The organism is Corynebacterium sp. ES2794-CONJ1 (assembly GCF_025660615.1).
In the GTDB taxonomy this organism is placed as follows: domain Bacteria; phylum Actinomycetota; class Actinomycetes; order Mycobacteriales; family Mycobacteriaceae; genus Corynebacterium.
In genome coordinates, this window is sequence record NZ_JAOTIM010000005.1 from 1 (window position 1) to 57,671 (window position 57,671).

Below are 57,671 nucleotides of genomic sequence, written 5' to 3' on the forward strand. Positions count from 1 at the left end.
CGTCGGGGACTTCCCGCGGATTGAATTCCTCCGGTGGGGCGGGTTCGTCTCAGTCGGGTTCTCAAGGGCGTGGGTTTGTTCCGATGATGAATCAGGCCCAGCCTGGTGAGGATCAAGGGCGGAAGCAAAAGCGTCGGATTAGTAATCCGGTTGAGCGTGAGGGGAACCTTCGGGATCTTCTTGGTGATCCCCCGGTTGTGATCCCTAAGGTAATCGGTGAGTGGATCAGAGACGAGGACACCAACTAACACCAACCAGAAAATATTTTCCGATCCCTAAGTATCACCCAAATTCGCGCACCCCAATTGGTATCAGCAACATACACACGGGCTCAGTCGACTAGCGCCGACGAGTTGTGAAACCGCGTAATTTACACCTCCTTGAGGCCAGGCGTTTTAGTACCAACAAAACTCTTCGTCACCGACGATTCTCGCTCGGCTATGAGGTTTCGACATAACCAGCTCTCTAGCGAGTTTTTCAAAACCCATATGACTGGATGGAACCTGTCCATCCCTTGGCTGTTATCAAATGGATCAGAAGAATCCCTTTTTACGAATGGTAGATACTGCCGATTATTCTGGTGCCTACAGGTGCGCACCTACAGCCAGCCTTCATCGTCCCATCATGAGAGAACTCATTAGTTTGATCAGCACCGAACGAGGAAGGGGAACCTTCCACTTGCGGGTGATTCATCTTTCCAGCGTAGAAAGTAAAGTAACCGAAACCTTCCCCACGCTCATATACTAAAGAGAATGTATTTCTTCATCAGCCTCACCGCAAATCTTGTAGGGGCAATTTTTGCGGGAGTGCAATTTGCCCGAATCTGCACCAGTCTCACCGATGGAGGAGATAAAGATAGTGATCTCCCCCTCCTCCTGGCTTACGCACTCCTAGCCTTTAATATTCCATTTTTGAGCCCAGTGTCACAGAACTCAGAGGCTACAGTATCTTTATTTATCACCCTCACTGCTATTTCTACGCTTGTGGTGAGTCGCTCAACAAAATAGGCGTCACTGGGCATGGCGTTTACCCAATATTCGCAGAGTCATTTTTCAGCGAATCTAATAATAGTTGCAGGCCAAGACGCCTGATTCAAAGTCTCTTCAGAAGAACACATACCCAAATGCGAGAAAGTTTTTCGGCTACCGACTCCAAAGGAAGACCCCTCACTAGCCCCAGTGATATTACGTAATAGAATCCGAAAGCTTAACTTGGGCGCACTCTGGTGTTTTACAGTCGCTCCCTGAATAAGTCATCTTTTGAAGGGACCTTCCTACTCCTGTCAATACAGCTTTACTCTGCCATCGTGGCTACATTAATTGGCCACAATAAGCGAAAGCGCCCATCCAAATAGCCGCTTATCTACATGTGGCAATATCTGAATACGTGTCCTAGTAATTGTTTAGTGACTCATCTGGATACACGACTCGAGGTTGGTGCAAATCTGGCAAGGATGGGCGCAAGGCTACACGGTTAGCTTTTATTAGACTATGTGGCAGTTTTGAGGATATCTTATAAAAAAGACAACTCTTATGGAAAGTGTGCTTTTGGCATCAAATAGAATGATTGTTGCTATATAAACCCCCAAAATTATCTCTCATCATATTCTACATTGGAGTATTTCTCATGTGCTGAGCGGCAGGAACCTTTCCAAGAGGATTTCCATTTCTTTTTTGGGGTTATAACTTTAGCCCGATCCTTAGCAGCATTCCGAACTTTCTTAAGTTTGTTTTCTACATTTGTTGGATGCGTTAATTTACCAACAGCTTGGGCTCCAATAAGGAAAGATGCTAAATCAGCCAGAAAAGCTGGCCAGAACTGTTTTAGCATGTCAGATAGATAATTTTCGAAGTTCAGTAAGCTAAAGTTAGGCATTCTATTCAACCATAGATAAACGCTTATCCCAACAACAAACAATAAACAGATAAGAAGTAGAACTCCATTCTTAAAGAGTCGATCTCGCCGTTCTTCTTTTAAGCGCGTATTAGCAAATACATATTCTTCAGCTAAGTCATTAATATTAGTCAATTCCTGAATTTTCGTTATATTTCGCCCCATAGATATATGATTGCCATTACCAATATTTCCTATGTAGTTTCCATAATTGTCCCTCATCATTGCTCCTAATAACTGGATATACACTCTTTATAACTTATGCTATCGCTCTCGGTAAGTATTGATTATTATTCCCCCTATCTACCTCAATAGTTTTATATGCCTAATATATTTACTATACGAAGTGAACTCTTGAAAGGCAACTACTATCGTCTTACAATTTCAAAGTGCGGCTGTCTTTGAGCGTGAAGGCGATATTCCCGGTTTCGCGGGCGGTGGCGAGATCTATGAGTGTGTTCTTGGCTTCCTCACTGCAGTCCACGACCGGGTACTTGGTGCGGTAGACGTGAACTTGTTTTGTGCAGTGTTGGCGTTGGTAGATGTGGTGGATGTCTACTAAATCTGTTTATTTCATTCACTGTGGTGTTCATAGTCGGCTTAAAACTTCTCAATATCTTGTTTGGTAGGTGTCTTGGTCTAGAAGTTGGGAGGCATTAATAGTTATGAGTTGGTTTAGGTGCGTAAGGATCGCGTCACGGACGAAGGCTTCCGAAGCTAGTTATTCCTCTAGCTTCGCGGAGTGACAAGCTTGCGCAATGATCAGGTTCGGGGATTCTTGGCTTCGTGGTGGCGCGAGCCTGGTTATGACACCAGTGAATGTGTCTTGAATTTTTTTACCGCTTCGATGAGGTGTGGCACAGCCTGTGGAGTGTTCCTATTTATTGTTATATCGCCAAATATATCGGCGGTGTCTGCTGGTGGAGTGCCAGATCTTTGCGTCCACACCAACTCCCGCGCGGCCCGACTTGCGGTCTCGTGCCGGCCCAGTTCCCACGTGGCAGGGTCGATGATAGGTTCGTGGTTACTTGAGACGTAGTACTGGGGTATTTAACCTTAGTTAGTCTTGATGGTTTTGGGCAGGAGGTCCGTGGTGAAGATTTTCTGCAGTAGTGCGTAGCTTTGGTATTTCTCGTTAGTATCGAACGTGATGCAAAACTGTGTCACGTTCCTAAATTTCTACTGCTATATGAACTTCACCATAGAAAATAGCATCAGTGTATGGGGCTAAATCCACTTAACGAGTAACTCTGAAATAAGCCTAGACATTTTGACCCACTACTCCATTTCAGTTCCTGCATCACTCGACCCAGTCACTACGAATCTCGACCCCCTCACCGATATCTTCCATGGCGTAGGCGCTACTCTGATCGAGTTGAATACGACGTAACTGAGGTCGTGTATAAAGGCACTTAGTGCCTCATGGAACTATTCACCAGGCTGAAAACGCGATAGCTTCCTCTACATACTCCACGACAACACGCTGAGCATACAAGATGAGTGCGAACTACTGCCTTCCCCAGGAATAGATACAAACGTCAAATCGAACTCAAAGGTCTAATATTTCGTCCGAATATCTATACCTAAACATTTTCAACAAATCTCGCGAGTTCGGATCAAGAACTCCCCTGATTTCAGTATTCACAGCTTCTCATCCATTAGCTACAACTACCAATGCCACGTCTATATCACAAGAAAACCTTTGAGCGCCGCGTATTTCCAATGAAAATACGACCCTCAAGGGGGCTATCTCCCGCCCGAATTTTGTATCTGGATGCGTATTTAGTGGAGCCGCCTGTGGGAATCGAACCCACGACCTTTTCATTACGAGTGAAACGCTCTACCGACTGAGCTAAGGCGGCGCAAACGAGCTCTCTTCCACAACGGGAAGTAGCTCTTAGTCCACGCGGTGATTCTACATGATAACTGTGCAGATTTTCCAAATCGCTTATTAGCTCACCTTGGCAGCGATCCTCAGTCGCCCCACCATCGCATCCAGCGCAGCCTCGGGGCGCACATTGAAGCTAAAAGCCTCACGGCATTTCTGGATTCCATCGAGCGAAGCGATCAGCCCTTCAACTCCAATGGCGGAAAGCTCTCTAGCAAGCCCTTCCATATCGGGGTGGATGGGATCGATGGGGGAATGAGAGGCGATCATTAAAGCGTCGCGGTAGAGACCCATGAGATCTACTAGTTGCATATCCAGCACATCGCGAATGGCGCGCGTTTCACGCTTCTTTTGTTTTGCTTCAAGTTCCTTGATGTGGGAGGCTGCGCCCCCGAGTGCTTTGTGCGCCCCTTTTCCTTTGGCTCCCATACCAAGGGCGAGCCGCAGTTTATCAATCTCGCGCTCGTTTTCGGGCGCGAGGTTATCTATGGCAAATTTTTTCGCGCTTTTTACGATATCAGTCACTGCTTGGAAAGCTTGATCCCCGTGGCCTATGAGTTCGGCGAGGTTGAGGATCGCGTATCTGCGTTCTCTGGTTTTTTCGTCCCGGGCTAAGTGTCTGGCGCGACCAATATGGTGGCCACTGGCTGCCGCGGCGAGGTGCGCGACCTCGGTAGGGATGCCGTCTCGTATGAGAATCGCAGCCACTTCATCGCGGGTGGGCTGGGGGACGTAGATATGCCGCGAGCGGGAGAAGAGGGTGGGAATAATATCGTCAGGCGACGGTGCGCATAAAATGATGACGGTACGAGCGGGTGGTTCTTCGACAGTTTTGAGCAGCGCGTTGGCGGATTGTTCGGTCAGCCGGTCGGCGTCGTCAAGAATCACAATACGCCACCGCCCCACGGTGGGAAGCCCTGCTGCTGGTTCGATGACCTCGCGGCGCATCATCTCCACACCAATGGAGAGTTCACGCGGGACAATATGGACAACATCGGTGTGGGCGTCGCGCCCCACTTTTGTACACGCTTCGCAGCGGCCACAACCTGGTACGGGACCGGTGCATTCGAGAGCGGCGGCAAAAGCGAGGGCTGCAACCGAACGCCCCGAGCCCGGTGGGCCGGTAAATAGCCACGCATGGGTCATGGCACTAGAGGCGGAACCTGCACGTGCGGCTGCTGCAGCACGGCATAGTTCCTCAGCAACGCGTGCATTAATGCCGAGTTGATTAAAGATATCGGGTACTGAAGAGTCGGTCACGCTTCCCAGCGTATTAGCATTATCAACTTTTCGTTGGGTGCCACGGGTTCAAGGCGGTTAAAGTTAGGGCCATGGAAAAAATGTGGGGATTCGTGTCCTGGCTGGCCAAGACTTCGTGGCCCCTATATACGGCCACGATCATTAGTTCGAACCTGTTAGCCGCTATAGGCATTATGGCTTTTGTTAATGTGCTGCTGCCGGTGGATAGTTTCGATATTTTAGCCCAGGCTCCACACATGGAACCCATTGGGTCTTTGCTGCTAATCACGGCGGTCACCACAGGAACGATCGCGACCTTTATCCTCTTCCGCCCCATCTTTGACTGGCAGCGTGATCCGGATCGCCACGATCCAAATATGGTACGCAATCTAGTCATGCGCATACCCTTTTATCAAACTGCTATTTGTGTGCTTTTTTGGGCGCTAGGAACGGCGATCATGGGCTTTTTCTCCGCCCGCACCTCCCCCAAATTAGCTGTCGTCTTAGTAGTTTCCATGCTGTTTACCACGCTCATGGCGGCGATGTTTACCTACCTGGAATCGGAACGGATCGTGCGCCCGATTGCGGCAGCAGCCATGGCACGTCGTTTTGAAGATTCCACACTGGAACCGCCGATTAAATTCCGTTTACGATTGACGTGGGCACTTACTTCTGCGATCCCTATATTGGGAATTCTATTGCTTTTAGTAGGCCACCGTTATGGGTATTTCCTGGGGCGCTTGGATGCTCTTATTCCAGCGATTGCAGCTTTGGCTATTGCGGCATTAACAGCCGGATTTTTGGGAACCACGTTGGTTATCATGAGCGTGGTGGATCCAATTGTGGAACTCAAAGCCGCTATTAATAAGGTGCGCCACGGAGATACGGATGTTCAAGTAGATATTTATGATGGCTCCGAAATCGGTTCCTTACAGGCGGGCTTTAACGAAATGATGCGGGGGCTCAAAGAACGTCAACGAGTCCGCGATATTTTTGGCCGCTATGTTGGTATTGAGGTAGCCAGACGCGCTTTGGAGGAGCGGCCGGAATTAGGTGGAGAGAATCGCGAAGTGGCGGTGCTTTTTGTCGACGTTATCGGTTCGACAACCTTTGCGGTAGATAATGATCCCCAAGAGGTCGTTGAGGAATTAAATCGATTCTTCGAACATGTGGTGGAGGTGGTGCACCGCAATAAGGGGTTTATCAATAAATTTCAGGGCGACGCTGCACTCGCGGTCTTTGGAGCGCCCTTGGCCTTATCGGATTATGCTGGTCACGCTTTGCAAGCGGCTCGAGAACTGCGTCAAGGTTTAAAAGGGATGCGACTCGAGGCTGGTATTGGGGTGACGGCTGGAACCGTAGTGGCCGGCCATATTGGAGGTCAGAACCGTTTTGAATACACCGTTATCGGCGATGCTGTTAACGCGGCGGCACGCCTAACGGAGATTGCCAAGGATACCCCTGGAGCGGTTATTACCAACGCGGCAACTTTAAGATTAGCCAATGAAGCTGAGCAGGCGCGGTGGACCTTAATGAAATCGGTGGAGTTGCGCGGGCGCAATGCCATGACGCAATTAGCGCGCCCAATTAGGCCGACATTGGCTGACCGATCCTAGTTGCGGGTGACCTCGTTATACCGACTCGCAATACCTACTTCTTACAATCATGAGATAGTAGGGTTTGTCACATTTTTCAGCAAAGAGTTTACAGTGTTCTCGCCGCGGATATATTTCTAAACACCCTCCAAGCACTGCCAAAGGCTCAATCTCGTCGCTGCCGATTAACCCGTTGTCCTTATATCTGTGAATGTATACACAAATAGACAATCTGATAGGTATAGCTTAGGATTTTCGATATCAATCGCCGATTTTGGGGCTTATTTTCGCAAGAAGATGGAGGTCGCTCCGAGATTTACTAGCACCGTTTTTGCTCGCGTCTTGGTGTCAGCACTTTCCTTTGCAGCTACGAAATTGGAGATTGTTTTCTCAACAGTTTCCACACCCTCACTTCAGGTAGCAGAAAGGCGGACGCGTGTCTTTTACTCATACACAGACCTCTCGTGATGTCCGCGAATTAACAATTCGCTCCATCATTCTCGGTGGTCTTATAACTCTCATTTTTACTGCGGCCAATGTTTATTTAGGCCTCAAGGTTGGTATTACTTTCGCTACCTCTATCCCAGCTGCCGTCATCTCCATGGCTGTGCTGCGCCGATTCGCCGATCACTCGGTGGTAGAAAATAATATTGTCCAGACTATCGCTTCCGCAGCAGGCACGCTCTCGGCCATTATCTTCGTCCTCCCTGGTTTAGTCATGATCGGTTTCTGGTCTGGATTCCCTTATTTCACCACCGCCGCCGTCTGCGCCCTCGGCGGCACGTTAGGCGTGATGTACTCCATTCCTTTGCGCCGCGCTCTCGTTACCGGCTCAGACCTGCCGTATCCCGAAGGAGTGGCGGCCGCTGAGGTGCTCAAGGTTGGCGATAGCAGCGCCGATGGATCGGCTGCAGCTGAAAACCAGCAGGGATTGAAAGTAATCATCGCCGGCGGTTTGGCCTCGGCAGGATTTGCTCTCTTAGCAGCCATGAAAGCAGTTGTTGGTGGGGTTTCCTATCCTTTTAGGGTTTTTGCTGGCGGCACCATGATCGGCGGTTCCTTTTCGCTAGCCCTTATCGGCGTGGGCCACCTAGTGGGTGTTGGTGTAGGTGTGGCCATGATTGCGGGGCTCCTGATTTCTTATGGCGTCCTTTTGCCATATTTCTCGGCCGCAAGTATAACCTCCGGCACAGAGCTTGCCACCGCTGTGAGCACCACCTTTGGTACCGAAGTGCGCTTTATTGGTGCTGGCACCATGGCAGTAGCCGCGGTGTGGACACTCGCTAAAATCATCGGCCCCATCATTAAAGGCATCAAGGAATCCATCTCCTCCTCTCAGCTGCGGCATAGTGGCCAGGAGGTGCCTATTACTGAGCGCGATATTCCTTTTAAGATCGTTGTTGGCGTTATTTTAGCTTCGATGCTGCCCATCGGTGCTCTTTTATATCTCTTCGTTAATGTCACCGAGATCGCCCATCACACCACCACCCTGGTGCTGCTGAGTATTCTCTTCGTCCTGCTCATCGGATTGCTGGTGGCTTCGGTCTGCGGGTATATGGCGGGTCTGATCGGTGCCTCCAACTCCCCTATCTCGGGCGTCGGTATCATCGTGGTTTTGGCTGCTGCGCTGCTCATTAAGGCCGTAACCGGCGATGAGGCTGATAGTAATGCGCTCGCGCTGGTGGCCTATACGCTCTTTACATCCGCTGTGGTCTTTGGCATGGCTACGATTGCCAACGACAATTTGCAAGACCTCAAGACCGGCCAACTCGTCGGCGCTACCCCCTGGAAGCAGCAGGTAGCCCTAGTAATCGGTGTGCTGTTCGGCTCTTTGGTAATCCCCCTTGTGCTCGAGCTTATGCTCTCTGGCTTCGGCTTTGTGGGTATGGAAGGTGCGGGGGAGAATGCCCTCGCCGCACCCCAGGCTTCCCTCTTATCGTCGGTTGCCAACGGAATCTTAGGTAGCTCCCTTGACTGGTCACGGATCGGTCTGGGTGCCCTAATCGGTGTCGTTGTCATTATTATCGACGAGACTTTGCGGAAAACTACTCAGGCCCGCTATACCCTCCCCCCACTAGCTGTGGGTATGGGCATGTACCTCCCAATCGCCTTGACGCTGATTATTCCAATTGGCGCCTTCTTGGGTCGTGCTTATAACCACTGGGCCGATAAACAAAATAATCCTGAGTTCTCCAAACGCATGGGTACTCTTCTGGCCACGGGACTTATTGTGGGCGAATCCCTCTTTGGTGTCCTTAATGCGGGCATCATTGGCGCCACTGGCTCCGAGGAGCCTCTGGCCCTCTTCGACTTCGGCGAGGCCACCAAGCTCATCGGTATTATCGTCTTCGCTGGCCTTGTAGCGGGCTTGTACCGCCATGTAAAGATGCTCAGTTCGAAAGTTTAAAGCGATAAAAATCCCCCTCAAGAACACTGCGGGTACCTTGAGGGGGATTTTTTATGCCTGCGTCTTCTTTGTCATCCATAGGCTGCCCAGCGCAGCAAGGTTAAACCCGATCAAGACACCAATCGCGAGAATAACAGCAGCCTGCGATCCAGAGTTTCCAAGTGCTACCAGCGCAGCCGTGGGATAGTGTACTGGGAATAGCGCACTCAGTGCCATCCAGGTACTGTGAGTTTCGTTGATAGCGGCGAGATGCCAGGCCCAGCCCACCACAGCGATCTGCCCGACTGCTATAACCAGGCTCAGAATCTGGGCCACAACGTCGCTAAAGTAACGGGATAGCACCATCCCAGCCATCATTGATGCCAGGGAAACGAGGCCGAGGATGAGCGCGACCATCGCACTATCTCCCACGGAGGCTCCGGTCGTGAGAGTATGGAACGAAATGGCTCCGACAAGAGAAATCAGAACTGTAGTTAAGGCCATTATCACCCTATGATTGCGGCTAGCAAGCGCGGAGCCGAGCAGGATGAGCGCTGCGATTAGAAAACCATACATGGGGGCTAGGGCTTTGGTAATACCCTGCTCCTCTGCCTGCTCAGTTCCTACTGGGGCAATAGGCATAGCGCGTTGTACGGCTCCTATGCGATCTTTGGTTAGATTGGCCATATCATTAATCCGAGCGGCCCCGCCCTTTAGCTGCTCGACTGCTTGGAGGGCTTCACCTGCCCCATTTTCTAACTGGACGAGCCCATCGGCTAATTCCTTGGAGCCCTTGGTGGCGGTATAGACGCCGTCATGATAGGCAAATCCTGGGGCAGCTAGCTGATTAGCTACCTCTCGCGATCCGTCGCGCAATTTTTCCAACTGACCTTTGAGAGCTGGGTCAATCTGGAAAGTCATGGCGCGCTCTCGAAGGTCTTTGAGGTTGCCTTTTAAAGCTATTACTTCAGGATCCTTCGAGTCCTCGATTTGGGCTAGATAGTTATCGAGGGCGCTAATGATTTGCCCGCGCACTACTTCAAAGCCGACCACCTGGTTCACGGCCTGTTCCACACCATTAGCAACGTCGGTGGCCCCAGCGCCAAGGCTACCGGTGGCATTTTGCAATTCCACCAAACCTTGGCTCAGCTGTTGGGAGCCTTCCCGTGCTCGGCGAATTGGATCCTCTATATCCGCGGTGGCGCCGTCAATCGCTGCGGTGGCATCGACGAGTTCTTTCGTGCCGCCTATCAGGAAGCCGGCCTGGGAGTTTGCTTCGCCTGCCGCTCGTCGGGCTTGGATAAGAGCCGAATCGTCGACGGCTTGCGGGGCTCCTGATTTTTCCTCACCCCGCGACCACGAATCAGCAGGGTCAATGCCCTGGAGGACGGTAAAGATCGCTCCGACCACGAGGGGGAGGCTTAAGAGGAGGATAGCGATAATACGCTGGAGGGTTTGTGAGATACGACGCTGGCTCATAGTTCTCTACGGTATCGGGGGCAGCGCAGGTGGTGGCTAAGGCACACCGTCCATCCTACTGAAAGATCTACTCAAGAATTATTTACGATCCACTGAGAACCCCCGAGTAACTCCCGCAAGATCCATCTATCAAGCTCTGTTACGTTCATTACACTTTAGAGTATTAAGGCGTGTGGGTCACTAGTAGTTTGATTCACAAAAATAGCGCACTAGCACGACCTTTAGGGCACTCTGGTAAGGTTTACACGGTTGGTAAATAGTCCCTTCAAGTTAATGAAAGCAGGCACCCTGATATAAGAGCACCGCACAGCCGATAGATGATGTGCTATACCGCAATCGTTTCTCTAGGTGGATGAATAATTGCGGCGACAGTGCGCTTCGGCCGCGAGATCTTAGAAGGGGGTGTCAACTCCTTGGTACCTTGGTGTACCTTGGGGGTGAGATTTAAGCCTCGTGTCTTTAATTGTTATTCCACTACTGTCGGCGTTAGGCGTTGCCGCGGCACCTGTGTTGGTGAGGATACTCGACCGCCGTGCCGGCTGGCCGCTCGCTGCCCTTTTTATTGCGGCAGCAGCGCTTTTGGTACCGCACCTCGATGCCATCTTCTCCGGTAACGCCCTCGAATATAGTTATACTTGGATTCCCAATCTTTTGGGTTCCGGCATTGATATTAACCTAGCGTTGCGAGCTGATTCCCTTAGCGTTTTCTTCGCACTGCTTGCGCTGTGCATCGGTGCAGTCGTCTTCATTTATTCATCTGGATACCTTTCTAATGGTGAAGGCAACACCAGCTTCTACACCATCATGACAGCATTTATGACCTCGATCTTGCTGCTGGTATTCGCCAATGATGCGTTTGTGTTATTTATCGCTTGGGAATTAGTGTCCCTAGCCTCCTTCATGCTGATCGCCCGCTCCGGCGGCGCCGGTGGCGAGAAGGGCTCCCAGCGCACCCTGATTCTTACCTTTATCGGTGGGCTCACCCTGCTAGTAGCCATGGCCATCGCCGCAACTCAAGCCGGAACCACATCGATCTCAGGTATTTTGGCTTCTCCCTTCTGGGCGGAAAAGCCGACGATGACCATGGTATTGGCGGTGCTTATTGCGATTTCTGCTTTTACAAAATCCGCTCAGCTCCCCTTCCACTTCTGGCTTCCGGAAGCTATGGCCGCAGCTACTCCTGTTTCGGCATTTCTTCACGCGGCGGCTGTGGTTAAGGCCGGCATTTACGTTCTGATGCGTTTTTCTGCGGTATTCCATGAGGTTCTTATGTGGAATTATCTGCTCATTATCGTCGGTATGACCACGGCCGTTGTGTCCTCGTTCTTTGCTATTCAAAAGACGGACCTGAAGAAGCTTACGGCCTATTCCACGGTCTCCCACCTCGGCTGGATTGTAGCCACAATCGGTGTAGGTACACCCTTTGCTTTGGCTGCGGCTTTGGTGCACACCTTGGCGCACGCGCTGTTCAAGTCTTCCCTCTTTATGCTCATTGGCGTGGTAGACCACCAGACGGGAACCCGCGATTCCCAGCGTCTCGGCTCCTGTTGGCGCAATCTGCCCTTTACATTCACCTCAGTGGTGATTGCTGCGAGCTCCATGGCTGCTCTTCCTCCGACCTTCGGCTTTATCTCAAAAGAAGGCATGTTGGCAGCCTTTGAAGAAGCACCCTTTGCAAACTGGGGAGTCGTACTGCTTCTCATCGCTGCCGCCATCGGCGCATTCTTCACCTTTACTTATTCCGCACGCATTGTCTTCGATGGCTTCATCGATGGCGAGCGAGATATGAGCGCGGTCAAAGAAGCAAAGCTTTCCCTATGGCTACCAGCGGCTCTCCCCGGCCTGCTCTCTCTACCTCTCGTAGTAGTCGTAGCAGCTCTCGATCGTCCGATCGCCGCCGCGGTAGGTACTATTAGCACCGCCCCTGACCTGCATTTAAGCCTGTGGCACGGGATTAATATCCCGCTGATCATCTCCATCGTGGTTCTAGTGGCGAGCTTCATCGGCGTGTACTACCGTCACGCAATCTGGGCGCTTATGACGCACCGCGAAAGCCTGCCATTTAGCGGCAATGATCTGCTGCAACGATTTAATCAAGGGGCCAGCACCGTGGGCAAAATCTTTGGCACCATGGCTGATCGTCTCTCCCCGGCGCGGCATTTGGCCTATGTCTTTGGCCTCATCATTCTCTTGGGCTCGGCAGTAACGATTCAGGGACTCATCAATGGCGGTATCGATTCGGTGGCTCTTCGTCCTCGTATTGAGGGCACCGATTCGCTGATTGATCTCATACCTTTGTTCATTATTGCCCTCAGCTTACTGGGATTGGTGCGGACCCGCCTGCGTCTTACTGCGGTCCTCCTCGTGGGTACCGCCGGTATTGGTGTGACCTTCCAGATGCTCATGCTTGGTGCCCCAGATGTGGCTCTTACCCAGTTCCTAGTTGAGGCACTGACCATTGTGATCATGATGTTGGTTATCCGGCAGCAGCCGGATAAATTCCATCCAACGAAGAAGCGTCGGCAAGTATTCGGAGCCCCCATTGCTATCGCCATGGGCATCATGACCTTCTTGGGTTCCTATATGCTTTTGGGCCGGCACGAGCGCAGCGAAATCGGCCTCTGGTATCTCAACGAAGCTCCCGGGATCACCGGCGGCGATAATGTTGTCAATACCATCTTGGTGGAGTTCCGTGCTCTCGATACCTTAGGAGAACTATCGGTATTAGGCATGGCTGCGGTTGTAATCGCCGCAGTTGTGACGTCGATGCCGCGCTACCCCTTCTACCCCGGTACCCACCCTGCGCCTTTCCGCCAGGCAACCGTGAACTCCATTCCACTGCGCACCCTACTGAAGGTTTTGGTTCCGGTGCTCTTGATCGTGAGTGTGCTCATTTTCTGGCGCGGACACAACCAACCTGGTGGTGGCTTTATTGCTGCCTTAGTGGCTGGCTGTGCCATGATGCTCATCTATATCAGCTATGCCCACGATCACCGTATTTTCCCTGTAGCTATGCCTGTGTATCTCACCGCATCGGGTGTGATTACCGCGGTTGTGGCAGGCTTTATTGGCCTTAGCCATGGTTCTTTCCTCTACGCCATTCACGGCCATATCGGCGATCAGCACCTCACCACGGCGCTCATTTTCGACGTCGGAGTGTACCTTGCGGTGATCGGCATGCTGTCTATGGCTATTAATGCCCTGGGAGGCTATTTGCGCCCGGGCATGGAATACCAAGAATTGAATTTCACGCGTGAGAAATCCCCTCTCTGGCAGCCCATGAAGGTTCCAGATTCCTTCCGTGATTTCGATCCTGAAGATCGCCACGCTGAAGAGGCTCCGGAACAGCACCGTATCGAAGAAGCAGCGCGCCGGGAGGCGGCTGCCTTGCAAGCTGATACGGATATGCACCAGGATGCCATTAACCAAGACGCCATCAACTCGGAAGAAGGGAAGCAGTAGTGATTCTCTCAGCTACCATCGCCATCCTTGCCGCAGGTGGTGTCTACCTGGTCCTGCAGCGCGGCATGTTGCGCATCATTTTGGGCATGACGCTTTTTAGCCATGCCACTAACCTGCTCATCGTCTCGGCTGGCGTGACTGCGTGGCGCGGGGAACCATTCCCGTCGATCACCGATCTCAGCGCCGCCGCTGACCCTCTCCCCCAGGCTTTTGTGCTCACGGCTATCGTGATCGCCATGGCCACCACCACCTTCATGCTCACTCTTGCTGGCGTGGGCCGCACGGATGATACCGAGGCCGAGATGATTAGCGACGAGGATTCGCCGCTGCAAACTCTCGGTCGTTCCACGACCACCGCTGAGGTGGCCGCCCACGAGGCGCATCAGGCAACTCGCCGCCGCGCCCCTTATCGCAGCCCCAAGAGCGCGAAGGGAGAAGATTTTTAATGGAATACGCGTATACTCTCCCACTCTTTGTGGGTATCCCCCTATTATTCGTCGGTCTGGCCGCGGTTATCCCGTGGCGCTTAGTCCGCGATGCTCTTATGCTCATCGTGCCTGTGGGCACCGGCCTAGCCGGATTGTGGCTTTATGCGCTGACCGCTAGCCACGGCGTGATCGCGCATTCTGTGGGCCTTTATATTGGCGGCGTAGCCATCCCATTTGTGGGTGATCAATTCTCTGCCCTGATGATTGTCACCACCTCCATTGTGGCGTTTGTAGCCAACTGGTTCTCGATTGTGGTTGGTGAAACTCGGGCTCGATTCTTTAATGCACTGTCTCTCATGCTGCTCACAGGAGTGATGGGTGCCCTTTTGACCGCAGATCTCTTCAACTTCTTCGTGTTCATCGAAGTCATGCTGCTGCCCTCCTATGGTCTGCTCGCCATGACTGGCACCTGGGCGCGCCTGTCAGCGGGGCGCACATTCGTCCTAGTGAACTTAGCAACCTCTACCATCCTGCTCGCCGGCGTGGCAGTGGTTTATGGCGTTGTGGGCACAGTCAATATAGCCGCCCTCCGTGGTGTGGCAGCCGGTCATGGTCCTGCCACCGTAGCCATGGGTATCGTTGTCATCGCTTTGGTGGTCAAGGCTGGTATCTTCCCTGTTCACACATGGTTGCCGCGTACCTATCCCGCTACCTCTGCGGGTGTGATGGCCCTCTTCTCCGGTCTGCATACCAAGGTGGCTGTCTATGCCCTCTTCCGGATATATACCGTGATCTTCGATCTCGATCAGCGTTGGGCCACTCTCATCATTGTGGTCGCTGTTGCCAGCATGGTGGTGGGTTCCTTCTCTGGTTTGGCGGAGAATACCATGCGCCGAGTGCTGTCCTATCAGATGGTTAATGGAATGCCTTTTATCTTGGTCACTCTCGCCTTTAGCGCTGGCCAAGCACGCATAGCCCTTGCTGCGGGCATTCTGTATATGGTGCACCATATGATCACTTTGGGCTCGCTGATTTTGACTGCAGGAGCTATTGAGGAAACGTATGGCAATAACTCCTTGCGCAAGCTCTCTGGCATTATGCACCGCGATCCACTGGTGGCCGCGGTCTTCGCAGCAGGCGCGTTTTCGGTTGTTGGCTTCCCTCCTTTCTCCGGTTTGTGGGGCAAACTCTATATCATGATCGCTGTGGCTCAAGCTGGTTCGGTTGCCGCATGGATCGTTCTCGCGGTGATGGTGATCGCCTCCTTCGCTGCTTTCCTGGCCATGCTGCGCGTGTGGCGCAAGGTCTTTTGGGGTGGGGTTATGAATAAATCCCGTATTCCTTCAACGTTGCGCGTACCTTTTAGGCGTATTGCTCCTGCGATGTCGATGATGGTGATCTCCTTGGCCATGTTCATTTTCGCCGGCCCTCTCGTGGGCGCGATCCACGATGCGGCCGCGCAACTTCTCGATACTGAGGCTTATGCCCAGGCGGTACTGATCAGCGATAAGGGTGCCCCGGTTGCGGTCGCCTCCGATTCCTTTATGCAGGCAGGACGGTAAAGATATGAATGCTTTTATTTATATTCCGTGGCTATTATGGCAGCTGGTGCTGGCCACTTCGGTGGTGATTTGGGATACCCTGACTGGAAGTAAAAAGGTAGATCCCTGCGTGGTCTATTATCCGTTGCGGGTCACGAAGGACTGGGAAATTACGGCCTTTGCCTGCTCCATCACGATCACTCCCGCAACGATGAGTATCACGCTAATCGACGAAGATCCCGACCAAGTAACCGGCCCCCGTCACCTCATGGTGCACGCCGTTTATGGCTCGGATCCTCGCGCCGTTTTGCGCGATCTCGCTCATATGGAGGAGAAGCTGTCACCGAAGGTGAAGAATCTTCCCCTCGATCTTGAATCCGCCGAGGTGGAATATCCCGCCCCCGTCCCCGTAAAGCAGGTGTAACTCACCGATGTTTTTCTATCTCGCTGTTGCTTCCTCCGTCCTTATGATTCTTTCCATCATGGTTGCGCTGGTGGCTATGTTGAGCACCGCCAACGAGTTCTCTCGCGCGGTGATCTCCGATGTGGTCTTCTATGGAATGATCGGGCTTTACTTGGTGTGGACGATGTTCCATGACACCCAGATCGCCTATGAAGTAGTAATGCTGGCCGCCCTTGCTGGCGGTGTTCTCCCCACGATGTCTGTGGCTCGTATTATCGCAAAGGGGCGTCGTTAAACCATGATTATTGAAACTATTGCCGGCATCTTGGTGCTCATCTCAGGGCTCTTAATGTTTATCACTGCCGTTGCTCTCTGGCGCAAGCGCTACGACCCCATGACTGCTGCCAACCTTTTTTCCACTGGAATTAATATTGGTCTCCCGCTCTTGATCATTGCGAAACTGTTGGTGAATTTCTACCGTGAAGGTTTTGTTTTCGGCGATCTTGTCCGTGGGATCCTAGCTATTATTGCCATCCTAGTTGTGGTGGCGGTGGGCTCCTTCATTATGGGCCGTAGCTTATATCAAACTGCCACCGAAGATTCATAGTAATCGTCCACCATGACCCGCCTCAGCTATATGGGGCGGGTTTTTCTTGTCATCCCTTAATCATACGGGAGCTGACAATCCGCCACACAGGATCGCAAGGGGAAGCAACTATGGAGAGACTCTCATCCTGGCGACTACCTTCTGATTATGCGGGCATTTTTCTGTTATTACCACTAGGTTTATACGCAGCTTGCGTAGCAATTTGGCCTACCGATCTCCGCATGAGGCCCTGATCCCCCCCCCGTTACCTTAGGGAGTCGCTGCCGTTCCTATCCGCTTAAGCGACGGAAGAAAACCTCTCGAGGCTTTTGACACCCTCTCCCTTATGGTGGAGCTTAGGGCCGACGATCCAGCGCGTCTGATATACCGGCTCCTTTTATCTCCAGCATCACGGTGCCCTCACGGCCTAGCGCGTCTACACCCTCAACGTCTGGGACTATCCAAGAATACTCACAAATCTGAAAGCAGGGTTCTTTTATGGCTGCGGCGCTTATCCTTTATTTGTATTGCATACAACCTTCTTTTCAGTGATGCTCACCAAATACGTCCACTACGGGTCCGCCCTCTTTCGGCCTTTCACTTCTGCTTGTTTCATGTAAAAGTGAAGGGCACTAATTCTCTCTATGGAACAGGCTGAAATCCTCAAATATTCTTCGCCTACCAGAATTAAATAATAGGTCTACCCTCCTCCTGTATAGCACGACGCAGACTCATTCTTTACGTATCCTCATCAGACTTGTGGAATACCAGGGGTGCAGAGCTTTTCGTGCCAAGCTGCGTTCTACGACTCCTCTACTTTTCTACGATCTCGTGAGAATAGCAGCTTCTACTGTTATTAAGTGTCCTCTCTCTCGGCATCTAATAGCCCACCTGCCACAGTGTTAGAATTAATATTATGACCACCCCAGCTCCCACCGATGAGGAGATTACCGATCTCGCTCTGCAAGCTGGCCGGGGAGATCGGGAAGCGCTAAATTCCTTTATCAAAGCCACCCAAGGCGATATTTGGGAACTCCTCGCGCATCTGGGAGGCCGAGAAAACGCCGATGATCTCACCCAAGAGACCTATCTTCGAGTAATGGGGGCGCTACCCCGCTTTGCAGCTAGGTCCTCAGCTCGGACGTGGTTACTTTCCCTGGCTAGGCGGGTGTGGATCGATAGTATTCGGCATGAGACTTCACGGCCCATATCTGCAGATACCAGCCCTGAGCATGTCCACCCTAGACCTCCTAGTGATTGGTCAGAGTGGGTTGATACCCGTCTTCTTATAGAACAACTGCCAGCTGAGCGCAGGGAGGCGCTCATACTTACCCAAGTCTTGGGCTATTCCTATGAAGAGGCAGCTCATATTACCGGCGTACGCATTGGCACCATCCGTTCTCGGGTGGCTCGAGCACGCGCGGATATGATTCAAGCAGCTGGTCGGGGGTGCGTAAAGGAGTGGGGAACATAGACGAAAACCGGTGCGCACCACAAGCTACGCACCGGTTGTGATCTTGAGCGATTATTTCACTGGTTACTTCAGCGATTATTTCTTGGTAGCGAAGAGCTCGCGTACTCGCTTACCTAATTGCGGATCTACTTGCTCCCAGTACCAGTAGCAGCGCTTTTCAGTCTCAGCAGAGACTCCCACCATGGCATTGGTGATATTATCTGCTAACCGCTCCTTAGCGTTATCGTCCATGACATCGCGGTATAACGTGCGCGCCTGGATAAAATCATCGTCGTCTTTATGGGCCACGTAGGCGGCACGAACCAGATCTGTGCCATGAGGATCAGGGTTGATAAAGAGATCCTCTGCCTGGCCTAAGCTCTCACCACTTGCCGAGGTTTTTCCATCATCGAGATAGCCTGCGCCCTTATCGAAACGGTTGGGACTATACACTGGGGCTCCAGCAGGGTTGAACTGATATTCCATCGGACCCTGGTGGGTGTAGGTATTAACAGGCTTAAGGGGCTGGTTCACCGGAAGTTGACGGTAATTTGGTCCAATGCGATAGCGCTGGGCATCAGCATAAGCAAAAGCACGGGCCATCAGCATCCGATCAGGGCTTAAGCCAATACCTGGAACGAGGTTGCCTGGATCGAGAGCAAGTTGCTCAATCTGGGCAAAGTAGTTCTGGGGATTCTTATTCAGCACGAAATAGCCGACATCGATCAGCGGATAATCCTTATGCGACCACACCTTAGTGAGATCGAAGGGGTTGAAACGGTAGGTCTCCGCATCTTCGAAGGGCATAATCTGCACCTTGACATCCCAGATCGGGTAGTCGCCGCGATCGATCGCTTGGAAGAGATCCTCGCGGTGGAGATCGGGATCGGTTCCCGCCTTCTCGGTGGCCTCAGCATCGGTGAAGGTCTGCCAGCCTTGACGAGTTTTGAAGTGGTATTTCACCCACACTGGGGTGCCCTCATCGTTGATCCACTGGAAGGTATGAGAACCAAAACCGTCCTGGTGGCGGGTGGAGGTTGGAGTACCGCGATCACCCATAAGATAGGTGACTTGGTGAGCCGATTCTGGGGTGCGAGTCCAGAAATCCCACTGTGCATCTGGGGAACGCAGACCATCTGCGGTCATGCGCTTCTGGGAGTGAATAAAATCAGGGAATTTAATGCCGTCACGGATAAAGAAAACGGGGGTGTTATTGCCTACGATATCGTAGTTGCCGTCTTCGGTATAGAAGCGCAAGGCGAAGCCGTGGACATCACGCCAGGTATCGGGAGAACCTTGTTCACCGGCGACGGTGGAGAAACGACCCACCATGGGAGTGACGGTTCCAGGCTGGAAGAGCTTGGCTTTCGTGTACTGAGACACGTCGTGGGTGATATGGAGTTCACCGAAAGCTCCGTGACCTTTGGCGTGGGGGTTGCGCTCTGGAACGCGCTCACGGTTGAAGTGGGCGAGCTTTTCAATAAGGTGATAGTCGTTGAGCACGCTGGCCCCTTGTGGGCCTTGGGTAATGGAAGCGTTTTCGGAAGCAACGGGGCGTCCACCCAGTTGGGTAGTAGGTCCGGTTGGTTCTGGGCGCTTGCCCTTGCCGAGGATATCGTCGGTAGTCACATGAACTCCTTTATAAGAAACTGTGAGCCTTTTCTAAGTGTAATCTTCAGCCCCAAGATACATTAAAAAGAAAATCCTTGCAAGGAAATCTCTTTTAATAGAGAATCGCTATTTTCGCAGTTAGCTTAGGCTTTCTTCACGCCCAGAATAGCGAAAACCCCACTCCCTCCATCGAGGAAATGGGGCTTATTCGGCAGTTTCTAGCGGATCCTAACCAACCAGCAGCTCTGCAATTTGGACGGTGTTCAGAGCCGCACCCTTACGCAAATTATCACCAGAGACCACAAAGATCAGACCCCTATTATCCGCTACCGTCTGATCTTGGCGGATGCGGCCTACTAAGGAATCATCCTTTCCAGCAGCCGCCAGAGGAGTCGGCACATCCACCACAGCCACGCCAGGGGCGTCCTCCAGGAGAGCCTTAGCCTCGCCCGGGGTGATGGGCTTTTCAAATTCCGCATGAACGGTCATGGTGTGACCGGTGAATACCGGAACCCGCACGCAGGTACCAGACACCAAGAGATCGGGTAGTCCTAAGATCTTGCGCGACTCATTGCGTAATTTCTGTTCCTCATCAGTTTCGAAAGAGCCATCGTCGACAAGATTGCCAGCAAGGGGAACCACATTATAAGCAATCGGGGCCATATAAGGGCCCAGTTCCTCGAGATCGGTGGCGGATCCATCATGAACCAAATCGCGGGCCTTTTCCCCCACTTTTTCCACCTGCTGTACTAGAGTTTCCACCCCGGCCAGACCAGAGCCAGAGACCGCTTGATAGGAAGAAACGTGCATTTTCTGCAACTGAGCAGCATCGCTGAGTGCCTTGAGCACGGGAATGATCGCCATAGTGGTGCAATTGGGATTGGCGATAATCCCCTTGGGCAGATTCTGCGTTTCCTGCGGGTTGGCCTCGCTCACAATAAGGGGAACCTCAGGATCTTTGCGCCATGCTGAGGAGTTATCTACTACCTTGACGCCTGCAGAGGCGAACATAGGGGCAAATTTCAGCGACGTCGATCCACCAGCCGAGAAGAGGGCGATATCGATATCGCTCAATTTCTCGGGAGTGACCTCAGCGAGGTTCTCCACCACAATATCCTCTCCGCGAAATTTTAAGGTCGTTCCCGCGGATCGCTCTGAAGCGAAGAACCGCACCTTCTCGGCGGGGAAATTCCGCTCTTCTAAGAGAGCGCGCATAACGCGCCCAACTTGGCCGGTCGCTCCAACTACTGCAATGGTGGTCATCATTATCTTTCTCCTCCCTCGATCTACCTGAGCGTTGCAGCTTGTGGTCTATTCACGAGGATTATCGTATTCGACATGGTCGGTTTGGTCGTGGGGGTTAACGGCCGGTACCAGCATAAACGGTGGCAACTTCTCCACCGCCCAATTCGAAGGCTGCGTGCAGTGCCTTTACTGCAGCAGGCACATCCTGCTCACGCAACAATACCGAAATACGAATTTCGGAGGTAGAGATCAGCTCGATGTTAATGCCCGCATCGCGCAGCGCCTCGCAATATGTGGCCGTAACCCCAGGGTGGGACTTCATTCCCGCACCCACCAGGGATACTTTGCCAATTTGGTCATCGTAGAGCACATTTTGGCAGGTTCCACTGCCTTGGAGTTTAAAGAGTAATTCCATGGCTCGAGGCCCATCGGCACGCGGGCAGGTGAAGGTGATATCGGTGCGATTATCCTCGAGGGAGGAGATATTCTGAATCACCATATCGATATTAATTTCAGCGTCGGCAAGCACGCGGAAGATCTTGGCAGCCTCACCAGGGTTATCGGGGATGCCGAGAACTGAGATCTTGGCTTCGGAACTATCGGTGGCAACGCCCACCAGCACTGCTTCTTCCACAGGAATATCCTCCATAGAGCCCGTCACTAAAGTGCCAGGATCATTGCTATACGACGAACGAACACGAATCGGAACATTAAAAGCGCGCGCATACTCCACGCTACGCAAGACCAAGATCTTCGAACCAGAGGCGGCCAGCTCCAGCATTTCTTCGAAACTTAAAGTTTCCAACTTCTGCGCATCGGGAACAATACGGGGGTCTGCGGTATATACCCCATCAACATCGGAGTAAATTTCGCAGACATCAGCATTGAGCGCCGCCGCGAGCGCAACCGCTGTGGTATCCGAACCGCCGCGACCAAGCGTGGTCACATCGCGCGTCTCGCGGTTAACCCCCTGGAAGCCCGCCACGAGGCAGATCTGTCCCGCATCCAAAGCATCGCGCACTCGGCCTGGAGTGACGTCAACAATGCGGGCATTGCCGTGGCGTTCGGTGGTTAATACTCCCGCTTGAGAGCCAGTAAAAGATTGTGCCTGGGCCCCAAAGGAAGCGATAGCCATAGCCACAAGGGAATTGGAAATACGTTCCCCGGCCGTGAGTAACATATCCATTTCGCGAGCCGGCGGGACAGGGTTAATTTGAGCGGCTAGATCGAGTAATTCATCGGTGGTATCGCCCATCGCTGAGCAAACGACAACCACATCGTGACCCTGTTTCTTCGTGGCCACGATCCTTTCGGCCACTCGCCGGATCCGCTCCGCCGTTTCCAGCGACGATCCCCCATATTTTTGTACGATTAACGCCACGGGCTGAAGCCCTTCCTGAAGCCCGTGGAAGAGATACTCTCCTCTTGTAGATATCTCCTTTGTCAGCTGCGCCGTGAGGGTCTCCCACTGCCACAACCTCTCAAGAGAGATGGTGTCATCATATCCAAGAAGAGAAAATTCGCGGGCTTCCTCGACTCATTTCTTTCGGATTATCGGTTTCTAAGCATACTAGCGTGTCCGCCGTTGCGATAGCTATTTTCTTTTAACGCAGCGCTAATCTAAATGGTGATGAATAATAATATCCTCGCGGTCTTCTTCGCGGCACTCGCAGCCCTCATCATTGCGTGGGGCACCGTGGTTCGGCACAATATCGCCGAGCGCGCCCCGGCCGACGGTACCCTGCAAGGCTCGCCGGTGATAACTGCTATTAAACGCCCCCTCTGGTGGTTCGCCTGTGGCACCGCTTTCGCAGGATATTCCTTCCAAGTTGTCGCACTCAGTTACGGCTCCTTGCTCATCGTCCAACCCATCCTGGCACTCTCACTCATGTTCACCATGCCCATGACTGCCTACTATCACAAACGCCCCTTATACGCCGACGAAATTGGATGGGCAGCTGTCCTTACTATTGCGGTAGCTGTACTCGTCATTTTGGGCAACCCCGAACCAGGTGATCCCAGACCCGTAGCGTGGGTGTGGGCACTAGCGCTCAGCCTCGGCATCATTGTTTCCCTCACCATTGACCGCGCCACGCGGCACGCCCCCCGCAATATTCGCGGGCTCTTTCTGGGAGTGATTGTAGGCATTATCTACGGATTTATTGCCGTTCTCTCTAAAGCTACTGTCGATGTCTACCAGCACGAGGGATCGAGCGGACTGCTAACCCACTGGGTTTTCTGGTTCTTAATTCTCGGCAGCATTATTGGCACAATAGTCCAGCAATATGCCTTCAATACCGGTGCTTTGAAACTCTCGCTCCCCGCCATGACCACAGTGGAACCAATCATCGCCTTTATCTTAAGCTATGTCATTCTGGGGGAGCAGTTCCACGTCCACGGATTCAATTGGATTATCATGGCGCTCGCCCTCATCGCGATGGTCACCTCCACCTTCGCACTCTCGGCGCGGGGCAATACCTAAATACCCCTCACACAGCCCAGACCTACACGGCTTAGATACGCATGGCTTGCATGAATTGGCCCACCATTAAATAGCCCAGGGGAAAACCTCCAGCATATAGCTAGAAAAAGCTACACCCGCGAGGACCCATAGGCTCAGTAGACTGAGCGATACCGCTGGTGAAAGCTTCTGCTCTGCACGAATAACTAGCGGAATAAAAAGCAGCAGCGCGGGTAGGAGCAAACGGGGACGAGAATGCATGATGCCATCTGAGAGAACCACATTAAAGACCAACGCAGTGGAGAAAAGCCACACCGGCCACGGGGCTCGTCTGAACCCATAGATCACCGCAATCAGGGCACCGACAATACTGATGACGGACAGAATATAGCCTAAATTATGGTCACTGATGATCACCTTCCCTACCCATGTCAGCGTGGCGTGGCCGAAGTCGAAGGCTGAATTCCACCCCTTCTTCTGCAAGCCGAAATAGCCACCTATATCGTGGGTATACGACGAGGCCCAGCTGATATACCCCACCAATGGCAGCGCCGATATACCTACCGCTATCCAGGCACGCACAGAGCTACGAGCCTGGATAAGCACTACGATGATCAAAGCGGCCACAGCATCAATGCTCGTGAGCCTAAAGCAGCCCGCAACGGCAATAAGAAGCCCACCTGCAAGATAATCTCTGCGGTTGAGAAAAATGAGGGCCCAGATAATCGCCGCGAGAAAAGGAGCTTCGGTATAAACCATATGGAAAGTCACGGACATGGGGGCACCAAGAAAGAAAATGGCCACCCACCTGGCGCTGCGCGATGTTGCTCCCATAGCCGTGGCAAGTGTGATGAGCCCAGCGCTGAGAATCACGGTGGCAATAAATGTAATACTCAACCCAATGGTCACTACGCCTAATCCCGTTATCTCGCTTCCCCAGCGCATCAATAAGGGCAGGCCGGGGAAGAAAGCAAGACGAGTCTCATAGATCTGAGGGTCAGCCTCCCCCATGTGAGTGGCGGCGAAATAGCCATACCGAGCGATATCCATATAGTGCCGAGCATCCCAATCAATGCGATGCATCGCAGTGGAGTCGAAGGCTTTCAGGAATGCGAAAAGTGCCGAGTACCCCTGTTTGAGGCTGTGAGCCCACGAAAAGATCCACATGCTACTGAGATGTATGACAAGTGCCATCGCACTCAGGACAGTGGCGGGAAGCCACAAAGTTTTTATCCGCGGTGGGATGCGCACCATATTCTTTCCTTGGGGTCGGGCTATAAGCAAGAGGCTCGGAAGGCTCATCAGTAAAGAACTGTAGCCTATCCATCTGATATCACCACGCCATCGGTTGCGCCTGACCTCAACCATCTCACTAACCAAGCTGAGAATTACCCTCAGCCCCCTCATGGTTGTCCAATGACTGCCGTCCGATTCCTCCACCATGGCACCGCCACTACCGTGGCCACATAGTCTGTGGTTGATGTGGCCACCACTGGAAGAAATGACGTGCTGGTATAGCGGTGGTCAAGCGGTAGCCGCTAGAATGAGTAGTTGTGAATAAATCTGAGGTGATCGTCGAGGTGGAGCGCCCGAAAAAGCGACGTCATCGTCGGTATTCTCAGAAGAAATCCCAGCCGCGTCCGCAGCCCACTGAGGCCGAGTTAGCAGAACGCGAGCGCAAAAAAGCAGAGCGTGAACGCGAGCGCAATGAACTCATAGCTCGCACACCCTATATAGCGGTGAGCATTCAGACAACAGGGATACACCCTAAAACAGCTCATATCGTCTCTATCGATGCCTTAGTTCTAGATTCCTCTGGCCATATAGCCGAAGAATTCCATGCAGTAGTCAATCCCGGTGGCGATCCAGGTCCTCGCCATTTACATGGTCTAACCGCAGCGGATATTGCAGGGAATAGGCCCTTTTCCGGGGTTCTGAAGACACTCGATAAGCTCATCGATGGCCGCACCTTAATTGTGCACAATGCTCCCTATGTTTGGGGGTTCCTCTACGAAGAGGCTCGGCGCGCTATGGCTCATGCCGCTCGGCGCAACCGTAGCCGCACATCGAAGCGCGGGAAGCGCCGGCAGCGCGTGGGACATATCCCCCGCCCCATCGCTATCGCCGATACCCTTGCTGGGGCACGTCGGAAAGCACTCGTTATTCCTGATCCGCGGCTCCGCGCAGTAGCTCATATTGCAGGTATCGCGAGTTCACCCGCAGCTGCTAGCACCGAACGCGCCCATCTCAATGAGATGACCACGAGCCGTGAATTAACGCACTTAGTCGTCAAGCTTTACCACGCCGGCTATTTTATTCTCCGCGACCCTGCCCACTTGTGTGCGGACGAATTTGGATTGCAGCGCTCCACCATTCGCGTAGACGCCGCTGAGCAACCAGCTGAGATAGAGAACCCGGGTGTTTATACCCCCCATCGTGGGCTCCAAGCTGGAATGGAGTTCTCTGTTGCCCCAGAGACCACGATCGATCCCGATCTCATTATCGAGACTGGTTTGGGTCTAGGCATGAAATATTCCGAGAAGATTACCCGCACCGCCTCGTTCCTCGTGTGTAATCTTCGTGAAGGCTTCAATGGAAAATCGATGCACGCCACCCGCAAAGCTATCCCGCTCCTTGGTGATGAAGAATTTATGCACCTGGCGCACGACGTGCACCGAGCGCAAAACGGAGACTAGGATAAAGCACCATGAAACTACCTCAAGCGTGTGTGCAGGCGCAGACTCTGGTGGCTACGAAAATAGCAGGACTGGCTACCTATTTATCGCGGGCCACAGGGCGCGGCTCCGGGGGCATGATTGGTGGCCTTGTTGCAGAGAAAATCGACCCAGATATTATGCGCCACCTCTCCGGCGAGCGACCTGTGGCTATTATCACCGGCACCAACGGCAAATCCACCACCACGAGGATGTTGGCTACCGCTTTGCGCACCCGGTACCAGGTGGCAACTAATGACGGTGGCGATAATATGGACGCTGGTATTATCTCAGCGCTCCTCGCCGGCACAGCTGCGAGCCATATAGTCCTCGAGGTGGATGAACTCCACGTGCCAAAAGTTGTTGACAGGCTCCAGCCCGAATGTTTGATCGTGCTTAATTTATCGCGAGATCAGCTTGACCGTGTTGGTGAGATCAATAAGGTCGAGCGAGCCTTACGCGAAAGCGTGGCAGCCCACCCTGAGATGACGGTGATAGCCAATTGCGATGATGTTCTGGTTTCTTCGATCGGCCTAGCAGCCCAGCGCGTGGTGTGGGTGTCGGCGGGTAGTAGCTGGCAGGGCGATTCTCTCTCCTGCCCCCGCACTGGTGGTCATATCGTCCACGAAGGTACACACTGGCACGCTGCCAAACCCCTTCCTGACGGCTCCACTTTTAGCCGCCACGAACCGGAGTGGTCGGTAGACCCGCACGCACTCATCTGCCCCGATGGCCATAAATCTTTGCACCTCAGCCTGCCTGGCATGGCTAACCGCGGAAATGCAGCCCAGGCCATCGCCGCCGCTACCACTATTTTTGATATACCCCTCAACGAGGCCATCGCTGCGGTGGAGACAGTCGACGATGTTGCTGGGCGCTACTCCACCATTGATATTGGAAGCCACAAAGTCCATCTTCTTCTCGCTAAGAATCCTGCTGGATGGCAGGAGGCGATGAATATGGTTGATCGCAGCGCCGCTGGGTTGGTGATAGCGGTCAATGGTCAGGTCGCCGATGGAGAAGATCTTTCCTGGCTCTGGGATGTGCGCTTCGAGGACTTTGGAGACGTGGTTGTGAAGGCCTCTGGTGAACGTGGCACCGATCTCGCGGTCCGGCTAACCTATGCCGAGATTGATCACGAGCTCATCCACGATATGCTGCACGCTGTGCAATCATGTCCCCCAGGCCGGGTTGAGGTCCTAGCTAATTACACTGCCTTCCGCGATCTGAAGAAAGCGTTACTCCATGTCTAAACTCAGCATCGGTCTCATTTTGCCTGACGTCCTGGGCACCTACGGCGATAACGGTAATGCCCTGATTGTGCAACAACGCGCCCGGATGCGCGGGATCGACGCCGAAATCGTCAGCATTCACTTGGGGGAGAAAATCCCCGAAAGCCTCGATATTTACTGCCTCGGAGGAGGTGAAGACACCGCCCAGATTCTTGCCGCCGAGCATATCAATAACGATCGCGGCCTCCACCGCGCAGTGGATTCTGGCGCCCAGGTACTCGCCGTGTGTGCCGGCTTCCAAGTTTTAGGTGAAAAATTTCGAGCCGCCGATAAAGAAATAATCGGAGCTGCGCTAATCGACGCCAGCACCACCGCCTTGCCCCAGCGCGCCATCGGCGAGATACGCTCCACGGCCACTATTCCTGGCGTTGATGAGCCACTGACTGGATTCGAAAACCATATGGGTAAGACTGTCCTCGGCCCCGACGCCCGCCCGCTCGCTACTATAAAGCGCGGTGTAGGAAATGATGGCACGGTTGAGGGAGCTATCCAAGGCTCTGTGATCGCTACCTATATGCACGGACCTGTGCTCGCTCGAAACCCACGCCTCGCGGATCTCTTACTGAGCAAAGCTGTGGGATTTGACCTCGAGCCTTTAGATATTCCTGTGGTTGAGCGTCTCCGTAAAGAACGACTCAGCGTTTAAGCTCTAGCCCAACCGTAGTCGGCCCGTCAGTGCCCTCGAGAGGGTGAGCTCGTCAACAAATTCAAGATCTCCCCCCAGCGGCATACCTGAGGCCAGTCGGGAGATAATAAGATCGGGAAAATCCTTCAGCAGTCTGAGCAGATACGCTGCGGTTGCTTCCCCTTCAGTATTGGGGTCGGTGGCTAGGATAACTTCGTGAATTGTTGGGGGTTGCGCTGATTCATCTTTGTCGGGCAAAACCCCACCGATGCGCTGTAGGAGCTCGGTGACGGTCAGGTCCTTAGGCCCAATACTATTGATGGGATCCAGCGAGCCCCCTAGGACATGGTAGCGGCCATTGAATTCACCGGTGCGCTCGAGCACCTGAATATCTTTTGGTTCCTCAACCACACAAATCAGACCGGTGTCGCGGCGCTCACTTGCGCAGATTCGACAGACTTCATCAGCGGAGATATTGCAGCAAATACGGCAAAAACTCACCCCGTCGCGTACCGCACCAAGGGCATTTTGGAGCCTCGTGATATCAGCGGGTTCGACGTGGAGAAGATAAAAGGCAATCCGTTGGGCACTCTTCGGGCCAATACCAGGCAGCCGCGAGAGCTCGTCGATGAGGTCTTGAACCGGTCCTTCAAACATAACTACGTCAGTCTAACGCACCCGCCCCTTGAGCAAGGAACGGGTGCGTTGATCTGGTGTCTTAGAAGAGGCCACCCATGCCATCAAGGCCCTGGTTAAGTGGGCCCATCTTCTCCTCAGCAATGGTGGCGAGCTTGGTATGCGCGTTATTAAAAGCACCGATGATCAGATCTTGCAGTGTATCAATATCGTCGGCATCGACGACCTCGGGATTGATCTCCAGAGCCTTGAGCTTGCCGGTGCCGTCGATGGTGGCCTTAACCAGGCCATTGCCAGCATCACCCTCAACGACCGAGGCGAGGATTTCCTCCTGCGCAGCCTGCAATTTGGATTGCATAGCCTGAGCGTGGGCGAGCAGTTGTGACATATCGGGTTGACCCATGATAACTAACCTTTCGTACGTTCTCTTATAGAAATTTTATCCTACCCGTTATACCGGTTTAGCGCCGAGTTCCTGGGCGAGAAGATCCATGGCATACGCCAATGCGCTGCGATGGTCATGGCTACCTGGTTCACTCGCCGCTTCATCCATAAGTGCCGATTCCTCGTCACCGGATTCGGCATCGATGTCCTCGGGAGCGTCTGCGAGCACGTCCGTGTCTGTGTCTGTGTCTGTGTCTGTATCCGCGTGCGCGTGAGTGTGCGAGTCTGGGGATACGCTCTCAGGCTGTAGTGGATCTACATTCTCACCCAGATAGTCCTCCGGTTCGCCACCGAGTGCGGCTGGTTCCCCCCACGGATCTTCTTCTGGTTCCGGGGGAAGGGGGATATCATCCTCCGCTGGTGGGTGGATATCCTCACTCGATGGACGGGTATCTTTTGCTGGTGGTTGAGTGTCCTCGTTCGGCAGCGGAGTGTCTTTAGCCGGTGGTTTAACCTCCTCAGCGGACTCTTCTGTAGGTGTCCACACCGGCGCAGCCTTGCGAGTTGGGTGGCTAAACCCTAGTTCTTTTGGGTCAATCGCCACCTCGCACTTGATTGTGAGCTCCAGTCCAGTCTGTTTTTTGACAGCCTGCTTGAGAGCAGTGGCGTGAACACCAGCATTGAGGCGATTAGCTAATGCTCCGGTGGTGTGTCCGAGGATGAGCTGACCATCTCGGACCCCCATAGGATAGGCCTCCGTGAGCAAGATTCCGAGCACCTGGCTATCTGCTGCGGCGAGGGAGCGAATTGTCTGCCACTGCGCAGAGATTTTTTCATACTGCGCCTCATAATCGGGCGATGGCGCTGGCTGTGCGGGTTCGGGTATGACTTCTGGCGGTGCGGCTGGGGCGGATTCGTGCGGAGTATGTGCGCCCTCGCGGGTCGCCGCTGGCGTAGAGTCTTCTGGTTTTAGCGCCGGATTCTTGGCCGCTATAGGGGCCGGATCTTTTTTCGCAACGGGCGCTGCTGGAGCACCAGCACGGCGTCGATACCGCGGAATATCATCGTTAATCTCCGCAGGTGGCTGCATATTGACTAACATCTTGGCGCACAGGATTTCCAGCAATAATCGCGGACTGGTGGCACCTTTGATGGAACTCAGACCGTCGTTGAAGATACCCGCTATCTGCGGCAGTATGCGCTTATCAAAGGCTTCAGCTTGATCAAGAAGGGTCTGACCGCGATCGGTAGGGGCATCGACCAGCCCTGATTCCACGGCTTGAGGCACAGCCTGGATAACGATCAGATCTCGCAGGCGATCAAGTAAGTCTTCGGCAAAGCGGCGCGGTGAGAGACCAGCTTCGATGATGGTATCGACGGTGCGAAATAGTTGGGCACTATCATGATTGGCTAAGGCTTCGATGGAGCTATCGATTAAGGCTTCATCGGTAGCGCCGAGCACCAAGCGTGCCTGTTCATAGGTCAGCCCCTCGGGGCCGGCGCCTGCGAAAAGTTGATCGAGAACCGAAAGAGTATCGCGCGGCGAACCGCCACCCTGTCGTATCACCAACGGGTAGACGGAGTCTTCCACCGTCATCCCCTCGGCCGCTGCGGTGCGCTCTAAGAGAGTGCGCATCGCCTGGGGGCTTAAGAGGCGGAATGGATAGTGGTGGGTACGCGAACGGATTGTGGAAATGACCTTCTCCGGTTCGGTGGTGGCGAAGATAAAAATGAGGTGCTCGGGTGGTTCCTCCACGATCTTAAGCAGGGCATTCGATCCCTGCCTGGTAACCATATGCGCTTCGTCGATAATAAAAATACGGTACCGTGACTCCGCAGGAGCATACATGGCGCGATCTCTGAGCTCACGCATATCGTCGACGCTGTTATTACTAGCGGCATCCAGCTCGGTCACATCGAGAGTCCCGGACCCATTGGGGGCCAGTGCTACACATGAGGGGCATACTCCGCAGGGATGAGACGTTGGACCCTTTACACAGTTAAGACTGCGCGCCATAATGCGCGCCGAGGACGTCTTACCGCAGCCCCTTGGCCCCGAGAAGAGATAGGCGTGGTTAATGCGACCATTATCAAGCGCCCGTGATAACGGGATGGTTACTTGATCCTGGCCCAGTAATTCACCGAAAGAACCCGGACGGTATTTACGATATAAAGCCACAGCTTTAAGCCTACCGCACTACCTCGACCAGCTAAGAAGATTCACCCCAGCATGAAGCATGCGCTGCTGCAAGGCCGCAATACCCTCTTCTTTGGCTATCTTTAACTCCGCAGAGTTGATCAGGATTAGTTGCAGCATCAGGGTTGTAACCTCTCCGGTGTGCAGCATGGGAACCTTCTCACCCCATACCGAGGGGGAGATGAGAAGACCGTGCTGCACACTAAACTCCGGGCGATTGAGAATACCGGGCACGATGGTACCTGGGTGAGCGGGAATCGCGCCGCGAGAATCAAGAAGTAATTTCGCTGCCGCATCGACCACAGGCAACATATCGGTGGGCTGATGCACACTTATACTGAAAATCTCGCAGCGGATATCTCGGCCGTCAGCCTGCAAAAACTGATCATGCTCGTGGAGGTCGAGCGTGCTCACTATATGCTGCTCCCCCATGGATCCACTCGCGAGACTCAGGTGTGTAACATCGGAGGTTACATAACTGAGCGGAGTGGGAAAGAGCTGACTGATCCACGCTATCGATTCATCAAGATTAAACACGATCGAGCGCTGCTTGAGCCTTTTCCGCGGCGGCGAGCAATACACAGGTAGCCACGCCGTCCATGGCTACCTCGAGTTCGGCTACGGGTGGCAGTGAGGGGGCGAGACGTATATTGCGGTCATCCGGGTCGTGCTTGAGGGGGAAGGAAGAACCTGCCGCGGTGAGCGCTATGCCGGCTTCTTTGGCGAGCTCCACCACGCGCGCTGCGGTGCCGTCAATGACGTCGAGGGAAATAAAGTAGCCGCCTTGAGGGGTCGTCCAGGAAGCCACGTGGTAATCACCCAGACGCGAGGAGAGAATTTCGAGAACTTTCTCAAATTTCGGGCTGAGCGATGCTGCATGCTTGTGCATATGCTCGCGCACTCCATGGGCATCGTGGAAGAAATAGGTATGGGCCAGCTGGTTGATTTTATTGGGGCCGATTCCGCGCACATTGGCGATCTCGCCGTACCATTTCAGATTATCTTCAGACGAGGCAAAGAAGGAGACACCAGAACCCGCGTGGGTGATCTTCGAGGTTGAGCTTACATACCAGAAGCGGTTTGGGTTTCCTGCCTGCGCTGCCAAGGTTAGGACATCTGGATTCTCTGGGAATTGATCAGTGAGAGTGTGGACCGCATAAGCGTTATCCCACATGATTCTAAAGTCCTTAGCAGCGGTATCCATTGCCGCTAACTCGGCACAGACCTCTTTGCTAAAGCTAATGCCGGTGGGATTACCGAAAATCGGAACTGTCCACATGCCCTTGACGGCGGGATCTTTGACGAGTTCCTTGACAATATCCATATCTGGGCCGTGCTCCGTCATGGGAACTGGAATCATATCGAAGCCAAATTTCTCCGTGATGGTGAAGTGACGATCATAGCCAGGTACCGGGCACAGCCACTTGATAGTATCTTCCTCACACCACGGGCGGGGAGAATCCTGAGTACCGAAGGCATAGGCCCATGAGATGAGGTCAAATTCGATATTGAGACTCGAGGCGTCGCCGGCGATAATATTGCGTGGATCCACCCCGAGGACCTCGGCCCAGAGTGCGCGGATATCATCGATGCCATATAAGCCACCATAATTTCGGCAATCAGTGCCATCATTGGCGTGGTAGTTAGCACCGGGAAGTGAAAGCAGCTCGTTGGAAAAATCTAATTGTTCTTGAGATGGTTTTCCGCGGGTGAGGTCGAGGGCCAGGTGACGCCCTTTGAGTTTGTCGTACTCCGCTTGGAATTCTTTCAAGGAAGAGACGAGACGATCAGCATTGTCATTGATCAAGGGCATGTGCAGCACCTTCCACAGATTGGCATTTACTTCCAATTACGAACAGTAATGCCTCTGAAGAGGAAAATAAAGGGGACTCCGTACACCCGCCAGAGCCCACTGACCCTTGCTGCATTCCTGCCCTGGGGGAGTTCATGGGATAAACGCCATACGAAGTCCTAGAACTAACTCTAACCGACCCCTTGCCAATTGACCAACTGCATGGCGAGATCACGGCGTCTAGCATTGAGTTTGTTCCCTCGCTTGGGCATTGTGTAGAGTATTGCACGGTACATTGGTTTTCGTTTTCCAACGTTTTTCAGTGTTCTGGAGGATTCGACTAGCGGCCTATGTCACACGCCTGGAACGCGTGCGGGGCTAACGCCCCTCGTGGGTTCAAATCCCACATCCTCCGCCATTACCCCCTGATAGGAATATCAGGGGGTTTTCGCTTAGCCAAAGACCGCTACCCTCATGGTTAATCCACCACTACTAAGCATCGAAGCATGAGTCGTGCCCGAAGCTTCGCGCTCTAACCGTAATGATCTAGTACGCTGCCCAAGGGGCCAAAAAGAACTAGGGGCATATCCACACTCAGCCTCTAATGGTGCCTCTTATGGTGTCATCGTGACTATCGCCTGCTACCAGTTGTATACACCTACTGTGAGTGCCCAGCCATAGCAAGCGAAGAGAATCCCTTGTGCTGGTTTAGCGTCGATACGCGAGGGCTTTGCCATCAACCGCAAGATACAGCCGCCCCTCCGCATCAAGGTACGCGCGCGGCCCCTGCTCCATATACCGGGCAATAAGCTGACCGTATGTAAAGGCAGGGCAACCCACGCGGGTAGAAAAAGCCCCTAGGGCAATCAGACGATCTTCCTGAAAATGAGCCCAGCGGGTCGAGGCATTGCAATCGTAGGGATAATCTATGAACTGAGTATCCCCTGGCAGATCAGCTGTCGGGAAGGGCTTAGCATCCTCTGAAAGATCCTTAAAATATTCGCCGAATTGTAAATAATACTCTGATGTATCTCCTGTGATATCTAAATACCACGTGCCGCGGCGCACCTGATCTAATTGCTCAGGCGTCACTGGGTGAGCCGTATGAGGAAGATTCACCTCCCAGTTCGGCGCAACAGCATCGTTGGGGGTAAATCTCTCCGAACTTTTTAGCTCACCTGAGCTGGAGAAACCGACAAGTCCAATGATTATGGCAAGAATAATGCCGGCAAGGGCCTGGATAATAGCAACCATAGGGATTTCCTTCATAAGAGAGAAAAATTCGTGACACGGTGCGTCCTGGGAACAATCTAAGCAGTGCCAAGAACAGGGAAAAGTACCTTTATCATAGCTACCCTGCATATATTCCTTAACCGGAAAAGATATAGGGCTCGCGCGATAAGGTCTGAGGATCAAAGGCATTAAGCAATTCCTCAGGGGTACGAGCATCGACTCCGATCGAACGTGCGATGCGGGGAAAAACATCCTCCATCTCCCGGAAGGTCACTGCCCCGTCTCTCTTTGCAAGACGCTGTCTTTTGCTATTAAGGACCAGCGGGACGTGGACGAATTCCGGTACCTCAAACCCTAAAAGGTGCGCAAGATAGGCTTGGCGGGGAGCGGAACTTAAGAGGTCATCGCCGCGCACAATTTGATCAACACCTTGATAGGCATCATCAACTACGACCGCCAAATTATAGGCCCAATCAGGACTCTGACCGCCGCGGCGCAGAATCATATCATCCACCGGTCCGCGAACAGTGCCCGCATAGTAATCTGTTATATCCCACTGGCTCACCTGCGCACGCAGGCGCAGTGCGGGAACGCGATTTGAGGTGGCTAATTCGGCCCGCTTCTTTTCACGCACCTCGGCGCTAAGATCGCGGCAGGTACCAGGGTAGTGGCCGGGGATAATGTGGGGAGCAGAAGAAGCCTCAGCGATATCCTTGCGCGAACAATAGCACTCATAATAGGGCAATTTCTCCAAAGCCTGAGAATAGGCGGAGAAGCGATCGTGCTGGTACAGGACGCTTCCATCGAAATCGAGGCCGAGGGCACTAAGATCCTCAATCTGGCGCACAGCTGAATCCATGGATGATCGTTGGGTATCAATATCTTCAACACGAAGCAGAAACCGCCGCCCCGATTGCCGGGCGAACAACCATGCAAGAGTGGCAGTGCGCAGATTACCGAAGTGGAGGTCGCCACTGGGGCTAGGGGCATAGCGGCCGGCTGCAGAAGTGGGGGTGCTCATAGTCTTATCGTAGAATCTTTTCCATGTCACGTTATATCCCCACCCCATCAAGTGCTTATCCTGTGCTCTTGGCACTCTTTGTCACTATTTTCATCATTTCGAATATCACGTCGACCAAAGGCGTGATGATGGGTCCACTGGTGACGGACGGGGCCTTTTTCCTCTTTCCCGCGGCGTATATTATCGGCGATGTCTTGAGCGAGTGTTATGGGTTTAGAGCGGCGAGACGAGCGATCTGGACAGGTTTTGCGGCGATGCTACTGACGGTGGTGAGTTTTTATATCGCCATTGCATTGCCCGCCGCGGATTTCTACGTTGGCCAGGAGGCCTTCGCTACTACCTTAGGATTGGTGCCTCAGATCGTCGTAGCTTCGCTCGCCGGATATGCGGTGGGGCAATTATTGAATGCTTGGTTGTTGACCTGGATGAAAGATCGTCTTGGCGAGCACGGACTATGGAAGCGGTTATTAGGGTCAACGGTCCTGGGAGAATTCGGTGATACTTTAATTTTTTGCTTGATTGCAGCACCTGTTATTGGCATTAGCACCGTGGGGGATACGGCTAATTATGTTCTCGTGGGCTTCCTATGGAAAACCGGAGTGGAGATTCTTGTTATGCCAGTTACTTATCGAGTGATCGCCCTGGTCAAGCAGCGCGAGCTGATCACCGAATAAAAAATTCCCTCTCGTATTGAGAGGGAATTTTTCTATGCAGCGCGTTTTTCCTTCACGCTCATGAAATAATCCGCCATAAAATACATTGCGGTGCCGAAGGCGGCAATGAGTGCCAGCACTAAAAGAATCGAGTTATAGCTTAGATCCGTTGCCTGGAGGCGCGCAGTATAGGCGATGCCAAGCGGGATGCCAATATTAATAGTGAGGTTGTAGAAACCGATCGCAATACCCGACTTAGCGGCGGGGATATTGCTCAAGGCGGTCTTCACCAAGGGGGCATAGAGCAGGGCAAAACCAGAGGCAAAGAGCACGATGGAGAATACCATCACCCAAATAGAGACCTCAATAGCTAGGACTCCCAACAGCAAGGCCGCGATAATTGAGGCGAGCGCAATCAAAATGGTGATCCGGGAATTGAGCACCCGTCCGATCTTTCCCGATAACACGCCGACGATAATGGCGCAGACATAGCCTGGAATCATCAGCATGGCGCTTCTATCCTGGCTTAATCCGTAGAGATCACTGCCGGCGAAGGGCAAGAGGAAGATATAGCCTAATTGGGTGGAGTAGATAATAAAGACCAGTGCGATTGCCCAGACGTAGCGTTGGTTTTTGAAAAATTCCACCGTTACTAGCGGGGCCTTGCCTTTGACCACGTGGAAGGCGAAAAGCGCAATACCAGCAATGGCCATAACAAGCCAGATCGGGTTATAGGCTTGGAGGAACATCGTTAACGAGGCAGCGAAGACCGCGATGAGGATTAATCCGTAGAGATCGAGTGAACCATCTGTAGAGACTTCCTCAGGAACATTCTTTATCAGGAAGGGAACGGTGAGGATGAGTACCAGTGGTACCAAGAACATCGCGGTCCATGAGATATAGGTGGAGATGAAGCCTGAGGTCAAGGCGCCAATGAGTAAGCCTGATTGGAAGGCCGCAGTGGAGAAGCCGAGGTAGGTCTTCTGATCTTTCTCTTCTAAGTGCTTGGTTACGTAGATCACGTATAAGGTCTCTGCGGAGGCGAGACCAGCGGTTTGTACAATGCGGCCGAGTAGCACCATGGGCCAGATAGTGGAGAAGAAGAAAGCCATGAGCGAGCCGACGGTAGTAAGAATAACGCCGACGATCATGAGCTTGCGAATGGAGATAGAATCAGCGAGCGCAGCGTAGACAACGGCGCCGATACCAATAATCACACCCGCGAGGGAGGCTTGTAGGCTGGCAACATTGGGAGCGATGCCTAAGCCTTCAGCCATTGGGCCGGTCATGGTTTTGAATCCGTTGTCGACCACCAGGCAGAAAACGAAGGAGAAGAGCAATACGGGTACCGCGGCTTTGGGGTTAAGCGCTGGTGAGGCAGGAGCGCTGCCGGTAGAGGTTTTCATAAACTACCCTTAGATAACGAGCCAATAGGACGGGTTGAACGCTTAGAGCTTAGCCAACGGCAAAGCTAATTCCATCATTTGAGTGAAGGCATTTTGACGCTCGTCAGCGGTGGCGCGGGCACCGGTAACGAGGTTGTCGGAGGTGGTGAAAATACCAAGGGCATCGACCCCGGCGCGCGCAGCGATGGCATAGAGGGCTGCAGATTCCATTTCGACACCCAGCACGCCCATCCGAGCCCAGCGGGCGTTGGCGGTTTCGTCGTCGTTATAGAAGATATCGGAAGAAAGAATATTGCCCACATGTACAGGTACATTCTGCTCTGCTGCCTGATCGGTCACTGCCTTGAGGAGCTTCCAGGACGCGGTAGGAGCGTAGGTACCTGGGATATTGTACTGCGACATGAAATTGGAGTCGGTGGACGCAGATGCGCCAACGATGACATCGTAGAGATTGATATTTTCCTGCATCGCGCCGATGGAGCCTACCCGGATGACTTTTTTCGTGCCAAAGAAATTGATGAGTTCGTAGGCATAGATGCCAATTGATGGCATTCCCATGCCGGATCCCATGACCGAGACTGGGGTTCCTTGGTAGGTGCCAGTGAAGCCGAGCATATTGCGGACTTCATTGAATTGCACGACATCGTCGAGGTAGGTATCGGCAATGAATTTGGCGCGTAGTGGGTCGCCGGGCAAAAGAATGGTCTCGGCGATATCGACGCCTTTAGGGTTGATATGTGGGGTGCTCTTCTCGGCCATGGTTCCTCCTTGGCTGTATGGGATTATATGAGGGTTGTCTGGGATAATTGACCCTTTAGCAACCAGTTAAGCCACGGATCGAACATATGTCAATGCCCCAAAGCACAGATGCTATCTTTTGTGAGCAAGGGCATAGCCCTAAACCAATTTTTTGCGAAAATCGATCGGATGCCCAAAGGCCCAATCCTTATCGGTGGCCATTCGAGCTACCGACAAGCCGCCCGCGATAAAGAAGATAACCAATCCCGCATCCACGGCATTTGCAATGGCGCTGGAGATATCGTGACTCACTAATCCATACACCGCACGGTACATCATAGGACCTGGGATCATAATGACAGAGGCAGGCACCGTCATAGTAATACGCGGTATATCAAAGCGCCCCACTAATGCCGGCCCCATCAACCCAATAAGGAGCCCTCCAATAAAGGCACAGAGGAAAAGTGGATACCCTAGTTCTACGAGTGCCAAGCGCACTAAGTTCACCACCGTACCTAGGCTTGCTGCCAGCACAATCATCCGCCGTGATGAATTAAAGAGCACCGCGAAACCGGCGATACCAAAGAAGCTAGCAACGGTAGCGATCCCGAACCACTTTAATCCCGTCTCATAATAGATAGGGTGTGAGGGATTGAGGCTGATAGCGAGACCCGTCATGGTCACGGCGAAGGTGGCAGCGAGGCTGATCTGGATGGCATAAATCAATCGGGAGAAGCCAGCAGTGATATCAAAGCGCGCCAAGTCAAGCAGGGCTGCGAAGAGTGGGAACCCGGGAATCAGGTAGAGCACACTCGCTACATATCCAGCTGAAAGCTGATCGCGGCCGATAATTCCCTGGTGAAAAGCGAGTAACCCTAAGCCAAAGAACACCAAGCTCGATATCACGCCCGCAATGGCTGTGGTTCCAAGGTGATTAAAATGCCGGTGCGCTAGCAGCCCACGCACTATCTGACCAATGCCCGCGGCCACCGCCACGATCGCCGAGGTAAGCAGGAGAAAGTGGTTCAGCAAAGCGAAGCCAGCACAGGCTAGCCCTGCCGCGAGAGCTTTCTCCCACCAGCTCCACCGAGGCCCGGTAACCTGTTCGATCCAATCGAGGGTGGCCTGCAATTCCCCGAGCGTAATTGGGTGATGCAGGCGGTTATGGGTAAAATCCTCAATCGCTTCGATGCGCGAGGAATTAATCGCGAGCACGGCGTTCGAGGATACCAGGGTGCGAAATTCGCTGCCTTTGTAGAAGGTGCACACAAGCGAGTCAATATTGACGACGACGGCGAGATCATCGAAGCCGATCGAGCGAGCGGCGCGTTTCATGGCGCGCACCACGCGATAACCGCCGGTGCCAGAGCAGAGGAGCATGGTGCCAAGGCGCATTATTTGATCCGCCTCGACACCCATTTCCAGTTGTCGCTTGAGATAATCCACGGTTGCTTATTGTAAACGATAATCAAATAGCGCGGGAAGGGCTGAGTTTTTCACTAACGCATTCTACAAGCCACAACCGCTTTTTTCTATTGTCATTATCACACTATGCTCTTCGCCACCATTGGGCGAATGTGCGCAGGTGATATCCATATATCCGAATATATGCATTTCCATTAGCGCTAGCATAATCTCTGGCACGCTTTTAGGAAAACAAAGAAAGAAGAACCCTCATGCGCGCGAAGACATTCGTCATCACCGGATTCGCCCTCATACTCACCGCTTGCTCCTCCCCCGATCAAGGAATGAACAGTGCCGAGAGCACCCCAGGCTGCCCCTATTCCACTCTCGATCTCGCCGAAACCGCACTCGGCGTCTGGCTGCCCCACAAAATCATCCGCACCTCGGATACAGACAATCAGGTTTTTGAATTTCGGGTGCGTGATAATCACTTCGACCCGTGCCAACCACTCAGTTGGGTAGTACTCGAGGGCAACCTCAACAATGAGAACCTGAGCCAACCGGGGTCACGCCGCGAGAGTATGCTGCTCTTTAGCCACGATAAACTTATTACCGATGCACCCTATTTCCTGGCGCAGAACCTTTCCGATATTCACAGCGAAACTGGGCTCATCAGCGCAACCGTTGACGGCAGCACCATCAGGTACCGACTTTTAAACAGCGGCGTTGATCTCGAAGGCGACCTACAATCCACTCCCCTCCACCTCGATTTCACTACGGCCCCACCAGCAGATATCACTCCTGCATCCTTGCGCGGTAATGCACACCATAAAGTGATCAGCGCCCAGGCGGATATGGCTAAGGTCCTTGGCATACCCATGGGCGAACACGAAATCTACTGTGATTTTGAGAACGCGGAGAACTTCATCTGTGAGGATCATAGCGGCTTCGACCCATGGCCAACCACCACCGGAGCTGGGAGGGGGAATTATATTAAGGGCTCTCTAAAATTCCCGCCAGAACTCGATGTGGACTGGTTCGCCCCGCGCCTAGGCAAGGCCGAAGAGAATCTTCCCCATAATGCGCTGATCACCCTCGGGGATATCAGCGTTGACACCAGGGGCGAAACGGTACGTATTGTCTCCCACGATAATCTGGTCACCCTTGGTGATGGCATCGCAGACCTCACCCCCGAGGTATCCAGCACAGTTGATACGTCGCGGTATCCTAAGAACCTGAAGCCGTGGACTTCTTAGCATAATAGCGGCCGAGGAATTCTTCCTTGAACTCGTTGTAATATCCACCGTCGATGGAGGCTCGAATATTGTCAACGAGTCGCACCATAAAAGTCACATTGTGCATGGTGCATAATGTTCCTCCGAGGAATTCCTTGGCCTTGAACAGGTGATGGATATAGGCGCGCGTATAATTTTCCGAAAGGTATCCGCCGAATTCCTCATCGACCGGCCTAAAATCGCGTTTATACGGTGCGGCTGTGAGATTAACGCGCCCATCAAGGGTGTACACACCTCCGCGTCGCCCCAACCTCGTGGGGGCTACACAGTCGAAGGTATCGGCTCCGGCCTCGATGGCAGTAAAAAGATCGTCTGGTTCGGAAATGCCCAGCAAATGGCGCGGTTTTTCGCGCGGTAATTCATCGCAGACCCAGCCGACAATGGTCCCTAAATTCTCCTTTTCCAATGCGCCACCAATACCGAACCCTCCAAAGCCGCGCTTTCCTTCCGCCTCGTGCGCATCAGATAATTCAATGAGACCTCGTGTTGCCTTGCGCCGCAGGTCTTCGTACTGCGCACCCTGCACCACACCCCAAAGGGACTGCTTCGGTTTGTGCGCCCGCTCGCGCGTCAGTCGGTCATGTTCACTTAAGCAACGTTGCGCCCAGCGGTGGGTACGCTCTACAGATTGCTCCTGGTAAAGACGGGTGTCAACGAGAGTAGTCAGCTCATCGAAAGCGAACATAATATCGGCACCGAGCTGGTGTTGGATCTGCATTGATTTCTCTGGGGTGAAGCGGTGCCTCGACCCATCGATAACACTGCGGAAATCTACCCCATCTTCGTCCACATTCGCATAGCGGTCTTTCTTCTTGGCCCGGATATCTCCCTCAGTGAGCTGGGCAGTATCCATGGCGAGAACCTTCTTGAAACCAACTCCCAAGCTCATCACTTGGAATCCACCAGAATCTGTATAGGTTGGCCCGTTCCAATTCTCGAAGGCAGCTACTCCCCCAGCCTCGTCGACAATATCAGGACCTGGTTGGAGGTAAAGGTGATAAGCATTCGACAAAACCGCTTGGGCACCAGTTTCGCGCACTTGTTCTGGGGTGAGAGTCTTCACCGTGGCCTTTGTTCCCACTGGGATAAAAGCAGGGGTAGCAATATCGCCATGCGGGGTTTGAATGACCCCGGTACGACCATGACGTCCCGGGGCAGGTTCTAGTTCAGTGCCAACAGTAAAGCTCAAATCCATGGTCGACAGTTTACTGCATGGCCCCCTTAAAGATCGACGCGCGCCGCCTTCTTGGTGTCCTGTCCTGATTCTAGAGACGTGCCTTCAACATCAAGATGCGGAAGGATCTTATCCAACCATGCCGGCATCCACCAGGTTGCGCGTCCGCAGATGAACATAGCGGCGGGAACAAATGCCATGCGAATTAAGAAAGCGTCGAAAAGTACGCCGGCACCGAGTCCGAAACCGAAGATCTTGATAAAGGGCAGCGGTTGTCCGATAAAAGCGGCAAAGACGGCGATCATAATCAGCGCTGCGGCCGTGACCACGCGTGCACTGTGGGTGAAGCCAAAAATGACCGAGGCATCATTGCGGTTATAGGGCGAATCTTCGCCCTCTGCACTGTGGGAATAATGTTCCCGCATCGCCGAGACAATGAATACTTGATAATCCATCGCCAGCCCAAAACAGACGCCAATGAGGAAGATGGGCATAAAAGCGATAATGGGTGCAGGCGTCCCAACCAGACCCCATAGGCCCTCTTGCCAGAAGAGAACAGTGACACCGAAGGCGGCACCTACTGATAGCAAGAATCCAAGACCAGCGATCAGTGGCACCACCACCGAGCGGAAGATTATGAGTAAAAGTACGATGGCAAGACCCACTACGATCAAGAGATATAACGGCATCGCATCAGCTAGGCGGTTAACCACATCCTGCTGCACGGGCACAAGTCCGGTGATTCCTGTAGTGATACCTGTGCTCTTTGTTATCTCAGATTCTTGGTCACGTAGCGCATTGATGAGCTCGTTAGTTGCGGGGTCAATATTCGATCGCGCTGAGGTGAGTAGCATCTGAGCCGCTTTACCATCATCGGATACTTCGACGATCTGGATATGCTTGACATCTTGATTAACCGAGAATTTTTGGATGACATGGAGGTAGGAGGCAAAGGCTGCCGCAGCGCTGCGGTCAAAAGGACCCGTGCTGGGATTGTGGTCAGCTTCTTGGGCTGCCACCACGGGCGCGAGAACAGCGGCTTCGGGATCGACCTGATGGGCATCAGCGACCACGAGGAATTGAGCATCAGCACCCGGACCAAAACCTTCGTAGAGTAATTCGGCTTGTTTGCGTTGCGTCGTCTCATACGGCGATTGGCCATCAGAGGGCAGGGAGAGATGCAAATTGAGCCCTGGAGCAGTGAGCGCGCCGAGTAAGAAGATCACCACGGCGATGACCACTCCGGGGAAGCGATGCACGAGAGTAACCCAGCGTTGCCCCATGGTGACCGCTGGTTTGCGGCGGTTCTCAATCCACGGAATCCGGCCCTTAAAGGCTCGATCGCCAAGCACACCGAGCACTGCAGGCAGCATGGTTAGTGATACCGTCACTGCAATAAGAACAGTTAAAGCTGCGGCTAGACCCATATAGGTGAGGAAGAGAATATTCGCCACTGCCAGTGCAACAAGGGCAACAATCACAGTCAGGCCTGCAAAGACTACCGCGGACCCAGCGGTGCCCACCGCCATCCCGACTGCTTCTTCGGGAGGATAGCGCTTGAGTTCCTCTCGATAGCGAAAGAGGATAAACAGGGCGTAGTCGACACCCACAGCGAGACCTAACATGACGGCAAGAACGGGAGTGATGTTATTCAGGGGCACCCACGCCGTTGCGAGGGTGACCGCGAGTGAGCCCAACGCGACCGACATCACCGCGATCAACAGGGGCATACCGGCTGCGACAAGGGAACCGAAGGTGAAGATGAGAATGATGGCCGCTACGGCTAGTCCGATGATCTCCGAGGTTTCCTCGATCACGATCGGGTCGCCGTAGCCCGGGCCACCCGCCTCGACTTCTAGGCCCGCGGCGCGACCCAAATCCATAGCCACCGCCACCGTTTCCCGCTGATCGTCGCTGACATCGGCGGGCAGGGGAACATCAAAGGAAAATGTCGTATAACCAATGGTGTCATCGGCACTGAGCAGTGCAAGATTCTGGGCGTCTAGGCGCGCATTCTCCTCGGGAAAGCCCTGTTCCGTGGCCGCCTCGATCACGTATTTCTGCAGTTGAGGGCTTAAGGTGACGGGATTACCAAAGCGCTGCGTATCCGTGAGGCCTTCAAGGTTCTTCTCGATATATTCCACGACCTCATCAACGGCAGCGGAATTTTGAGGAGCAGTTAACTTTTCCCCCGGTGGAGCCTTGAACGCAATGGTGACGCCGGTGGAATCGAGGGGAGATTTTTGATCTGGGAAATTGCGCGCGAGCAGGTCGGTTGCTTTTTCAGCCTGGGTTCCTTCGATGGCGAAGACGTCATTATAACCCTTCTCGAAGGCAAAGGCTGATCCACCGAGTGCTCCTAGGATCAGCAACCACGCAACAATAACGAACCAGCGCGCTCGAAACGACCAGACGCCTATTCTGTACAGCAATCGTGCCACGAATGCTCCCTTTCTCCCCTGCGTATATTCCTTCTCCCATATGCTACTACTTCACCCTGGATGGCAGAGCTTCTCTTTTGCTTCTCTTCTGCTTCTGGTCTGCGTTTAGAGTAAGTATGGGTACCAGACCTGCGGGTTAGGGGTTCTAAAACGAAAAGGATCAGCTGTCGATTAAACAGCTGACCCTCTCATTATTGGCGGTGGCGGCGGGATTTGAACCCGCGGTTGGGGGTTACCCAACACTCGCTTTCGAGGCGAGCACCTTCGGCCACTCGGACACGCCACCGTTTGCAAAGTTTAGGGGATGGGGAACGCGGGGGCAAATTATATAAAAACGCCCTCCCACATAATCTGTGGGAGGGCGAAATAAGCTTTGCGAGAATTTACTTCTCGTCGTCCTTCTTGAAGGAACCAATTACCTTATCGGCTACTTCTTTAACCTTGTCGCCGGCATTGTGCACGGCATCCTTAACATCAGCAACGACCTGGTCGGCCTTGCCCTCATCCTTGAGGCTCTCGTTATCAGTAAGGTCACCAGCGGCTTCCTTAGCCTTGCCTTTAAGGTCGTCAACGGTATTGTCGAAATCAGACATTATTGCTCCTTTAGTTCCAGTACCGCTACCACACCGGTCATTGACGAGGGGAGCCGATACTGATTTTTATCCTAGAGCAGCTGGGTACAGCTGCACGCCCCATTATAATCCTAAATTCCTAAAAGAGCTACGTCTTTTATAAGAAGATCCACAGGATGAGCTACCGCTAGCCTGCAGAATCAACGTAATGAACGAAAAAACTGGCGCAGGAGAGATGCGCACTCATCGCCAAGCACCCCACCCGAAACCTGCGGGCTGTGGACAGCTAGCGGTGCCCGAGGGATATCAATCCACGAGCCACACGCTCCGGTCTTGGGCTCAAAGGCCCCAAAAATTATATGATCGATCCGAGCAGAAACCGCCGCGCCCGCGCACATGGCACAAGGCTCAAGCGTGACTACTAGGGTACATCCCGTTAAGCGCCACCCGTCATCGTGGTGCTGCGCTGCTTGAGCTAATGCCATCATTTCGGCATGACCGAAGGGGTCCCGATCAGTTTCCCGACGATTATGCCCCATACCAATAACATCCCCGGCCGCATTAATCACCACCGCCCCCACGGGGATCTCTACACCTGGGCACCTCGTGGCCTCAGCAAGAGCACGGCGCATATAGGTCTCTGCACCCTGCTGGTGCTCGGGGCGCGGTAATACTGGTGGATCAACACTGCTCGTTGCAGGGCGAGAGGTCTGAGGGCGCGGATCCATCAGGCGCTCTATTCGCTGATATCCATACCGACGGCGCGACTGAATTCCTCCTCGCAGCCTAATTCTTCACACAAGCTCTGCAGCTGTTCAGAGGCCCACCACTCGGATTCATCGCACAGGATAGAAAGTACCTGCTCGCTGATGCCAAGATCGGCTAGAATATCGAAATCGCCGTCAGGCCAGCCTTCGGTGTCGGCAAAGTCCTCCTCGGGAATATCGGGTATATCAATATCCATCTCTTCGAGGAGCGAAGCGGCGAAGTCATCGACAGCTGCCATGGAGGCGTCGGAAAGAAAGAGTCGGACGCGGCTCGGAGTTGGACGGACGATGACAAAGTACTCATCATCGACACATAAGAGGGCAAAGGCCGCAGACTCCGCGCGCAAGCCGCGCACAGCCTTAATGGCGGTTTCGATATTGGTAGAGTCCTCAGAAAACCGTCGAACCTGCCAGTTCGATTCGGATCGGGTGACAGTTACGGCAAAATTACGCTCCATACCGAACAACCTTAGTCCTTGTGTGCCACACTTAGCATGTGAGTATTAACCAAATTTCCCGTCCCGTCTGCATTCTTGGCCTCGGTCTGATCGGAGGCTCACTCATGCGCGCCCTCCACGAGCACGGCGTCGACGTCTTCGGCCACAACCGTTCACCGTCTGCAACCCGCAAGGCCCGCGCGGAAGGCTTTGATGTGACCACGGATCTCACCGAGGCTCTAAGTCGCGCGGCGGAGAGTAATGCTCTTATCGTCCTCGCTACTCCAATGCCCGCTGTCGCCTCGCTACTCGACGCTTTGAATGAATATGCTCCGCACTGCGGATTCACCGATGTCGTCAGCGTCAAAGGCGAAGTATATGCCCTCGTGAAAAGCCGGAATATGCAAGACCGCTACGTGGGAGGGCACCCCATGGCAGGCACGGCCGAATCAGGGTGGGACGCTTCCTTCCCAGAGCTCTTTCGCCGCGCCGTGTGGGTAGTTACCTTTGATCACCTCGTCGATTCAACAGAGGTTAGCCGTACCTGGAAACGTCTCTGGATTGATGTGGTGCATATGGCCACTCTCGTGGGGGCGGAGGTGGTACCCGCTCGGGTCCATGCCCATGACCTGGCCGTTGCACGGGTGAGCCATCTACCTCATATTCTCGCTGAGGCCCTCGCGATCGTGGGAGATAATGGTGGGGCACTCGCCCTCTCTCTCGCGGCTGGTTCCTTTCGCGATGCTACCCGGGTTGCCGGCACATCACCATCCTTGGTTCGTTCGATGTGCGAGACCAACCATCTTGCCCTCGGTGAGGCACTCGATGAATGTTTAAGCATTCTCCGTGATGCTCGTGCCCATCTGAGCCCACCACAGGCTGAAATTCAAGATTTAGTCGATAGTGGTTACCGCTCTCGCGTGCGCTTTGAAGCGCGCTCAGGTCTTAATGCCTCTCAGTCTGTCAGCCCCGCCAAGATCTCCAATCGCCCCGTTTTCCGGTTGCACCACGACGGCACCGATTGGGCCAATCAGCTTATTCAGGCCGAAAATCTTGGTGCCCGCATCGAAGTGCTCTAATAACAGGCAGACAGGAGCATATAAAGGCATCTCCAGCTAGCTTCTACCGCGAGGCCCGAGAACAAAAAGAAAACCCACTTCAGACTTGGTGTGAAGTGGGTTTTCTTTTTATGGTGCGCCCGGAGGGATTCGAACCCCCAACCTTCTGATCCGTAGTCAGATGCTCTATCCGTTGAGCTACGGGCGCAAAATTGCGCTGCGGTGCAACGAAGTAAAACACTACACCGCAGCTAAAGACTTTCGCAAATGGCCTAATAGACGGCCATTTCATGAGATCCCTACAGCACAATGAGGCCAAAGGCAGGAACTGCAAGGAAATAAGTTACAAGGGTAACGAGTACAACTCCGATTACATTCAACCAGATACCACCCTTGATCATATCGCCAATTTTGACGTATCCAGAACCATAGGCGATAGCATTAGGTGGGGTAGCCACTGGCAGCATGAATGCGCAGGTTGCGGAGAGCGCAACTGGAATCGTGAGCAGCAGAATATTCTGATCTCCCGAAGCCGTAAGCCCAATACCTATGGCTACCCCGGCCATGATTGGCAGGAAGGTAGCCGCGGTGGCAGTATTTGACGTGAATTCTGTGAGCAATAAGACCACTGCAGCAATGGCGAAGATCAGCAGAATAACGGGAAGCACTCCGAAGCCTTTAGCTAATTCACCAATCCACAAAGAAAGCCCCGACGTGGCGAACATTTTCGACAACGCTAGGCCACCACCGAAAAGAAGAAGCACATCCCAGGGGAGCTCATTAGCTGTTTTCCAATCCATCAAACGAACGCCGGTCTTGGGATTAGCAGGGATAATAAACATCAGCATCGCGGCACTGAGCCCGATAGCAGCATCGGCTACCTTAATATCGGATCCGGTCCAAGAAATTGCCAAGGGGAGAAAAACCCACGCGAGGGCCGCTCCAATAAAGATCACTGCGGTGGCACCTTCACCGAAGCGGATGGGTCCCATGAGAGCAAGTTCCCGGCGGATCATCTCCCGTCCCCCCGGAATATGATCGACTTCAGGTTTAAATACCGTGATTAAAACCGCCCAGGCGATCACCATAAATACCGACGCTAATGGAATGCCAACCAGCATCCACTGCCCGAATCCGATTTTAACGTTGTGGTTATCCGCCATATAGGCCACGAGCAGCGCGTTTGGTGGGGTACCAATGATGGTGCCCAAGGAACCGATGGAAGCAGCATAAGCAATGGCGAGCATTAAACCGGTGGCAAATTTCTTTTGATGAGCCATTCCCCCGACGGTATCTGCAGTGAGCTGTAATACCGATATGCCAATGGGTAGCATGACCACAGCAGTAGCGGTATTAGAAACCCACATAGACAAGAATCCGGTGGCTAACATAAAGCCAGCGATGAGCTGCTTGGGTTTGGTACCCACTAGGAGCACAACATTTAAGGCAAGTCGACGGTGTAAATTCCACCGCTGCATCCCGAGAGCAAGGATGAAGCCACCCATAAAGAGGAAGATTGTGGGAGAGGCATAGGGGGCGGAAATATCTCCAAACCCGATAACCTGAGCCATCGGGAAAGCGACAAGTGGAACGAGCGCTGTTGCGGCCAAGGGGATCGCCTCTGTCATCCACCACGCTCCCATGAGCACCGCCACCGCGGCGGTGATACGGAGCGTATTATAATCAAATTCCTGATCGGGTTTGAGCTCGCGCACTAGCTCCACTGAGGATTGCGGGAAGATTAGATAAATAATGATCGCGGCGACGAGACCACCGATGAGGCCGATCGCTTCGCGGCGCCACTCTTTGGGGTCAAGAGCTTGTGAATCTTCAGCGAGGGCGTGCGCTGATGACTCGTGAATAATAGGAATACTCATGGAATATCAACCTCCTTCGTCAGCGGTCTTTGGATTGCCAAGACCGACTAAGTGAGTCTCGCAGCCTCCAATCCTCGGCCGAACGTCGCATGATATCAGTCAGCGGTTACGAAACCAGTAGTAGCTCATTAGATTACCCTTAATGACTTTGGTTGCACCTAAGAAAAACGTTATTTTCCCGGCCACAGACACCCTAAAAGGGTCAAACTTGCAGGATATACCATTTTCCAAATCCGTATATTTCTCCGCAAAAACTGATGCATAAGCCCCTAGATAGGGGTGGAAACGTGTTCTTAAGTTCCTCTTCAGGCGGCATCGTTAGCTTTACGATGTGCACATGCATTATCACCTGAAATCGCGAAGATTCACGCGGGCACCGCGATTAACGCGTCTAAAGAACGCTGATGGCACATGAGAAATCCCAGCCAGTTGGTAATCTGGCTGGGATTTATTTGGTGCGCCCGGAGGGATTCGAACCCCCAACCTTCTGATCCGTAGTCAGATGCTCTATCCGTTGAGCTACGGGCGCCTGGCGGAGACGAGAGGATTTGAACCTCCGGTCCTTCGTTAAAAGGACAACTCATTAGCAGTGAGCCCCATTCGGCCGCTCTGGCACGTCTCCAAACCACAAGGCGATCCAAATAATTGAATCTCGCTAAATAATACGCACAACCCCAGCCGCGGCGCAAAACTGCCAAGTAAAACCTTGTATTCTCGACGCTCAACGCGATGATTCAGCACCCTGCAGTCTAGAATAAACCCATGCACATACGCGGCGACTTGAACGACATTCCTCCCTATATTCCAGGTGAAAACCTGCCTCACGCCCTTAAGCTCTCCAGCAACGAACTCAGCCACCCGCCACTTCCAAGCGTTCAGGAAGCCATGCATTCTGCGGTAGCTGGGGTGAATAGGTATCCAGATATGTCCGCCCGCGCCTTGAAAGCTGAGCTCGCTGACCACTTGGAATTAGATGAAGCCTGCGTCACTGTAGGTTGCGGATCCTCTGCGCTGTGCCAACAACTTGTGCAGATTAGCTGCCTGGCGGGCGAGGAGGTCATCTTTCCGTGGCGCAGTTTTGAGGGCTACCCCATTTTTGCGCGCGTCGCCGGCGCCCGTCCCGTTCCAGTGGCTCTCACCTCAAACTTTGAGCACGATTTAGAAGCGATGCTGGCTGCTATTACAGAGCAGACGCGTTTGATCTTCTTATGCAATCCCAATAACCCCACTGGTACAGCCCTGCGCGCACCAGAATTTGAAGAATTTATGGATCAAGTGCCGTCTACTGTTATTGTTGCGCTCGACGAAGCCTATATTGAATACCTCCGCGATCCGCGTGCACCCATTGCCCTCCGCTACCTTCAGCGCTATCCCAATCTGGTGGGCTTAAGAACCTTCTCGAAAGCGTATGGCCTTGCAGGTTTGCGTATCGGCTACGCTTTCGGCAATCCCGCGATTATGACGGCCCTGGATAAGGTCGCGATCCCGTTCGGGGTAAATTCGCTCGCTCAAGCAGCAGCTATAGCCAGCCTGCACGCTCATGACGAAATTTTAGAACGCACCGAAGAAGTCGTGGCACAACGCGCACGGCTCGCCGATTTTCTAGAGTGCGGCAATTCTGAAGCAAATTTCCTCTGGTACCCCACTGATCAGGCGTCGATAATAGCTGCGAACTTACGCGAACAAGGGGTGATCACACGCGCTTTCCCAGAAGGCCTGCGCATAACCGTGACCACATCTACAGAGTGCGATGCGCTGATGGGAGCGTGGGAGGCTTGTGGACTGGCCTAGAACTTCAAACGCGTCTTAATTCGCCATTCATGGATAGTCAACCAAATGAGGATGATATCGATAATAGTCAGGGTGAGCAGCCCAATAGTGACCTCAAAATACATCTCATAGCTTTGATAGACTACAAAGCCCACTAAAACGGCGATCATCAGAGGATAGGCCCATAATTTGCCGCGCAAAACTGCCACAATCAGGATGGTTTTCACCACCGCATGAACTACTAGATAGAAGACGATATAGTTCTGAGTGCTGATGTCAATACTGTCGACGCTATTGATAACCGCGCGCGCGAATGGAGCGGAGGGGTCGGCGAGGAGCTGATCGCGGGTGAGCCATTCAGCCATATCGCGCCAGCGTTCCACAGGAATGACCTTGATCAGGGCGGCAAGGATAAGCTCGAAGAATCCCAAGATTAGCTTGAACCACAGCGTCGCTTTGAAGGTGCGAATCAAGACTTTATCTTGCGTACTTAGGTCTGCGTTTTTCAGACTCACACACTGTCCTTTCCAGCGCCACAGAAGTTCTTCACTCCGCTGGGATTACACCCCTTTCGCGAAGTAAACTACTGGCGACTATTGTAACCCTGCCACGGAAAAACACCAGACAGCGGCTGCTTCTTCAGATTCTAAATGACTACGTTGATTTCGCGGCTTTCAGAGCGATGATTTCCAGGCATTTATAATCCACATCAAGGTTCGGGATCTTATGCGTTAGCCCACTCGTAATTGCTCGCCTCCTTTTAAGAGTTGGCCTGATTTTATGAGAAATACTGCCAGATATTAAATGGGAGAGGAGTTATTGGTCACCTCAAGGGGATACCACTTTCACCACGGAGGACATAGCAATCACTCGTCGCCTCGCTCGTACGTCTCCCACTAGCTAGTTAATCTTTTCGACCGTGATTATTCGTAGACGGCAGGTTCCATCGAAAAAAACAGCATATCTTTGCGGGCACATAACCTCTCAGGACACAGCAGGCGAGGGTGGATTGGGTGAGGGGTCTACATCAGAAGAAAAGCAGAAAGCAGTAGACAATCTGTAGCAGGGAGACTCCCACCAACCCCACTGTTTTCGGGCTATGAGTTTTTTGTATAGGGGTGGCGTCGATTTTCGCCATCGGAGTGTGGGCTCCTGCTGGATTCTTGACAGTTTAATTTTGGGGCCATTTTGGGGCCACTAGGGTCATTTTGGGGCCACCTTAGGGCCATTCTCGAGACAAACGAGAACAACAGCAGATACCTCACAGGAGACAAACGAGAACAACAGCAGATACCTCACAGGAGACGATAACCCCTGCTAGACAGCAGAAAACCCAGCTACACGAGGTAGCTGGGTTTTTTTCCTTGCGGAGATGGAGGGATTTGAACCCCCGGTTGGTTTCCCAACGCTGGTTTTCAAGACCAGTGCATTCGGCCGCTCTGCCACATCTCCAGTGCGATTTTTCGCTTCCCAGATCATACATCTTTTCTGAAGGACACGCATAATCTACGGTAGCCTTGACTGTTATGAAAGCTATCGCAATTACAGAATCCAAAAAACTCGAACTCCTCGAGACACCAACTCCCCGTATCGCTGATGGAGAAGTACTTGTTAAGGTGCGCGCGGTAGGCGTTAATCGCGCTGATATCTTGCAAGCTGCCGGCCACTATCCACCCCCTGCAGGGGAATCCGAGATCCTCGGATTGGAGTGCGCAGGAGAAATCGTCGATCCTGGGACCACTCATAGGAAGAAGGGCGAAAAGGTTGCGTGTTTGCTTGCTGGTGGTGGTTACGCCGAATATGTGGCAGTACCTGAAGGTCAACTCTTCCCAATTCCGGCGGGTTATAGTTTCGCTGAGGCGGCTGCAGTAGTAGAGGTGGCAACCACCGTGTGGTCGAATATCGGCATGTTAACAGGCTTAGAAAAAGGACAGACCATTCTGATTCATGGTGGCGCAGGGGGAATCGGCACCTTTGCTATCCAACTGGCAAAACATATTGGGGCTCGAATTGCGGTGACAGCTGGCAGTGATGAGAAATTGCAACTGTGTCGCTCTTTAGGAGCCGATATCACCATCAATTATAAAGAGCAGGATTTCGCCCACGAGTTGAAGAATTCCTGCGACCGTATCCTTGATATCATGGGCGCAAAATACCTTGACGCTAATCTCGACGCCCTTGCTCCTGATGGACATATGGTCATTATTGGGCTCCAGGGTGGGGTCAAAGGTGAGCTCAATATTGGCAAGCTCTTAACCAAGCGGGGCAGTATCTCGGCTACTGCTTTGCGGGCCCGCGACCGCGCCGATAAGGCTCGGGTTGTCGCCGATACCACACGTCATATCTGGCCTCTTTTGGAGTCAGAAGTGATTACTCATCATATTCACCGAGTATTCCCACTCGAGGAGGCTCAACGGGCACACGACTTACTTAAGTCTGGTGAAGTTTCTGGCAAACTTGTTTTGGAAGTTTCGTAAAACTCGCGTTTGAGCTCCCTTCCGCATGGGGGCACGCGAGAAGCCCTCGCTTTTTTCGTGTAGCGATTTTCTCAAAGAGTACACGCTGCCAGGAGCTAAGCGAAGGCTTCGTCAGTTTTGCGAATTCCTATTTAGGCAGTAATCCCGCTTCGCGGGCGAGGTACGCAAGAATGGAGGCAATACTCAGCGTCAGACCGGTAGCCCAGAGGATGGTGTAGGTTGTACCGATCCGGTAATTATTAGCAGCATCATTCTTAAGCGAGCTCTTAAGCGCCCATGCGTTTGCTGGAGTGTCCTCGTATGCATCAATGGCGGACCCGAAGCCGGGATGCACATTATCAGGGTTGGAGGCATTGTCAATCAACCACCGCCCAGTCTCGTAATCCGAAATGGTCGAAGAGGTTTGATCCTTGGCCTGAGCCACCGCAGTGGACAATGACAAGGCGGTAACGGCAGCCATGAGGGCAGCAGAGAATCGCTTCATGAGAGCTCCTAAGCTTGAAGGTTAAATTTGAAGACGCGTAGACACTTTCGACGTTGTCTACGGGCTATCAGTATCATAATGAGATAGTTATTTATTAAAATATCCAATACTAGAAATCAACCCTTTTAAGGGGTAGTTCCTCTAACAGGCGCCCTCGACGAGGGCAGCTAGACTCTGGACCAATCTATCAATATCGTGCCTGGTGTTATAGGGAGCCAAACTGCACGTAATAGCACCTTCTTCCTGATTGAGGCCCATCGCTACAAGCAGCGGGTCATGCGTGGTCAGAGTGCTCACAACGCGATTATCAACCAGGTACTGATGGATTGTTTCCGCGCTTAAACCTGGAATGCAAAAAGTGGCACGAGGAAGCCGTGGCACCACCGAACCCATAGCTAACTCCCCACTGAGCCCAAAGGTGTATACGCTACTTATATGTTGTAAGGAATCATCGAGGTAGTGACCTAATTCGGTGAGGTATTCCCCCGCAGAATACACACTTCTCTCTAGACGGCGCCGCCTGGAGCCGCGATCCTGCTCCTCCATATCGGCTAGGTGCTCGATAGCCGCAATAACTCCCGCCATCAAAGCTGAAGAGACATCATTAATGAATACATCCCCCGCAAGGCGCGGCACCATGCTCGCACGCTGAAAAGCTAGACAGGATAGGGCAGGACCCCCGAGAACACTCAAATCGAGCGCAATGATATCTGCGCCGAGAGCTTCGAAAGTGACGGAGCTAAAACCCAAGGTAGGTGTAGCGTCGACAAGCAACCAACTGCGGGAGGTAGCGTGAATAATCTCGCTCATGCGCACCAGGTCATGCATAGAGCCAGTTAGCGGATGAGCACTCATGAGCGAGACCAGGCGGGTGGAGCCGGTAATGAGGGTGGCAAATTGCCATGGAGGTACCTCTCCCGTGCCTAAATCGGACTCGGCAACAATAGTGGGTCTACCGGTGATAGCGTGAGTATTAAATCTCGAGGTAACTACCTCCCCGCCTCGGCGAAAGAGCGGTTCCACCGCACGCGATAGACGTTCGTATAGAACAGGCAGGCTAGGTCCAAAGATGATGGCGTCAGCTGTCGTGCCGGTGAGGTCAGCCACCGCGATGCGCGCACTGTTTTCCAAACCATCGGCGCCGAAGCGAACGCTAGTGCCGGCGCGACCATGAGAACCGGAGGCGCTTTCTTCGTAGTCCATCACCGCGGACATGCGGAAACCACGGGCAGTAGCGCTAGCGACTGATTCGGGAATTTGGGGGCGCTGGGCGGCATTCATATAGATCCAGCCATCCGCTAAAGATGGGTATAAACCCCTCATGCGTGCGCTATCGAACATCACAGTACCGTATCTCCCACCGTCTACCGGTATACCGAAGCCAAAACCCTTCTCTATAGTATGCCTGTCACTTTCAACTTATGCACCAGCCCAGCTAGGCTTATACTTCGTGGAGCACGAAGACAAGAATTTCACGAACCCAAGTCACCCTCAACCAACCCCCGATCCCCTGATCGCTGCGAAGATTGAGCGAATAACTGCAGCGGACGGTATCGACCCAGAGCCGTCGCACTCGCGCACATTCGGTGCAGCGTGGCACGATCTGGTGCGCGGTTTTAAGCAGCACGAGCTGTGGCTGCAATTAGGCTGGCAGGATATTAAACAGCGTTATCGACGCTCCGTTTTAGGCCCCTTATGGATCACGATTGCTACCGGTGTGATGGCCCTTGCCCTCGGTTTTCTCTACTCTGTGCTCTTTAAAATCCCGGTAGCGACTTTTCTCCCGCACGTGACAGTGGGCCTTATTATGTGGACTTTTATTTCGGGCTGTATCAAGGATGGAGCCGAGGTTTTTATCACCAATGAGGGCCTTATCAAGCAGCTCCCTTCTGCTCTCTCCGTCCACGTATACCGACTTGTGTGGAAGCAGACGCTTTTTCTCGCCCACAATCTGGTGATCTGGCTCGTCCTTATGCTGGTATTTCCCCGCCCCTTGGGGTGGGACCTCCTGCTCGCCTTACCTGCGATGGCGCTCCTCATTATTAATGGGGTGTGGGTGTCGATGTTCTTCGGAATAGTGGCAACCCGCTACCGCGATGTAGCGCCCCTTTTGGAGTCTGGAGTGCAATTACTCTTCTATATCACCCCGATTGTGTGGATGACTCAGACCTTGAAGGATCAAGGTGGCACCATCTCAGAGCGCGCAAAATTAGCGCAGCTTAATCCGCTATATCACTATATGGAAGTGGTGCGCGCCCCCTTAATTGGTGCGGATCTACCCGCCTACCATTGGTGGGTTGTCATCGCGTGCACCGCCACAGGCCTTATCGTGGCGCTGCTGGCCATGAAATACTGGCGTTTTAGGGTGAATTACTGGGTCTAGGCTCCCTTAACTAGAACCTCCGCGCTGCCCCAGATAACAACAATAAGGACAACGATCATGGTCTCCATCGATACTTATAATGCGTGCGTTGATTTCCCTATTTTCGACGCCAAATCTCGCTCCATGAAGAAGGCCTTCCTCGGTGCCGCTGGTGGCGCGATTGGGCGCAATAAAAATAATACGGTGGTGGTTGAGGCCCTGCGCGATATCAATCTTCACCTAAGAGAAGGCGACCGCGTGGGTCTGGTGGGCCATAACGGCGCCGGCAAATCTACTTTGCTCCGTCTCCTTTCGGGCATCTACGAACCTACCCGCGGTTCCGCGCATATACGTGGCCGAGTAGCCCCGGTTTTTGATCTCGGGGTGGGCATGGATCCAGAAATCTCAGGCTATGAAAATATCGTGATCCGTGGGCTTTTCCTTGGCCAAACACGCAAACAAATGCGTAAGAAGATGGACGATATTGCGGAGTTTTCCGAACTCGGCGATTATCTCGCTATGCCACTACGCACCTACTCCACAGGTATGCGTATCCGTCTGGCTTTAGGCGTCGTTACCTCTATCGAGCCTGAAATTTTGCTTCTCGACGAGGGCATCGGTGCCGTTGATGCCGCCTTTATGGCCAAAGCGCGCACTCGCTTACAAGAGCTAGTAGAGCGCTCAGGAATCCTCGTCTTCGCTTCTCACTCCAATGATTTCCTAGCGCAGCTATGTGATACTGCCATCTGGGTGGATCACGGACAACTACGCCAAGCAGGCCCCATCCCGGAGATTGTCCAGGCCTATGAAGGCAAGGAAGCCGCCGATCATGTGCGACGCATCATGAGCCAAAGCGATTAAGGTGAACCAAGATCTGTGGGAGCTCTACGCCCAACTGCGCTGTGCCCACTTGGTGGATCTCACCCACACCTTTTATCCCACCCAGCCACATTTCCCTGGCGATCCTGTAGAAGAACGCACTGAGATCACAAATATTGCAGATAATGGCTACGCAGTTACCCAGTACCGTCTCGTCGGACAATGGGGAACCCATATTGATGCTCCAGCACACTTTCTGCAATCTGGACGCACGGTTGATCGTATTGATACCGATGATATGATCAGCCCGCTGGTGGTCCTAGATTATCACCGTGACGTACAAACGAACCCGGATTTTCAGCTCGATAAAAAG

At 53.1% G+C, this 57,671-nt stretch carries 48 protein-coding genes, 7 tRNA genes, 1 other RNA gene and 1 pseudogene (1 of these 57 running past the window's edge); 24 read left to right on the forward strand and 33 right to left on the reverse strand.

The window, feature by feature from the left end; translation table 11 throughout:
* Positions 1-248: pseudogene (locus N7326_RS07045) on the forward strand (hypothetical protein); the annotation flags it as partial.
* A gap of 504 nt (positions 249-752) precedes the next feature.
* A complete protein-coding gene (locus N7326_RS07050) occupies positions 753-1,007 on the forward strand; it encodes a hypothetical protein (RefSeq protein ID WP_259079006.1) in 255 nt (84 codons plus the stop codon).
* 583 nt (positions 1,008-1,590) lie between these two features.
* Here the strand turns inward: N7326_RS07050 and N7326_RS07055 are convergent.
* The 3 genes from N7326_RS07055 to N7326_RS07065 form a co-directional block, all read right to left on the reverse strand.
* Positions 1,591-2,118 carry a hypothetical protein gene (locus tag N7326_RS07055; RefSeq protein WP_263088351.1) on the reverse strand — a complete coding sequence of 176 codons (528 nt, stop codon included), beginning with the start codon at positions 2,116-2,118 and terminating at the stop codon, positions 1,591-1,593.
* A 1,561-nt stretch (positions 2,119-3,679) separates the two neighbouring features.
* Positions 3,680-3,755 (reverse strand) — tRNA-Thr (locus tag N7326_RS07060).
* Positions 3,756-3,844: 89 nt separating this feature from the next.
* Positions 3,845-5,041 carry a DNA polymerase III subunit delta' gene (locus tag N7326_RS07065; protein ID WP_263088352.1) on the reverse strand — a complete coding sequence of 399 codons (1,197 nt, stop codon included), beginning with the start codon at positions 5,039-5,041 and terminating at the stop codon, positions 3,845-3,847.
* A 71-nt stretch (positions 5,042-5,112) separates the two neighbouring features.
* On the opposite strand from N7326_RS07065, the gene N7326_RS07070 reads away from it, so the two are divergent.
* Complete coding sequence (locus N7326_RS07070) at positions 5,113-6,636, forward strand: adenylate/guanylate cyclase domain-containing protein (RefSeq protein WP_259079038.1); 1,524 nt, start codon at positions 5,113-5,115, stop codon at positions 6,634-6,636.
* A 415-nt stretch (positions 6,637-7,051) separates the two neighbouring features.
* A complete protein-coding gene (locus N7326_RS07075; RefSeq protein WP_263088353.1) occupies positions 7,052-9,022 on the forward strand; it encodes an OPT family oligopeptide transporter in 1,971 nt (656 codons plus the stop codon).
* Positions 9,023-9,073: 51 nt separating this feature from the next.
* On the opposite strand, the gene N7326_RS07080 is transcribed toward N7326_RS07075, so the two are convergent.
* The gene (locus N7326_RS07080) at positions 9,074-10,480 is read right to left on the reverse strand and encodes a hypothetical protein (RefSeq protein ID WP_263088354.1); all 1,407 of its coding nucleotides are present in this window, start codon (positions 10,478-10,480) and stop codon (positions 9,074-9,076) included.
* Positions 10,481-10,933: 453 nt separating this feature from the next.
* Here N7326_RS07080 and N7326_RS07085 point away from each other — a divergent pair, with 453 nt between their 5' ends.
* From N7326_RS07085 to N7326_RS07115, 7 genes are all read left to right on the forward strand, one after another.
* A complete protein-coding gene (locus N7326_RS07085) occupies positions 10,934-13,942 on the forward strand; it encodes a DUF4040 family protein (RefSeq protein ID WP_259079044.1) in 3,009 nt (1,002 codons plus the stop codon).
* Positions 13,942-14,388, forward strand: coding sequence for a cation:proton antiporter subunit C (locus N7326_RS07090; protein WP_259079046.1), 447 nt, complete (start codon positions 13,942-13,944; stop codon positions 14,386-14,388). The genes N7326_RS07085 and N7326_RS07090 overlap by 1 nt, the downstream gene beginning before the upstream one ends.
* Entirely contained in the window at positions 14,388-15,932 is a 1,545-nt protein-coding gene (locus tag N7326_RS07095) for a monovalent cation/H+ antiporter subunit D family protein (protein WP_259289579.1), read from the forward strand. Before N7326_RS07090 ends, N7326_RS07095 begins: the two co-directional genes overlap by 1 nt.
* A 4-nt stretch (positions 15,933-15,936) precedes the next feature.
* Complete coding sequence (locus N7326_RS07100; protein ID WP_259079050.1) at positions 15,937-16,335, forward strand: monovalent cation/H+ antiporter subunit E; 399 nt, start codon at positions 15,937-15,939, stop codon at positions 16,333-16,335.
* Positions 16,336-16,342: 7 nt separating this feature from the next.
* Positions 16,343-16,609 (forward strand): cation:proton antiporter, encoded by a 267-nt coding sequence (locus tag N7326_RS07105; protein ID WP_259079053.1) that lies wholly within the window; start codon positions 16,343-16,345, stop codon positions 16,607-16,609.
* Between the two features lie 3 nt (positions 16,610-16,612).
* Positions 16,613-16,921, forward strand: a complete 309-nt coding sequence (locus N7326_RS07110) for a Na+/H+ antiporter subunit G (protein WP_259158523.1) — start codon at positions 16,613-16,615, stop codon at positions 16,919-16,921.
* 895 nt (positions 16,922-17,816) lie between these two features.
* Positions 17,817-18,374 (forward strand): RNA polymerase sigma factor, encoded by a 558-nt coding sequence (locus tag N7326_RS07115; RefSeq protein ID WP_259079057.1) that lies wholly within the window; start codon positions 17,817-17,819, stop codon positions 18,372-18,374.
* A 75-nt stretch (positions 18,375-18,449) separates the two neighbouring features.
* Here N7326_RS07115 and N7326_RS07120 read toward each other — a convergent pair whose 3' ends face one another.
* The 3 genes from N7326_RS07120 to N7326_RS07130 form a co-directional block, all read right to left on the reverse strand.
* Entirely contained in the window at positions 18,450-19,982 is a 1,533-nt protein-coding gene (locus tag N7326_RS07120) for a catalase (protein ID WP_259079062.1), read from the reverse strand.
* Positions 19,983-20,192: 210 nt separating this feature from the next.
* A complete protein-coding gene (locus N7326_RS07125) occupies positions 20,193-21,227 on the reverse strand; it encodes an aspartate-semialdehyde dehydrogenase (RefSeq protein WP_259158627.1) in 1,035 nt (344 codons plus the stop codon).
* Between the two features lie 97 nt (positions 21,228-21,324).
* Positions 21,325-22,590, reverse strand: coding sequence for an aspartate kinase (locus tag N7326_RS07130; RefSeq protein ID WP_259079072.1), 1,266 nt, complete (start codon positions 22,588-22,590; stop codon positions 21,325-21,327).
* A gap of 249 nt (positions 22,591-22,839) precedes the next feature.
* Here N7326_RS07130 and N7326_RS07135 point away from each other — a divergent pair, with 249 nt between their 5' ends.
* A complete protein-coding gene (locus N7326_RS07135; RefSeq protein WP_259158525.1) occupies positions 22,840-23,691 on the forward strand; it encodes a DMT family transporter in 852 nt (283 codons plus the stop codon).
* Positions 23,692-23,757: 66 nt separating this feature from the next.
* Here the strand turns inward: N7326_RS07135 and N7326_RS07140 are convergent, their stop codons facing one another.
* Positions 23,758-24,924: a hypothetical protein gene (locus tag N7326_RS07140; protein ID WP_259158526.1), complete on the reverse strand. Its 1,167-nt coding sequence runs from the start codon at positions 24,922-24,924 to the stop codon at positions 23,758-23,760.
* Positions 24,925-25,385: 461 nt separating this feature from the next.
* Between N7326_RS07140 and N7326_RS07145 the strand changes: the two genes are divergently transcribed.
* The 3 genes from N7326_RS07145 to N7326_RS07155 are packed head-to-tail and all read left to right on the forward strand — an operon-like array spanning position 25,386 to position 28,322.
* Complete coding sequence (locus N7326_RS07145) at positions 25,386-26,366, forward strand: exonuclease domain-containing protein (protein ID WP_396124766.1); 981 nt, start codon at positions 25,386-25,388, stop codon at positions 26,364-26,366.
* Positions 26,367-26,377: 11 nt separating this feature from the next.
* Positions 26,378-27,637, forward strand: a complete 1,260-nt coding sequence (locus N7326_RS07150) for a MurT ligase domain-containing protein (RefSeq protein ID WP_259079085.1) — start codon at positions 26,378-26,380, stop codon at positions 27,635-27,637.
* Positions 27,630-28,322: a type 1 glutamine amidotransferase gene (locus N7326_RS07155; protein WP_259079087.1), complete on the forward strand. Its 693-nt coding sequence runs from the start codon at positions 27,630-27,632 to the stop codon at positions 28,320-28,322. The genes N7326_RS07150 and N7326_RS07155 overlap by 8 nt, the downstream gene beginning before the upstream one ends.
* A gap of 3 nt (positions 28,323-28,325) precedes the next feature.
* Here N7326_RS07155 and recR read toward each other — a convergent pair whose 3' ends face one another.
* From recR to ffs, 6 genes are all read right to left on the reverse strand, one after another.
* The gene (gene recR / locus N7326_RS07160; protein ID WP_259079095.1) at positions 28,326-28,958 is read right to left on the reverse strand and encodes a recombination mediator RecR; all 633 of its coding nucleotides are present in this window, start codon (positions 28,956-28,958) and stop codon (positions 28,326-28,328) included.
* 61 nt (positions 28,959-29,019) lie between these two features.
* Positions 29,020-29,340, reverse strand: a complete 321-nt coding sequence (locus N7326_RS07165; protein ID WP_259079102.1) for a YbaB/EbfC family nucleoid-associated protein — start codon at positions 29,338-29,340, stop codon at positions 29,020-29,022.
* A gap of 48 nt (positions 29,341-29,388) precedes the next feature.
* A complete protein-coding gene (locus N7326_RS07170) occupies positions 29,389-31,500 on the reverse strand; it encodes a DNA polymerase III subunit gamma and tau (protein WP_259289578.1) in 2,112 nt (703 codons plus the stop codon).
* An 18-nt stretch (positions 31,501-31,518) separates the two neighbouring features.
* Positions 31,519-32,055 carry a suppressor of fused domain protein gene (locus N7326_RS07175; RefSeq protein ID WP_259079114.1) on the reverse strand — a complete coding sequence of 179 codons (537 nt, stop codon included), beginning with the start codon at positions 32,053-32,055 and terminating at the stop codon, positions 31,519-31,521.
* Positions 32,048-33,331, reverse strand: coding sequence for an aminotransferase (locus tag N7326_RS07180; RefSeq protein ID WP_259079116.1), 1,284 nt, complete (start codon positions 33,329-33,331; stop codon positions 32,048-32,050). Before N7326_RS07180 ends, N7326_RS07175 begins: the two co-directional genes overlap by 8 nt.
* Before the next feature lie 66 nt (positions 33,332-33,397).
* Positions 33,398-33,494, reverse strand: an RNA gene (gene ffs / locus N7326_RS07185) — signal recognition particle sRNA small type.
* A gap of 145 nt (positions 33,495-33,639) precedes the next feature.
* On the opposite strand from ffs, the gene N7326_RS07190 reads away from it, so the two are divergent.
* A tRNA-Ser gene (locus tag N7326_RS07190) sits at positions 33,640-33,728 on the forward strand.
* 290 nt (positions 33,729-34,018) lie between these two features.
* Here N7326_RS07190 and N7326_RS07195 read toward each other — a convergent pair.
* A complete protein-coding gene (locus N7326_RS07195; RefSeq protein WP_259289577.1) occupies positions 34,019-34,564 on the reverse strand; it encodes a hypothetical protein in 546 nt (181 codons plus the stop codon).
* Between the two features lie 115 nt (positions 34,565-34,679).
* On the reverse strand, positions 34,680-35,564 hold the full coding sequence (gene gluQRS / locus N7326_RS07200) for a tRNA glutamyl-Q(34) synthetase GluQRS (RefSeq protein WP_259289576.1): 885 nt from the start codon (positions 35,562-35,564) through the stop codon (positions 34,680-34,682).
* A gap of 23 nt (positions 35,565-35,587) precedes the next feature.
* Between gluQRS and N7326_RS07205 the strand changes: the two genes are divergently transcribed.
* Entirely contained in the window at positions 35,588-36,238 is a 651-nt protein-coding gene (locus N7326_RS07205) for a queuosine precursor transporter (protein WP_259289575.1), read from the forward strand.
* 32 nt (positions 36,239-36,270) lie between these two features.
* Here N7326_RS07205 and N7326_RS07210 read toward each other — a convergent pair whose 3' ends face one another.
* From N7326_RS07210 to N7326_RS07220, 3 genes are all read right to left on the reverse strand, one after another.
* Positions 36,271-37,623, reverse strand: coding sequence for an MFS transporter (locus tag N7326_RS07210; RefSeq protein WP_259079135.1), 1,353 nt, complete (start codon positions 37,621-37,623; stop codon positions 36,271-36,273).
* 42 nt (positions 37,624-37,665) lie between these two features.
* Positions 37,666-38,382: a purine-nucleoside phosphorylase gene (gene deoD / locus N7326_RS07215; RefSeq protein WP_259289574.1), complete on the reverse strand. Its 717-nt coding sequence runs from the start codon at positions 38,380-38,382 to the stop codon at positions 37,666-37,668.
* Between the two features lie 138 nt (positions 38,383-38,520).
* Entirely contained in the window at positions 38,521-39,807 is a 1,287-nt protein-coding gene (locus N7326_RS07220; RefSeq protein WP_259079138.1) for a threonine/serine ThrE exporter family protein, read from the reverse strand.
* Positions 39,808-40,037: 230 nt separating this feature from the next.
* Between N7326_RS07220 and N7326_RS07225 the strand changes: the two genes are divergently transcribed.
* Positions 40,038-41,021, forward strand: a complete 984-nt coding sequence (locus N7326_RS07225) for a hypothetical protein (RefSeq protein ID WP_259289573.1) — start codon at positions 40,038-40,040, stop codon at positions 41,019-41,021.
* Here N7326_RS07225 and tgt read toward each other — a convergent pair.
* The 6 genes from tgt to N7326_RS07255 all read right to left on the reverse strand — a co-directional run bounded on the left by tgt (position 40,993) and on the right by N7326_RS07255 (position 46,472).
* Positions 40,993-42,255, reverse strand: a complete 1,263-nt coding sequence (gene tgt, locus N7326_RS07230; protein ID WP_263088355.1) for a tRNA guanosine(34) transglycosylase Tgt — start codon at positions 42,253-42,255, stop codon at positions 40,993-40,995. The two genes, N7326_RS07225 and tgt, sit on opposite strands and share 29 nt — an antisense overlap.
* A gap of 26 nt (positions 42,256-42,281) precedes the next feature.
* The gene (locus N7326_RS07235; RefSeq protein ID WP_263088356.1) at positions 42,282-44,675 is read right to left on the reverse strand and encodes an MMPL family transporter; all 2,394 of its coding nucleotides are present in this window, start codon (positions 44,673-44,675) and stop codon (positions 42,282-42,284) included.
* 195 nt (positions 44,676-44,870) lie between these two features.
* Positions 44,871-44,961, reverse strand: a tRNA-Ser gene (locus N7326_RS07240).
* A gap of 97 nt (positions 44,962-45,058) precedes the next feature.
* On the reverse strand, positions 45,059-45,268 hold the full coding sequence (locus N7326_RS07245; protein ID WP_259079146.1) for a CsbD family protein: 210 nt from the start codon (positions 45,266-45,268) through the stop codon (positions 45,059-45,061).
* A 179-nt stretch (positions 45,269-45,447) separates the two neighbouring features.
* Complete coding sequence (locus N7326_RS07250) at positions 45,448-45,879, reverse strand: nucleoside deaminase (protein WP_259289587.1); 432 nt, start codon at positions 45,877-45,879, stop codon at positions 45,448-45,450.
* Between the two features lie 104 nt (positions 45,880-45,983).
* Positions 45,984-46,472, reverse strand: a complete 489-nt coding sequence (locus tag N7326_RS07255; protein ID WP_259079147.1) for a tRNA adenosine deaminase-associated protein — start codon at positions 46,470-46,472, stop codon at positions 45,984-45,986.
* A 38-nt stretch (positions 46,473-46,510) separates the two neighbouring features.
* On the opposite strand from N7326_RS07255, the gene N7326_RS07260 reads away from it, so the two are divergent.
* Positions 46,511-47,530 carry a prephenate dehydrogenase gene (locus N7326_RS07260; RefSeq protein WP_259079156.1) on the forward strand — a complete coding sequence of 340 codons (1,020 nt, stop codon included), beginning with the start codon at positions 46,511-46,513 and terminating at the stop codon, positions 47,528-47,530.
* 111 nt (positions 47,531-47,641) lie between these two features.
* Here N7326_RS07260 and N7326_RS07265 read toward each other — a convergent pair.
* The 4 genes from N7326_RS07265 to N7326_RS07280 form a co-directional block, all read right to left on the reverse strand.
* Positions 47,642-47,717: transfer RNA gene (locus N7326_RS07265), tRNA-Arg, on the reverse strand.
* 91 nt (positions 47,718-47,808) lie between these two features.
* A complete protein-coding gene (locus N7326_RS07270; RefSeq protein WP_263088357.1) occupies positions 47,809-49,386 on the reverse strand; it encodes an SLC13 family permease in 1,578 nt (525 codons plus the stop codon).
* A 453-nt stretch (positions 49,387-49,839) separates the two neighbouring features.
* Positions 49,840-49,915, reverse strand: a tRNA-Arg gene (locus N7326_RS07275).
* Between the two features lies 1 nt (position 49,916).
* Positions 49,917-50,008 (reverse strand) — tRNA-Ser (locus N7326_RS07280).
* 140 nt (positions 50,009-50,148) lie between these two features.
* Between N7326_RS07280 and hisC the strand changes: the two genes are divergently transcribed.
* Positions 50,149-51,177 (forward strand): histidinol-phosphate transaminase, encoded by a 1,029-nt coding sequence (hisC, locus tag N7326_RS07285; RefSeq protein WP_259079171.1) that lies wholly within the window; start codon positions 50,149-50,151, stop codon positions 51,175-51,177.
* Here hisC and N7326_RS07290 read toward each other — a convergent pair.
* Positions 51,174-51,671: a DUF2127 domain-containing protein gene (locus N7326_RS07290; protein ID WP_259289572.1), complete on the reverse strand. Its 498-nt coding sequence runs from the start codon at positions 51,669-51,671 to the stop codon at positions 51,174-51,176. The two genes, hisC and N7326_RS07290, sit on opposite strands and share 4 nt — an antisense overlap.
* Before the next feature lie 852 nt (positions 51,672-52,523).
* Positions 52,524-52,608: transfer RNA gene (locus tag N7326_RS07295), tRNA-Ser, on the reverse strand.
* A 74-nt stretch (positions 52,609-52,682) separates the two neighbouring features.
* On the opposite strand from N7326_RS07295, the gene N7326_RS07300 reads away from it, so the two are divergent.
* Entirely contained in the window at positions 52,683-53,633 is a 951-nt protein-coding gene (locus N7326_RS07300) for an NAD(P)H-quinone oxidoreductase (protein ID WP_259289571.1), read from the forward strand.
* A 127-nt stretch (positions 53,634-53,760) separates the two neighbouring features.
* Here the strand turns inward: N7326_RS07300 and N7326_RS07305 are convergent, their stop codons facing one another.
* Both N7326_RS07305 and N7326_RS07310 read right to left on the reverse strand, forming a co-directional pair.
* Positions 53,761-54,117 carry a hypothetical protein gene (locus N7326_RS07305; protein ID WP_259289570.1) on the reverse strand — a complete coding sequence of 119 codons (357 nt, stop codon included), beginning with the start codon at positions 54,115-54,117 and terminating at the stop codon, positions 53,761-53,763.
* A 141-nt stretch (positions 54,118-54,258) separates the two neighbouring features.
* Complete coding sequence (locus N7326_RS07310; protein ID WP_259289569.1) at positions 54,259-55,398, reverse strand: aminotransferase class V-fold PLP-dependent enzyme; 1,140 nt, start codon at positions 55,396-55,398, stop codon at positions 54,259-54,261.
* Between the two features lie 229 nt (positions 55,399-55,627).
* Here N7326_RS07310 and wzm point away from each other — a divergent pair, with 229 nt between their 5' ends.
* The 3 genes in view from wzm to N7326_RS07325 are tightly spaced (at most 57 nt apart) and all read left to right on the forward strand, a layout consistent with a single transcriptional unit that may run on beyond the window.
* Entirely contained in the window at positions 55,628-56,500 is an 873-nt protein-coding gene (gene wzm, locus N7326_RS07315) for a galactan export ABC transporter permease subunit Wzm/RfbD (protein WP_396124767.1), read from the forward strand.
* Positions 56,501-56,557: 57 nt separating this feature from the next.
* A complete protein-coding gene (gene wzt / locus N7326_RS07320) occupies positions 56,558-57,340 on the forward strand; it encodes a galactan export ABC transporter ATP-binding subunit Wzt/RfbE (protein WP_259079185.1) in 783 nt (260 codons plus the stop codon).
* 1 nt (position 57,341) lies between these two features.
* On the forward strand, positions 57,342-57,671 hold the beginning of the coding sequence (locus tag N7326_RS07325) for a cyclase family protein (RefSeq protein ID WP_259158542.1). 408 nt of this gene lie beyond the right edge of the window; 330 of the gene's 738 nt are visible here — the first part of the coding sequence; the start codon lies at positions 57,342-57,344; its stop codon lies off the right edge, out of view.

Excerpts from the sequence above, each read along its gene's own strand:
- N7326_RS07195 (WP_259289577.1), bottom strand. The coding sequence starts at position 34,564 with ATGGTTGCTATTATCCAGGCCCTTGCCGGCATTATTCTTGCCATAATC.
- N7326_RS07300 (WP_259289571.1), top strand. The coding sequence starts at position 52,683 with ATGAAAGCTATCGCAATTACAGAATCCAAAAAACTCGAACTCCTCGAG.
- N7326_RS07070 (WP_259079038.1), top strand. The coding sequence starts at position 5,113 with ATGGAAAAAATGTGGGGATTCGTGTCCTGGCTGGCCAAGACTTCGTGG.
- N7326_RS07050 (WP_259079006.1), top strand. The coding sequence starts at position 753 with ATGTATTTCTTCATCAGCCTCACCGCAAATCTTGTAGGGGCAATTTTT.
- N7326_RS07080 (WP_263088354.1), bottom strand. The coding sequence starts at position 10,480 with ATGAGCCAGCGTCGTATCTCACAAACCCTCCAGCGTATTATCGCTATC.
- N7326_RS07115 (WP_259079057.1), top strand. The coding sequence starts at position 17,817 with ATGACCACCCCAGCTCCCACCGATGAGGAGATTACCGATCTCGCTCTG.
- N7326_RS07055 (WP_263088351.1), bottom strand. The coding sequence starts at position 2,118 with ATGATGAGGGACAATTATGGAAACTACATAGGAAATATTGGTAATGGC.
- N7326_RS07205 (WP_259289575.1), top strand. The coding sequence starts at position 35,588 with ATGTCACGTTATATCCCCACCCCATCAAGTGCTTATCCTGTGCTCTTG.
- N7326_RS07110 (WP_259158523.1), top strand. The coding sequence starts at position 16,613 with ATGATTATTGAAACTATTGCCGGCATCTTGGTGCTCATCTCAGGGCTC.
- N7326_RS07135 (WP_259158525.1), top strand. The coding sequence starts at position 22,840 with ATGAATAATAATATCCTCGCGGTCTTCTTCGCGGCACTCGCAGCCCTC.
- N7326_RS07165 (WP_259079102.1), bottom strand. The coding sequence starts at position 29,340 with ATGGGTCAACCCGATATGTCACAACTGCTCGCCCACGCTCAGGCTATG.
- N7326_RS07100 (WP_259079050.1), top strand. The coding sequence starts at position 15,937 with ATGAATGCTTTTATTTATATTCCGTGGCTATTATGGCAGCTGGTGCTG.
- N7326_RS07180 (WP_259079116.1), bottom strand. The coding sequence starts at position 33,331 with ATGCCCTTGATCAATGACAATGCTGATCGTCTCGTCTCTTCCTTGAAA.
- N7326_RS07095 (WP_259289579.1), top strand. The coding sequence starts at position 14,388 with ATGGAATACGCGTATACTCTCCCACTCTTTGTGGGTATCCCCCTATTA.
- N7326_RS07150 (WP_259079085.1), top strand. The coding sequence starts at position 26,378 with ATGAAACTACCTCAAGCGTGTGTGCAGGCGCAGACTCTGGTGGCTACG.
- N7326_RS07140 (WP_259158526.1), bottom strand. The coding sequence starts at position 24,924 with ATGGTGCGCATCCCACCGCGGATAAAAACTTTGTGGCTTCCCGCCACT.
- N7326_RS07255 (WP_259079147.1), bottom strand. The coding sequence starts at position 46,472 with ATGGAGCGTAATTTTGCCGTAACTGTCACCCGATCCGAATCGAACTGG.
- N7326_RS07250 (WP_259289587.1), bottom strand. The coding sequence starts at position 45,879 with ATGCGCCGTGCTCTTGCTGAGGCCACGAGGTGCCCAGGTGTAGAGATC.
- wzt (WP_259079185.1), top strand. The coding sequence starts at position 56,558 with ATGGTCTCCATCGATACTTATAATGCGTGCGTTGATTTCCCTATTTTC.
- N7326_RS07245 (WP_259079146.1), bottom strand. The coding sequence starts at position 45,268 with ATGTCTGATTTCGACAATACCGTTGACGACCTTAAAGGCAAGGCTAAG.
- deoD (WP_259289574.1), bottom strand. The coding sequence starts at position 38,382 with ATGGCCGAGAAGAGCACCCCACATATCAACCCTAAAGGCGTCGATATC.
- tgt (WP_263088355.1), bottom strand. The coding sequence starts at position 42,255 with ATGGATTTGAGCTTTACTGTTGGCACTGAACTAGAACCTGCCCCGGGA.
- recR (WP_259079095.1), bottom strand. The coding sequence starts at position 28,958 with ATGTTTGAAGGACCGGTTCAAGACCTCATCGACGAGCTCTCGCGGCTG.
- N7326_RS07155 (WP_259079087.1), top strand. The coding sequence starts at position 27,630 with ATGTCTAAACTCAGCATCGGTCTCATTTTGCCTGACGTCCTGGGCACC.
- gluQRS (WP_259289576.1), bottom strand. The coding sequence starts at position 35,564 with ATGAGCACCCCCACTTCTGCAGCCGGCCGCTATGCCCCTAGCCCCAGT.
- N7326_RS07310 (WP_259289569.1), bottom strand. The coding sequence starts at position 55,398 with ATGAATGCCGCCCAGCGCCCCCAAATTCCCGAATCAGTCGCTAGCGCT.
- N7326_RS07210 (WP_259079135.1), bottom strand. The coding sequence starts at position 37,623 with ATGAAAACCTCTACCGGCAGCGCTCCTGCCTCACCAGCGCTTAACCCC.
- N7326_RS07105 (WP_259079053.1), top strand. The coding sequence starts at position 16,343 with ATGTTTTTCTATCTCGCTGTTGCTTCCTCCGTCCTTATGATTCTTTCC.
- N7326_RS07270 (WP_263088357.1), bottom strand. The coding sequence starts at position 49,386 with ATGAGTATTCCTATTATTCACGAGTCATCAGCGCACGCCCTCGCTGAA.
- N7326_RS07305 (WP_259289570.1), bottom strand. The coding sequence starts at position 54,117 with ATGAAGCGATTCTCTGCTGCCCTCATGGCTGCCGTTACCGCCTTGTCA.
- hisC (WP_259079171.1), top strand. The coding sequence starts at position 50,149 with ATGCACATACGCGGCGACTTGAACGACATTCCTCCCTATATTCCAGGT.
- N7326_RS07225 (WP_259289573.1), top strand. The coding sequence starts at position 40,038 with ATGCGCGCGAAGACATTCGTCATCACCGGATTCGCCCTCATACTCACC.
- N7326_RS07125 (WP_259158627.1), bottom strand. The coding sequence starts at position 21,227 with ATGACCACCATTGCAGTAGTTGGAGCGACCGGCCAAGTTGGGCGCGTT.